Below are 56,761 nucleotides of genomic sequence, written 5' to 3'. Positions count from 1 at the left end.
TGCTTGTTGAAGGGGGTGAAACAGACCGCGTCGACATGGCCGTCGCGGCCGAGTTCGAGCGCGTGCCTGTAATTGGCCAGGGCGAATTTGCCGCCGGCAACGGTCGCGGTCTTCGGCTCGACCTCGCTGGGGTCGAGGTGGCGGAGATCGACGAACAGTGCATCTTCCTGCGCCGCGCGGAGGTCGGCACCCTGCTCCACCATCTTCAGCTTCGGCTTGAGGCCAGCAATGCGCGCGCCTTCGTCGAAGATGCGGCGATCGCCGATGACGACGAGCCGGCAGCGGGCGCGGATGTCGTCCTGCGCCACGAGCTTCGCCGTCAGCTCCGGGCTGATGCCGGCGGGATCTCCCATTGCCAATGCAACGAGCGGCTTTGCGGTCATATGATCACCTTTTCCTGGGCTGGCGTGTCGATCGCGGGCTTGCGCCAGAGACGCGCAAGCTGCAACACGAGCGGCAGCAGCAGCAGCGCGATGCCGCCCACGATCAGGCACGTCACCAGCTTGTTCGCGAAGAAGATGCCGAGTGATCCCTTGGAGATCAGCATCGACTGCCGGAACGCATCCTCGGCCTTGTCGCCGATCACGATCGCGAGCACGAGCGGCGCCAGCGGATAGAACAGCTTCTTGAAGAGATAGCCGACGACGCCGAAGCCGAGCATCATGACCACGTCGAGATAGGAGTTCGACACCGAATAGGCGCCGACGACGCAGATGATCACGATCAGCGGCGCGATCACCACGAAGGGAATCCGCATCAAGGCGGCGAAGACCGGGACGGTCAGCAGCACCAGCGCGACGGCGACGATGTTGCCGACATACATCGAGGCGATCAGGCCCCAGACGAAATCCTTGCTGTCGACGAACAGCATCGGCCCGGGATTGAGGCCCCAGATCATCAGCCCGCCCATCATCACCGCCGCGGTCGCCGAGCCGGGAATGCCGAGCGAGAGCATCGGCAGCAGCGCGCTGGTCCCGGCGGCATGATCGGCCGTCTCCGGCGAGATGATGCCTTCGACCTCCCCGGTGCCGAAATGCCGGCCGCGGCGCGAGAAGCGGCGGGCGATGCCGTAGCTCATGAAGGAAGCCGCGGTCGGGCCGCCCGGCGTGATCCCCATCCAGCAGCCGATCGCGGCGCTGCGCAGCAGGGCAACGCCGTGCCGCGGCAGGCGGCCGACGGCGCGAAACACCTCGCGCCAGTCGATCTTCGAGGAGACCGCGCGGGCGTGAAACTCCTCCTCGACAGCGACCAAGAGCTCGCCGATGCCGAACAGGCCCATCACCGCGACGACGAAGCTCACGCCCTTGACCAGCTCATCCACGCCCATGGTGAGGCGCACGCTGCCGGAGACGGTGTCGATGCCGATGGCGGCGATCGCAAAGCCGATCGCCAGCGCCACGACGGTCTTGATCGGCGCCGCACCGCCCATGCCGACGAAGCTGGCAAAGGCGAGGAAATAAACCGCAAAATACTCGGCCGGCCCGAACGCGAGCGCAACCTGCGCCACCCAGGATGCGAGGAAGGTAATCAGGATGACGCCGATCAGCGCACCGAACGCGGCCGAGCCGAAGGCGGTCGCGAGCGCCGTGGTCGGCCGGCCGTCGCGTGCCATCGGATAGCCGTCGAACGTGGTCGCGACCGACGACGGCTCACCGGGAATGTTGAACAGGATCGAGGTCACCGATCCCCCGAACAGCGCGCCCCAATACATGCTGGAGAGCAGAATGATCGCCGACACCGGCTGCATGCCGAAGGTCAGCGGCAGGAGCAGCGACACGCCGTTCGGCGCGCCCAGCCCCGGCAGCACGCCGACGAGAATGCCGAGCAGCACGCCGACCGCCATCAGGGCCAGATGCGGCACGGTGACTGCGATGGTGAAGCCGTGCAGGAGCTCTGCGAGATTGTCCATCGGCCTCTCCGTCAGAACCCGAAGGCGGCGGCGAGCGCGCCGTGCGGCAGGCTCACCTGGAACATGCGCTCGAACACGACATAGAGCGCGAGCGCCGTTGCTGCTGCCATGGCGAGCGCGCGCGGCACGGATTGGTGCCGGGGGATCGCCAGCACCGCGAAGACATACAGCGCCGAGGCGACGTATATCCCGGCGAGCGGGATCGCGGCGACGAAGATCGCAGCCGGCACGAACAGGCCGGCGAGCCGGCGCAGCTCGATTGACGTGATGGCGATGGGGACGTTTGCCAGTGTGGCAGCCGGCAGCACGCCGCGCACCAGATTGTAGAGGCTCCCGAGCACGATGATGATGCCGGTCAGGAACGGGAACGTGCCGGCGTCGACGCCTGCGCTCGACCAGCCGATGCCGTTGTCGAGGCTGGAGACGATTACGGCGACACCGAAGCTGCCGGTGAGGACGGCGGTCGCAAGTTCAAGCGCGCGACGGGAGATCATGGCGTGGTCCCTTTGAAGGCTGAGCGATCCCGCGTGACCGCGGGGGGTCTGCCGAACGAGCCAGACCTGCATGGTTCGAGACGCCCGCTTTGGCGGGCTCCCACCATGAGGGGCTGACATCTCGCCGCAATTCGCGACCTCATCCTGAGGGCCCGCCGCAGGCGGGCGTCTCGAAGGATGGCCGCTGGCGACCTGCCTGCCCCGCCTCACTTGACGAGCCAGCCCTGCTCGCCCGCGACCTGCTTGACGTGCTCGAGGTCCTCCTTGATGAACTTGTCGAACTCGGCACCCGTCAGGAACGTGTCGACCTGGGAGGTCTTCTCGATGTAGTCCTTCCACTCCGGCGTTGCCTGCACTTTCCTCATGAGGTCGACATAGAACGCGGCCTGCTCCGGCGTGACCTTGCCGGGCAGCCACACGGTGCGCGGCTGCTCATATTGCTTGATGTCGAGGCCCTGCTCGACGCAGGTCGGAACGTCGCTCCAGCCTTCGGTCGCGGTGACCTTCGGGCCCTGCGGCAAGCGCTTCGGGCTGAACACGCAGAGTGGTCGCTGCGTGCCGCCGCGCCATTGCCCGAGGCTTTCGCTGGGATTGTTGACGTGAGAATCGAGATGGCCGCCGGCGAGCTGCACGGCGGTCTCGGCGCCGCTCTTGAAGGGGATGTAGGTGAGCTTGACCTTGCCGGCCTTCTCGATCATCCGCGTCAGCACCTCGTCGGTGTCCTTCGACTGCGCGCCGCCCATCTTGAATTCGCCGGACGCGGCGGCCTTGAGGTAGTCGCCCGCCGTCTTGTAGGGGGCGTCCTGCTTGACCCAGAGCAGGAACTCGTCCTGTGCCATCGCCGCGATCGGGGTGAGATCGGTGTAGTTGAAGGCGACCTTGGAGACGAGCGGCTGTTGCCAGGCGTTCGAGGTGCCGAAGATCACCTTGTAAGGGTCGCCCGCGGACGCCTTGCCGTAGACATAGCCTTCGGCGCCGCTGCCGCCGCCCTTGTTGACGACGACGATCGGCTGCTCCGTCAGCTTGTGCTTGGTGATGATGTTCTGCACCGCGCGGGCAAGGTTGTCGGTGCCGCCGCCGGGGCCGGCGGTGGCGACGAACTCGATCGGCTTTTGCGGTTGCCAGGCGGCAAGCGCCGGCATCGTGCCGACGAGCACGGCTATGGCCGCGGAGAGCAGAAATGTTGACGTCCGACCCATGATTTCCTCCAGCTGATTTTGTTCTTTGTTCTTGTCGTATCGATGCCTGCTCAGGCGACGCGTTCCTCGCGCCTTCCTGATGCCAGCACGATCGCGCCTTCTTTTTCGAGCGCCTCGATTCGTGACTGGTCGAACCCGTGCTCGGCGAGCACCTCGCTTGTGTGCTCACCATAGACCGGCGCGCCCGATCGCACTTTGCCTGGGGTCTCCGAAAACTTGATGGGAAGCCCGATCGTCTTGACGGGACCGAGCGTGGAGTGCTCGACCTCGACGACCATCTCGCGCGCCAGTGTCTGCGGATCGCTGAGGGCTTCCAGCATGTCGTGCACGGGGCCGCACGGCACGCCCTTCTCCTCCAGCGCCGCCAGCCAATGCGCCCGCGACCTGGTGCGGAAACGCTCGCTCAGCACGGCTTCGAGCTCCTTCAGATTGGCCATGCGATCGGCGCCGGTGACGAAGCGCGGATCGGCGGCAAGCTCGCTCGCGCCGAGCGCTTCCAGCATCAACAGCCAATGCTTCTTGTTGGCGCCGCCGACCACGAGCCAGCCGTCCGAGGCTTCGAACGCCTGATACGGAGCGTTGAGCGGATGCGCCGAGCCCATGGCGCGCGGCGCCGTGCCGGCCGCCAGCGCGATGGTCGACTGCCAATAGGTCTGCACCAGCGCAGCTTCATAAAGCGAGGTCTCGACCCATTGCCCTTCGCCGGTCTTGAGACGATGCGTGTAGGCCGCAAGGATGCCCATGCTCGCGAGCAGGCCCGCGGTGATGTCTGACAGCGGCGGACCGCACTTGACGGGCGGACCGTCCGGGCGCTCGCCGGTAAAGCTCATGATGCCGCTCATCGCTTGCGCGACAAGGTCAAATCCCCTGCGGTGCTTATAGGGACCGGTGCGGCCGAAGCCCGACAGCGAACAGTAGATCAGCGCCGGGAATTCCGCATGGAGCGCCTCGTAGCCGAAGCCGAGGCGCTCCATCGCGCCCGGCGCAAAGTTCTCGACCAGCACGTCGGCATCCGCGATCAGGCGCCGCAGCACCTCTTTGCCGCCCTCGGTTTTCAGATCCAGCACGATGCCGCGCTTGTTGCGGTTCATCATCAGGAAGGACGCCGCTTCATCGCCGATCTTCGGCGGCACCGAATGGCGGGTATCGTCGCCGTTCGGCCATTTCTCGATCTTGATGACGTCGGCGCCCATGTCGGCGAGCATCAAGGTGCAGGTCGGCCCGGCCATGACGTGGGTGAGGTCAATGACCTTGAGGCCGGCCAGCGGTCCCGAACGGCGAGAAGTGGATTGAGATCGGTCGCTTTGCATCGGCTCGTCCTATTGGCCGCGCCATTGCGGCGCGCGCTTGTTGAGGAAAGCATCGAGCCCTTCGCGAAAGTCCTGGCTCGTGTAGCACATCAGAATGAGGTCTTCGCCCTCGTCCCGCGTCAGCCGCCGCTGCAGGCGGCTGACAGCCTGCTTGGTCGCATTCAGCGTCAGCGGCGCATGGCTCGCGACGAGCCGGGCCACCTCCTCAGTGCGCCGCTCGAGGGCGACAAGATCGTCGACGACCTCGCCGAGCAGTCCGACGCTTGCGGCCTCCGCGGCGTCGACAAGGCGCGCGGTGAAGATGAGGTCCTTGACGCGCGCGGCGCCGATGAGTGCGGTGAGACGGCCGACATTGGACATCGACAGGCAATTGCCGAGCGTGCGAGCAATCGGAAATCCAATTTTGGCGCTCTTGGTGCCGATGCGGAGGTCGCAGGCCGCGGCAATGCCCGCCCCGCCTCCGGTGCAGAACCCGTTGATCGCCGCGATGGTCGGCACCCGGCACTGTTCCAGCGTGGTCAGCACGCGATCGATGCGGTTCTCGTAGTCGATGGCGTCCTGCGGCGTCTTGAACTCGCGGAACTGGTTGATGTCGGTGCCCGAGGCAAAGGCCTTGTCGCCGGCCCCGCGCAGCACCAGCACCTTGATCGCATGATCGCGGTTCGCCTCCTCGCAGATCGCGGCAAGCCGCTCGTACATGGCGAAGGTGAAGGCATTGCGGGCCTGCGGGCGGTTGAAGGTGATCCGCCCGATGCCGTCGTCACGCTCGAAGACGAGGTCTTCCGCCTCCACTTGCAGGTCCATTCCTCTTACCCTTCTGTCTTTTACAATTTTGAATGCAAAATCTGGGATTTTCAAGCTATAACTTGGAAATATATGCGCATAAGTTCGTTTTTGCATTCAAATCGAGCTCAGACCCATGCTTCACGAAGAAGTCGTCGGCCGCATCCGCGCCATCCTGCTCGACGGCGAAATCCCGCCGGGCGCGCGGATTCCCGAGCGCGAGCTGTGCGAGCGGCTCGAGATCTCGCGCACGCCGCTGCGCGAGGCGCTCAAGGTGCTGGCCGCGGAAGGGCTCGTACAGCTGCTGCCGCATCGCGGCTCGCGCGCAGCAAAACTGACCGACAAGGACATGCGCGACCTGTTCGAGGTCTGCCAGGGCTTGGAGGCCCTCGCCGGCGAGCTCGCCTGCGAGCGCATCACGGACGGCGAGATCGACGCGATCGCCGCCGCACATGCGAACATGGTGCAGCATTATCGCGACGGTGACCTGATCCAGTACTATCGCGGCAACCGCGCCATTCACGAAGCGATCGTGACCGCAGCAGGAAATCCCGTGCTCGCCGGGCTTTACACCTCGGTGACCGCGCGCATCCGGCGCGCGCGCTACGTCACGCCGATGACGCCGCAGCGCTGGGCGCTTGCCGTGAAGGAGCACGAGGCGATCCTCAACGCGCTTCAGCGCCGCGACGGCGTCGGCCTCGCCCACATCCTGCGTGCGCATCTCCGTCACAAGCGCGAAGAGGTCCTGCAGGCGGGCTTTGCCGAGACGGAAGGCAATGATGTCACGTTGAGAATTGCGTAGCCCGCAATACCGCGCTTTGGCGCGGCCTGCCTTTGCGCGTCGCCTTCGCGGTCCGACTATCGTTCCCGCTCAGCGTGCAGTGCCAAGTAATTCCACTTGCTAGCTTGTCGCAACCGGCGCAGCATGCCTTGCACCGTCTCTGGCCGCGGGCCGATCAGGCGGTCGCTACGCGCGAACACTTGCGGAAAACAAAAGACAAAGGCGGAGAAAACGCATGACAATCGATGTCTCACGTCGGTCCCTACTCGCACTCGGCGCCGGTCTCGGCGCCAGCGCCATGCTCGGCAGCAGCGCGATGGCGCGGGCTCCCAAACTCGGCACCCAGACGCCGTACTGGCACCGCTTCATTCTCGGCGATGCCGAGGTGACCGTCGTGTCCGACGGGCCGCTGCCGCTCGGCGACCCCTCCGGGACGTTCCTTGGCGTTCCCCAGGAAGAGGTCAAGAAGATGCTCGCCGACAATTTCCTGTCGCCGGACAATGTCGTGCTCGAACAGAACTCGCCGATCGTGAACACCGGCGACAAGCTGATCCTGTTCGACACCGGCATGGGCTCATCGAAGATGTTCGGCGCCAGCACCGGCCGCCAGCAGAAGAGCATGACCGAGGCCGGCATCAAGCCGGAGGACATCGACGCCGTGGTCTGCTCGCATGCCCATATCGACCACATCGGGGGCATCGTCGACGAGGGCGGCAAGCCGCTGTTTCCGAATGCGCAAGTCTACATCTCGCAGACCGACTTCGACTTCTGGACCGACGAGGGCAAGCTCGGCAGCGCGGCCAAGGACTTCGTCGTTCACGCCCGCAAGAACCTGCTGCCGGTGCGCGACCGCATCGTGTTCTTCAAGGACGGCCAGGAATTTCTGCCCGGCGTGCAGGCGATCGCGGCGCCCGGCCACACCGTCGGCCACACCATTTTCATGGTCTCCTCGGCGGGCAAATCGTTCGCGTTCCTCGGCGATCTCTCGCACCATTCGGTACTGCTGCTGGAGCGGCCGCGGATGGAATTCTCTTATGACACAGACCCGAAGCAGGCGGCGGAGTCGCGCGTGAAACTGCTGACGATGCTTGCGGCCAACAAGACCCCGGTGATGTCCTATCACTTCGCCTGGCCCGGCTACGGCCACGTCGCCAAGTCGGGCGACGGCTTCCACTACTATCCGGAGCCGATGAAGATGACGTTGTAGGCGGGCAGATCACGTCCGGGCGGCGCGAGCCGCCCGGATCGTGCATCACTGCGCAAGGCCACGCTTACAAGCGGTCCAGGCGCGCCTGCAGATGAGCATCACTCTCGTAGCTATGGATCCCTCTCGGCATCGCCGAAGACCTCGACAAGGCGAAAACGCTCGCACATCAGCATCATGTCGTCGCTATATCGTCCGAGCCTGCCGAAATAGGACTGATGGGCGCGGCGCCAATAGGTCAGGCTCCGGTCACCTTCACCCTCCTCATACGCAAAGGCTGCGTCGACCTCGTTGAAGCGCCGATACGTCACCTCAACGGATTCGATGACGCAACGCGGCTCTCCTCGGCCGTCGAGCACGACCCAGCGCTCACCGGGCGTGGAGGTGTTCGGCTCGTCTTCGGTGCTGCACGTCGCGGTCTTGATGCCCTTGATGACGAGCTCGACCAATTCATCCGCCAGCGCAGGGCTGTCGCCGAACGCAAATGTCCGGAGGTGTCGATAGCGCTCGGGGACCAGCTTGCTCATGATCTTCAGACCTTCACGTCACCTCGACGCGATGCAACGGCGTATCGCAGGAAGCAAAAGAACTTGCTGCGTCACGAAGCGCGCCCTAGCAGCCCAATTTATCGGCGATCCCGCCAAAATCCTTCGCAACGATGTCCCAATTGCCGATCGCCTCGAAGTCCACCTTCTGAAGCGGACCATACTCCGTCGGCCGCGTCACGAAGGCGGTCTTCAATCCGTTCTTCTGCGCGGCGGCGAGATCGCCGTTGTGGGCGGCGACCATCATCACCTCTTCCGGCTTGAGGCAGAGCAGGCGCGCGGCGCCGAGATAAGTCTCGGGATCGGGCTTGTAGTGCTCGAACAGCTCGGCCGACATGATGAGGTCCCACGGCAGCCCTGCAAACTTCGCCATGTTGGTGAGCAGCGCCACGTTGCCGTTCGAGAGCGGCGCGATCACGAATTTCGTCTTGAGCCGCGTCAGGCCGGCGACGCTGTCGGGCCAGGGATTGAGCCGGTGCCAGCCCTTGGTGAGATAATCGAGATCGGCCTCGGTGAGGCCCTTGATCGCGAATTTCTCGACGAGCTTCTCCAGCGAGCGGCGATGCAGATCGTCGAGCATGACGTAGCCGCGCTCGGGATGCTTGCGCACGTCGTCCATGGAGGCGACGTACATGCCGCGCCAGCCGTCGACGAGCGCGGTCCAATCAGCGCTGATGCCGCGCTGCTTACCCCACCACATGAAGTCGGTGATCAGACTGGTGCGCCAGTCCACGACCGTGCCGAACACGTCGAAGACCAGCGCTTTGACGGCAGAGAGATCGGACATGGGCGCTTCCTGATTATTCTTGTCGTCATTCCGGCGCGCGCAGGGCGCGAGCCCGGAATCCAGAAGTCGTGGCGCGAGATTCCGGGTTCTCGCTTCGCGAGCCCCGGAATGACGGCAGTCTCAATCCAGATGGAACTTCGCCAGCTCGCGGTGCTCGGCCTTGATGTAGCGCACGGTGCCGGTGACGGAGCGCATCACCACCGTCTCGGTCTCGATCACGCCGTCCTTGCGGAACTTGACGCCTGAGAGCAGCGAGCCCGTGGTGACGCCGGTGGCGGCGAACAGGCAGTCGCCGCGCGCCATGTCCTCGATGCCGTAGATCATCTTGGGGTCGTTGACGCCCATCTTGGCGGCGCGCTCACGCTTCTCGTCGGAATCGAGGATGAGGCGGCACTGCATCTGGCCGCCGATGCAGCGCAGCGCCACGGCCGCGAGCACGCCTTCCGGCGCGCCGCCCGTGCCGAGATACATGTCGACGCCGGTGTTGTCGGGGTCGGCGCAGTGAATGACGCCGGCGACGTCGCCGTCTGTGATCAGGCGCACCGCAGCGCCGGTCGAGCGCACGCTCGCAATGATGTCGGCGTGGCGCGGACGGTCGAGCACGAGAACGGTGATGCCTTCCGGCTTGACGCCCTTGGCCTTGGCGAGGCGGCGGACGTTGTCGGCAGGCGAAGCATCGAGATCGACCACGCCCTTGTCGTAACCGGGTCCGATCGCGAGCTTCTGCATGTAGACATCGGGAGCGTGCAGCAGCGTGCCGCCATCGGCCATTGCCATGGTCGCGATCGCGCCCGGCATGTTCTTGGCGCACAGCGTGGTGCCTTCGAGTGGATCGACGGCGATATCGACCTGGGGACCGGCATTCATGCCGACCTTCTCGCCGATGAAGAGCATCGGCGCCTCGTCGCGCTCGCCTTCGCCGATCACGATAGTGCCTTCGATCGGCAGCTTGTTGAGCTCGCGGCGCATGGCGTCGACGGCGGCCTGGTCAGCTTGCTTCTCGTTGCCGTGCCCGCGCAACCGCGCCGACGACACCGCCGCCCGCTCCGTCACCCGCACAATCTCCAGCGTGAGGATGCGCTCGAGCAACGCTTGCGGCGGGACTGAAATATGGGTCGACATCGGCTTACTCCTTCGAAACGGTTTGGGACAGACATCTCTGCCCGCATCAACTCTCAACGCCCACGGTTCGTTCGAATGAACAACCGCCTCAGTTCTTCTCGATCCGGATCACCTGCGGCCGTCCGCTGATGACCTTGTCCTTCTGCACGGCGGCGAGTGCGCGGCGCACGGCGTCCTCATGCGTGGCATAGGTGATCAGGATGACGGGCACGGGGACCGCCTTGCCGTCGGCCGGCGCAGCGCCGCCATTGGGATGACGCTGCACGATCGACTCGATCGAAATCTTCTGCTCTGCAAGCCGGGTCGCGATCGCCGCCGCAGTGCCGGGGAAATCGCGCGCGAGCAGGCGGATGTAATAACCGCCTTCATGCCGCTCCATCGGCGCCTTCTTGGTGTCGCGGAGTTGCGAGATCGGCCGGCCGAACGGATTGGCGCGGATGCCGCGCGCGACGTCGGCGATGTCGGCAACGACGGCTGATGCCGTCGCAGCACCGCCGGCACCGGGGCCGACCAGGGTGATCGGCGGAATGCCCTCGCCATCGATCGTGACCGCATTGGTGACACCCATCACCTGCGCGATCGAGGAGGATTTGGGAACCATGGTCGGATGCACGCGTTGCTCGATGCCCTTGGCGGTGCGAACCGCAACGCCGAGCAGCTTGACGCGGTAACCGAGATCGGCGGCGGCGCGAAGATCTTCCGGCGCGATGGATGAGATGCCTTCGACATACACGGCGCTTTGAGCAACTTTCGTGCCGAAGGCGAGGCTGGCGAGAATGGCGAGCTTCTGCGCAGTGTCGTGGCCGTCGACGTCGAAGGACGGATTGGCCTCGGCATAGCCGAGCCGCTGCGCGTCCTTGAGGCATTCGGCGAAGGACAGCCCCTCCTGCTCCATCCGCGTCAGGATGTAATTGCAGGTGCCGTTGAGGATCCCGTAGACGCGGGTGATGCCGGTTCCGGCAAGACCTTCGCGTAACGTCTTGATGACAGGGATGGCTGCGCCGACGGCTGCCTCGAAATTCAGCGCGCCGCCGTGCTTTTCAGCCGCCTTGGCGAGCTTGAGGCCGTGCTTGGCCAGCAGCGCCTTGTTGGCGGTGACGACCGACTTGCCGGCGCCCAGCGCGGCGTCCACAGCCGACAGCGCGGGATCGCCGGCGCCGCCCATCAGCTCGACGAAGCAATCGACCTCCGGATGGGTGGCGAGCGCCATCGGATCCTTCGCCCATTCGACGCCGCGCAGATCGATGCCGCGCTTCTTCGCCTTCGAGCGCGCAGTGACGGCGACGACGCGGATGCCGCGGCCGCTGCGGCCCGCGAGCACGCGCGCCTGCGTTTCAATCAAACGGACAACTTCGGCGCCCACGGTGCCGAGCCCCGCTATGCCCACTTTCAGGGGTGCAACCATGATGCCTTAGAAAACCTGCCGAAGAGAACTCAACGCCGATTGGCGAGCGGAACGACGTTGTGCAACGTTTCGATCCCGCTTTCAAGGAAGCGGCGCACGCCGCGCGCGGCCTGCCTGATCCGTTGCTCGTTTTCCACCATGGCGATGCGAACATATCCTTCACCATGCTCGCCGAAGCCGACGCCGGGCGAGACCGCGACGCCGGATTTCTCCACCATCAGGGTTGCGAACTGCATGCTGCCGATGCTGCGGAAGGCTTCCGGCAGCGGCACCCAGGCGAACATCGAGGCCTCCGGCGGCGGAATCTCCCAGCCGGCGCGGCCAAACGATTCCACCAGCGCGTCGCGACGCTTGCGGTAGGTGTCGCGCATCTCCTTGATGCAATCGTCCGGGCCGTTGAGCGCCGCCGTCGCCGCGACCTGGACCGGCGTGAAGGCGCCGTAGTCGAGATAGGATTTGACGCGGGCGAGCGCTGCGATCACGCGCTCATTGCCGACCGCAAAGCCCATGCGCCAGCCGGCCATCGAGTAGGTCTTCGACATCGAGGTGAACTCGACGGTGACGTCCATCGCGCCCGGCACCTGCAGCACCGAGGGCGGCGGGTTGTTCTCGTCGAAATAGACCTCGGCATAAGCGAGATCGGACAGGATCAGGATCTCGTGCTTCTTCGCGAAGGCGACGAGGTCCTTGTAGAAATCGAGACTCGCGACATAGGCCGTGGGGTTCGAGGGATAGCAGACGACGAGCGCCAGCGGCTTCGGGATCGAATGGATGATCGCCCGCTCCGCCGCCTCGAAGAACTGCGGCGTCGGCTCCGATGGCACCGAGCGGATCACGCCGCCCGCCATCAAAAAGCCGAAGGCGTGAATCGGATAGCTCGGGTTCGGACAGAGGATGACATCGCCGGGCGCGGTGATTGCCTGCGCCACGTTGGCAAAACCTTCCTTCGAACCCAGCGTCGCCACCACCTGGGTGTCGGGATTGAGCTTCACGCCGAAGCGACGGGCGTAGTAGGCGGCCTGGGCCCTGCGCAGTCCGGGGATGCCGCGCGAGGCCGAGTAGCGGTCGGTGCGCGGCTTGCCGAGCGTCTCCTTCAACTTCTCCAGCACATGCGGCGGCGCCGGCAGGTCCGGATTACCCATGCCGAGGTCGATGATGTCGGCGCCGGCATTCCGCGCAGCCGCCTTGGCCCGGTTGACCTGCTCAAACACGTAAGGCGGAAGGCGGCGAATGCGGTAAAATTCTTCCATGGCTCTCTGGGCTCCGGGCAACCGGTCAGGACAGAATCGACAGATCAAGAGGGCCATTCCAAAAGGCCCTCAGCCCCATCGCGAAAATTACTCAAAATCAAATACTTAGAGCAATCGTCGACGACGAAGACTGAAGTCGTTCGCCCTGACTCTTGGCTGAACCGAGGTCTTTTAGCACGGCAAAGCGGAGGCGCCAGCGATTACGTTGCCCGTCTCACGTCACGGGCTATTTGGCGTCCTTGGCGGCCACAGCCTGGCGATCGCGCGCGGCGGCGAGCTCGGCCTCGATCTTGGCGCGCTGCTCCGGCGGGATGATTGCCTGATCGCGATCCGGCGGCAGATCGTGCACCGGCAGATAGGTACCAGGCTCCCTGGCATGCGGCTGCGCATCCGCGGGCGTCAGATCCGCGAGCTGGCTCGAACACCCGCCGAGGGCGAGCGCCGCAATCAACAGCGCGCCGCAGATCGGCAGCGTCCTTTGCAGGTCCCATAACGCCAACACTTGGGAAATCCCCTACTCGTCCCAAAGCACGGCCCCGGGCAACCTTACCCAAGACCGCGCCCAAGCTCAAACCATTGCTGCCCAAATGGCGTGAGCGAGAAAATAGCCCGGCGCTACCAAGCCGAGCGGTGCGGCTCGATTGTGACGGAACCAAGAAATTTTGTCGCAGTGCAACACATCTTCGAGAGTGTTTAACGTCAAACATGCGAGCTTCGCGGTGACGAATACGGAATGAATCGTTACTGTTCTGCTCATGAGCATGGCCACGACCGACACGCCGAAACCCGAGACGAAGTTCGATGCGGAAGCCTTCGCGATGAATGTCGCGCGGGCGATGGAGAGCGGCGGCAAGGCACTTGCCGCTTACCTTAAGCCGCGCGAGAGCGGCGAGGTGCAGGATCGTCCACCGGCCGAGCTCGCTGAGGTCGTCAAGACCTTCACGTCGGTCGCCGAATACTGGCTGTCGGATACATCCCGCTCCTCCGATCTCCAGACCAAGCTCGCCAAGGACTATCTCGACCTCTGGGGCTCGGCGGCGCGGCGCATGGCCGGCCAGGAGGCCCCGCCCGCAATCGCTCCCTCGCCGCGCGACAAGCGCTTTGCCGATCCGGAATGGAAGTCGAACCAGTTCTTCGATTTCGTCATGCAGCTCTATCTGCTCACGACCAAATGGGCGCAGGAGCTGGTGCGCGATGCCGAAGGGCTCGATCCGCACACGCGCCGCAAGGCCGAGTTCTACGTCCAGCAGGTCACCAACGCGCTCTCGCCATCGAACTTCGTGCTGACCAATCCCGAGGTGCTGCGCGAGACGGTGGCGTCCAGCGGCGAGAATCTTGCGCGCGGCCTGACGATGCTGGCCGAGGACATCGCCGCCGGCAAAGGCATGTTGAAGATCCGCCAGTCCAATCCGGACAATCTCGTCGTCGGCGTCAACATGGCGACGACGCCGGGCAAGGTGATCTACCAGAACGAGATGATGCAGCTGATCCAGTACGCGCCGACCACGGAGAAGGTGCTGCGCACACCGCTCCTGATCGTGCCGCCCTGGATCAACAAGTTCTACATCCTCGATCTCAAGCCGGAGAAATCCTACATCAAGTGGTGCGTCGACCAGGGCATCACCGTCTTCGTGATCTCGTGGGTCAATCCGGACAAGCGGCTCGGCAACAAGGGCTGGGAAGACTACATGAAGGAAGGCCCGCTCACGGCGATGGACGTGATCGAGAAGGTCACCGGCGAGATGAAGGTGCACACCGCCGGCTATTGCGTCGGCGGCACCATGCTCGCGACCACGCTGGCCTGGCTCGCCGAGAAGCGCCGTCAGCGCGTGTCGTCCGCGACGTTCTTCGCCGCGCAGGTCGACTTCACCCACGCCGGCGATCTCCTCGTGTTCGTCGACGAGGAGCAGATCGCAGCGCTCGAGCAGGACATGAGGGCCGCCGGCGTGCTCGAAGGCTCGAAGATGGCGATGGCCTTCAACATGCTGCGCTCCAATGACCTGATCTGGTCCTATGTCGTCAGCAACTACCTGAAGGGCCAGCAGCCGAGCGCGTTCGACCTGCTGCACTGGAACTCCGACGCGACGCGCATGACCCAGGCCAATCATTCCTATTACTTGCGCAATTGCTATCTGGAGAACCGGCTCTCCGCCGGCACGATGGTGCTCGACAATACCCTGCTCGATCTCTCCAAGGTCAAGGTGCCCGTCTACAATCTCGCCACCCGCGAGGACCACATAGCGCCCGCTGACTCGGTGCTCTACGGCTCGCAGTTCTTCGGCGGTCCGGTGAAGTACGTGCTGTCGGGCTCGGGCCACATTGCGGGCGTGGTCAATCCGCCCGCCTCGAGCAAGTACCAGTACTGGACCAACGACAACATCAAGGACGTCAACATCGCGCAGTGGATGAAGGGAGCCGTGGAGCACAAGGGCTCGTGGTGGCCCGACTGGCGGGAGTGGCTGGGCGGGCTCGATCCCGAGGAAGTCCCGGCGCGGGCGGTCGGCAGCGAAGCATTCCCGCCGATCGAGGACGCGCCCGGCAGCTATGTCAGAGTTCGCGCATAGCGGAATCTCCGTGCTTTCGTATAGACTCGCCTCAATCCAGCGACGACACAGGGGACTGCCACTATGACACGCGAATTGTTCTGGCTGACACTGACGGTGATCCTGACGGGGGTTCTCTGGATTCCCTACATCATCAACCGATGCCAGGTTCGCGGGTTGAGCGGTGCCATGGCCAACCCTTCGCGGGGCGACAAGCCGCAGGCGGAGTGGGCGAACCGGCTGATGTTCGCGCATGACAACGCGGTCGAGAACCTCGTGATCTTCGCGCCGCTGGTGCTGATCCTGAACGCGATCGACTATTCCACGAAATGGACCGTGCTCGCCTGCGCCGTTTATTTCTGGTCGCGGGTCGCACATCTCATCGTCTACACGCTCGGCCTGCCGGTGTTCCGCACGCTGGCCTTCACCGTCGGCTTTCTCGCCCAGGCCGTGCTGGCGCTGGCGATCTTCGGGGTGGTGTGAACGCGCGCCGTGCTCAGCCGCTCTTCTGCGCGACGACGAACAGCATCGATGCGGCCTTGTCGTCGAAGCCATTGACCTCGCCCGAATCGATCGTCACCCCTCCGACTGCCCGCTTCGGCGTGGGTCGCCTGCAGCCAGTCCGGCAAGGGATAATTGTAATAGCGGTTCAGCGTGTCGCGGCCATCGGCCGAGACGGCGCGAGGCGACCTCGGCCATTTCCGGTGATCCGTCGGTCGCACGAACCGCGAAGTCGCGCACCAGCATTTCCGCGGTACCGCCGTCGGCGCCGCATCCGAGTTCGAGAATGGAAGCACCTGGCGCGAGCTTGGCGAGAAACGCGGTCAACCGCGCCTGGCGCGCTCGCGCCAGGCATAGGCCTCGGCGTTGCCGCGGTAGAATTGCAGCGTCTCTTCATCCACTGTCGCACTCACGTCACGGGAATAGCGCGATCTGCTCCAGCCCCACAGTTTCGGGCAACCCGAACATCAAGTTCATGTTCTGGATCGCCTGCCCGGCCGAGCCCTTCACCAGATTATCGAGCGTGGAAATGACGATCGCGCGGTTCTTGATGCGGTCGGCGACGACACCGATCTGCACATAGTTAGAACCGCGCACATTCTGCGTCTGCGGCAGCACGCCCTTCTTAGCGACATGCACGAAGGGTTCGTTGACGTAGGCCTTCTCGAGCGCGGCCCGCAAATCGTCGGGCGTCACGCCATTGAGTTTTACATAGGACGTACAGAGTTCGCCGCGCGCCATCGGGATCAGATGCGGTGTAAAATTCACCGTCACCGCGGAGCCGGCGGCGACGCCGATCTCCTGCTCGATCTCGGGCGCGTGCCGGTGGGTACCGACCGAATAGGGCGAAAGCCCTTCGCCCGCCTCGCTGAACAACGTGTTCTGTTTCAGCCCGCGTCCGGCGCCGGTGACGCCCGATTTCGCATCGATGACGATGTCGTCGACATCGATCAGTTTGGCCTTCGCAAGCGGTACCAGCGCGAGCAGCGCCGCCGTGGGATAGCAGCCGGGACAGGCGACCAGCCGCGCCGACGTGATTTTCTCGCGATAGAATTCGGTGAGACCATAGACCGCCTCGCCCTGCAATTCGAGCGCCCGATGCTCATGGCCGTACCATTGCGCGTAGGTGCTCTTGTCCCGCAGCCTGAAATCGGCGGACATGTCGAGGACCTTGATCTTGGGATTTGCCTTGAGGACCGCGGCGATGATTTCCTGCGTAGTCCCGTGTGGCAGTCCGCAGAACACCGCATCGAGCCTGCTCCAGTCCACCTTCTCCCATTCCACAAGTTTAGGCAGGTCCAGCATGAAGAAGTGTGGAAACACCTCGCTCATGGCTTTGCCGGCGTGGGTATTGGCAGTGAGTGCGGTGATCTCGGCATTCGGATGCCGCGCCAACAGGCGCACCGCGTCGGCGCCGGTGTAGCCGGAGGCGCCGAGAATGCCGATCTTCTTCGTGCTCATCAGACGTTCCTTCAACGTTGGATCGGTTACGTCTCTGCCAGCCCGAGCATCAGTCGCATGTTCTGCACGGCTGCGCCGGATGCACCCTTGCCGAGATTGTCGAGCCGGGCGACCAGCAACGCCTGGTGATACTTGTCGCTGGCGAAGACGTAGAGTTCGAGCATGTTGGTCTCGTTGAGCGCCTCCGGCTCGAGCCGGCCGCCCTTGATGGCCTCGTTCTGCAGCGGCATCACCTTGACGTAGTTCGAGCCGGCGTACCGCTTAGCCAGCGCTGCCTGAAGGTCGGCGCCGCCAGGCTTGCCCGGCAAGGTGTCGAGCTGGAGCGGCACCGAGACCAGCATACCCTGCCGGTAGTTGCCGACCGAGGGAATGAAGATCGGCCGCCGCGTCAGGTTGGAATAGAGCTGCATCTCGGGCAGATGCTTGTGCTCGAAGCCGAGGCCGTAGAGCTCGAACGACGGCGCGCTGCCATCTTCGAAGCTTGCGATCATCGACTTGCCGCCGCCGGAATAGCCGCTCACCGCGTTGACGGTGACGGGATAGTCTGATGGCAGCAGGCCGGCATCGACGATCGGCCGCAGCAGCGCGATCGCGCCGGTCGGATAGCAGCCGGGATTTGAGACCTTCTTCGCCGCCTTGATCTTGCCGGCCTGGTCCGGCGTCAGCTCGGGAAAGCCATAGGCCCAGTCCGGCGCGACCCGGTAGGCGGTCGAGGCATCCAGCACTTTCGGCGCTTGAGCCCCCATGCTGTCGACAAGAGCGACGGTTTCCTTGGCGGCATCGTCCGGCAGGCAGAGGATGACGAGGTCCACCTCTTCCATCAGCGCTTTCTTGGCTGCGGGGTCCTTGCGCTTGTCATCGGCAATGGTCTTCACCGCGACGTCGCTCTGGAGCTTCAGCCGCTCGTTGATGCCGAGGCCGGTGGTGCCGGAGCCGCCATCGACGAAGACGGTGGCGGGCTTTTTGGCCGCGCTGGCGGTCGGGGCTTTCGTGGTGTCAGCGAGGCCGGTTTCAGAAAGGCTCACGGCGCGCTCCTTTCGAGCATGTTCGTATCGTCTGCGAAGTCTGGTTCTGCGAAGGCTTGCGGCCTGGCCTGCCGCATCAAACGCGAAATCTGCTTGGCGTCGGCATCACCGGCGCTGAGCGCATTGGCGATGGCCACGTAGTCGGCGTCGGATTTGTGCTGGTTCAGCTTGAAGCTGCCTTCGACCTCCTCAACCGTCATGACCAGCCCAACGATCGCCTTCTTCATCGTCTCCAGCCGACCCGCCGTCATCTTGCCTGACGTCCACGGCTTTTTCGGCAACAGCCAGCTCTCGAACTTGGCGCTGAGCGTGTCGAGCTGCATCGACAGCTCATCGTCGGACAAGAGCCGCACCGGCCCGCTCAGATGCACCGACTGGTAGAGCCAGGTCGGGACCTGATCCTGCGAGACGTACCAGTCCGGCGATACATAGGCATCGGGACCGTTGACCGCGAGCAGCCAGGACGCATCACCGCCCGCAAGCTTTAGCAGCGGATTGTGACGGGCGAGATGAAAGGCGGCCTGCGGCGTGCCGTCCGCGGCATAGGTCAGGTAGAACGGCAATGGCGAAGCAATCGGCTTGTGGCCATCAAAGGCGCACATGGTGCCGAAGCCGCGCTCTTCGGCGAATTTCAGGCTCGCGGCGCGATCCTGCTTGAAAAAGGGTGGTGTGTACATCGTGGTCTCCTGCTGGGCCTCCTTGGGGGAGCCGCCGGATCAGATCGCGCTGACAGGAGAGAGGATGCCGCGGATCGGGTCCAGCGGCAAAGACGATGATCTCAAACGCGATCGACCGCCCAAACCGCTAAGCTGCGGCGGCGGCGACGAGCGAACAGGATGGTCGCGGCGTTGATCATGGCGCGCGGCTATAAGGCCAGTCGCGGTTCCCGTCAAGGTTCAGGCGTCAGATGACGCGCCAGATCCATTCCATGATCTTCGCGAGCACGTCGCCGAACAGCAAGAGCACGGCCGACCAGATCAGGGCCGAAACGAAATTGGCGGCCTGGAAGCTCCAATAGGGCATCTCGAAGATGCCGGCCGCGAGCGGCACGGAGGCGCGCAAGGGACCGAAGAAGCGCCCGATGAAGATGCTGGGTATGCCCCAGCTGCGCACGAAAGCCTCGCCCCTGGGCAAGAGTTCCGGATAGCGCGAGAGCGGCCACATCTGGGCAACGCTCTCCTTGTAGCGGTAGCCGAACCAGTAGGAGACCCAATCGCCCAGCGCCGCGCCGAGGCCGCCGGCAAGCCAGACCGGAAAGAAGCTGATGCCGCTCACCCCGATCAGCGCGCCGATGGCCACCAGCGCGCCCCAGGCCGGAATCAAGAGCGAGATAAACGCAAGCGACTCCCCGAACGCGAGCAGGAACACGATTGGCGCCGCCCAAGCCTGGTGAACGCGCACGAAATCAGCCAGGGCGTGCGCAAACTGCTCCATCCAAAATCGCCTTCCCGCCCCGTCTCAAGGTGCTGCTCGATGAAAAGGACTGGTAAGCCAAGGACTTGTGTGACATCAAGTCACAAAACCCGACTTGGCTAAGGCCGGCACGTCAAATTGGCGGGAATTAGCGGGCCTGCGGCGTAAAATCGCCGGGATTGGCTCCCAACCCACAGCGCCCGGCCCGCCCCAAGTAACCTTTCCAAGTCAGAAGTGGCATAGTCGGCCTAACCGATTCGCCGCTTCCGCGGCCCTCAAAACGCATCAAGATATATGGCCAAGCAGTTGAAACCAAAAGCGAAAGATGACTTTTTCGGTGGCGACGAGCCGAAGCCCCGCACAGCCAAGGCGGCGCCGCGCGGAAGCGGCGGGGAAGCCGATTACACGGCGGCCGACATCGAGGTGCTCGAAGGCTTGGAACCGGTGCGGCGCCGGCCCGGCATGTATATCGGCGGCACCGACGAGAAGGCGCTGCATCACCTGTTCGCGGAAGTCATCGACAACTCGATGGACGAGGCGCTGGCCGGGCACGCAACCTTCATCGAAGTCGATCTGAGCGCGGACGGGTTCCTGACCGTGACCGACAACGGCCGCGGCATCCCGATCGATCCGCACCCGAAATTCCCGAAGAAATCGGCGCTCGAAGTCATCATGTGCACGCTGCATTCGGGCGGGAAGTTCGACAGCAAGGTCTACGAGACATCGGGCGGCCTGCACGGCGTCGGCATCTCCGTCGTCAACGCCCTCTCCTCGCGTCTCGAGGTCGAGGTCGCGCGCAGCCAGAAACTGTACCGCATGACGTTCGAGCGCGGCCATCCCAAGGGCAAGCTCGAGGACCTCGGCAAGGTCAACAACCGCCGCGGCACGCGCGTGCGCTTCAAGCCGGATACTGACATCTTCGGCGCCAAAGCGGCATTCAAGCCGCAGCGCCTGTTCAAGATGACGCGCTCGAAGGCCTATCTGTTCGGCGGCGTCGAGATCCGCTGGAACTGCGCGCCGGAGCTGCTCAAGGGCATCGAGGACGTGCCGGCCGAGGCGACGTTCCACTTCCCCGGTGGCCTGAAAGATTATCTCGCCGCCGCAATCCACGCCGACACGCTGGTGCATCCCGACATCTTCTCCGGCAAGTCGGGCCGCAACGGCGCGCATGGCGCCTGCGAATGGGCGGTTGCGTGGACCGCGGATGCCGACGGTTTCCTATCCTCCTACACCAACACGGTGCCGACGCCGGATGGCGGCACGCACGAATCCGGCCTGCGCAGCGCGCTGCTGCGGGGCCTGAAGGATCACGCCGAGCGCGTCGGCCAGGGCAAGCGCGCGGCCTCCGTCACCTCGGAAGACGTGATGGTCGGCGCCGCCGTGATGCTGTCGGTGTTCGTGCGCGAGCCAGAATTCCAGGGCCAGACCAAGGACCGCCTTGCCACCGCCGAAGCGCAGCGCATCGTCGAGCAGGCGATGAAGGATCCGTTCGACCATTGGCTGTCGGGCAATCCGAACATGGCCAACCGGCTGCTCGACTTCGTGATCGATCGCGCCGAGGAGCGCCTGCGGCGGCGGCAGGAGAAAGAAACCGCGCGCAAGACCGCGGGCAAGAAGCTGCGCCTGCCCGGCAAGCTCGCCGACTGCACCGACGCCGGCACCGAAGGCTCCGAGCTGTTCATCGTCGAGGGCGACTCGGCCGGCGGCAGCGCCAAGCAGGCGCGCGACCGGAAGACCCAGGCGGTGCTGCCGCTGCGCGGCAAGATCCTCAACGTCGCCTCCGCCGGCAAGGACAAGCTGACGGCGAACGCCCAGCTCTCCGACCTCGTGCAGGCGATCGGCTGCGGCACGCTGGCTCATTATCGCGAAGAGGATCTGCGCTATCAGCGCATCATCATCATGACCGACGCCGACGTCGACGGCGCCCACATCGCCTCGCTGCTGATCACCTTCTTCTACCGGCAGATGCCGCGGCTGATCGACGAGGGCCACCTCTTCCTCGCGGTGCCGCCGCTCTACAAGCTGACCCACGGTTCGAAATCGGTCTACGCGCGCGACGACGCGCACAAGGAGGCGCTGCTCAAGAGCGCGTTCAACGCCAACGCCAAGGTCGAGGTGAACCGCTTCAAAGGCCTCGGCGAGATGATGCCGGCGCAGCTCAAGGAGACCACCATGGATCCGAGCAAGCGGACGCTGCTCAAGGTGGTCCTGCTCGCCGACGATCGCGACACCACGGCCGATTCGGTGGAGCGCCTGATGGGCACCAAGGCCGAGGCGCGCTTCGCGTTCATCTCGGACAAGGCCGAATTCGCCAGCGAAGAGCTGCTCGACGTCTGAGGCCAGAACCACGCCGGCTGCGTTCCGAGACAGCCCCGGCCTAAAGCCGGGGCTGTTTTGTTTGAGGGGACGGCCGCATTTTCCGGCAATTTTGCCGGGCGGGCCGCCGGTGTTTTCGTTGATTCCCGCAATGGTCGCATGGCGACTCGGCCACCGACTCACAGACGCCCAGGCCGAGGCAGGATTGCCTCCATTTCGGACAAAGCCGAATTTGCTAACGAGAGGTTACTCGAAATCGAAACCTAGAATTGCGCTCAACACATTGAACTATCAAGGTTATTTACGACTCGCGCAATCGCGCTCCAAATACCCCCGCACCGGCGTTTTCCGGCGACTGTGCCTGCCCGGCAACAGCATTTCGACGAGAACCGTCTATAGTTCGGGCATCAGATGAAACGGACTTCAGTGCGCTCGCGCCTACAGACCAAGGTTGGGGATTTTAACATGAAGAAGATTTTGCTCGCTCTGACCGCGGTCGCGGCGATGACCGGTTCGGCCTCGGCGGCCGACCTCGCGGCCCGTCCTTATACGAAGGCGCCGATGCCGGCGCCCGTCGCCAACTGGACCGGCTTCTACATCTTCGGCGGTGCGGGCGGCGGCATCTGGGATGCGGATTCCCACACCAACTTCGTTGGCGTTCCCGTGACGATCGATCAGCGCGTTGGCGGCGACGGCTGGTTTGGAACGGTCGGTGCCGGCTACGACTGGCAGTTCAGCGGCACCTGGGTGGCCGGCGTGTTCGCCGACGGTCAGTTCGGCAGCCTGCGCGGCAGCATCAACGATGAGTTCGCTGCGCTGACCGGTCGCATCAAGATGCAGGACGCTTGGGCTGCGGGTGTTCGCCTCGGCTATCTGGTGGCTCCGAACGTTCTCTCCTACGTCAATGGCGGTTACACTGGATCGCACTGGTCGGGCGCTACCCTGACCAATCTCGCCGGGACGGTTTCGGGCTTCCACACTGACTCGTTTAACCGCAATGGTTGGTTCGTCGGCGGTGGCGTCGAGAACAATCTGAACATTTTCGGCATCACGGCGCCGGGCTGGTTCATGAAGACCGAATATCGTGCTGCCTACTACGATCGTAAGGACGTCGCGGTCCGCACCGATGCGGGCAACGTCGCCACCACCGACTCCATCAGCTTCAAGCCGTTCGTCCAGACCATCAGCACCTCGCTGGTCTACCGTTTCAACTGGACCGGTCCGGTGGTCGCGAAGTACTGATCTGATCTCACGATCAAACGTCAAAGCCCCGGCATCGACCGGGGCTTTTTCGTTTGGGCAAGGCGATCAATGCTCGCCCGCAATGACTTGTACGCCGAGCCCGGTTTCGCCCGCCGTCTATCGGCACTGATCGCCAAGCGGCGAATTGCGTTCTAAGGACGCGCTCCCTCCCCGCCGGCACCTTTGCGCCGGTGCCGCCATTGTGTCGACACCGAAGCTGCGGTTACTGTGCGCCCAAGCTTTCGCGGCGGCGGCGATCCTCGTCGCACGCGACAGAAGCGGACCGATGGGAGGAATGCATGCGCAGATTTCTGCTGCTAGCAGGCCTGTTTGCAACTGCCCTCGGGCTGCTCTGGATTGGACAGGGCACGGGCACCGTTCCGTGGCCGCGATCGAGCTTCATGGTCAACCAGCTGCAATGGGCCGGCTATGGCGCAGCCATGGCCGGCTTCGGGCTGGTGCTGATCTGGCAGAGCAATCAATAGAAGAAACCAGGGAATACAAGCATGACATCCAGCCGGTTCGATCTCCGCGGCAAGGTCGCGATCGTCACGGGAGGCAATGGCGGCATCGGGCTCGGCATGGCGCGCGGCCTTGCCGATGCCGGCGCCGACATCGCCGTGGTCGGACGTAACGAGACCAAGTCCGCGGAAGCGGTGGCCGATCTCAGGCAGCGCGGCGTGAAGGCGATTGCCGTCACCACCGACGTGACCGACAAGGCGGCGGTCGCGGCCATGATCGATCGCGTGGTCAAGGAGCTCGGCCGCATCGACGTCCTCGTCAACAATGCCGGCATGAGCATCCGCAAGCCGCCGCACGAGCTCGAACTCGACGAGTGGAACAAGGTGATCGACACCAACCTCACCAGCGCCTTCGTGTGCTCGAAGCTGGCTTATCCGGCGCTGAAGGCGTCCGGCAACGGCAAGGTGATCAATATCGGCTCGATGATGTCGATCTTCGGTGCGAGCTTCGCCACCGCCTATGCAGCGAGCAAGGGCGGCATCGTGCAGTACACGCGCGCCTGCGCCAATGCCTGGGCGCCCGACAACATCCAGGTCAACGCCATCCTGCCGGGCTGGATCGACACTGATCTTACCCGCGGCGCGCGGCAGCAGGTGTCAGGGCTGCACGAGCGCGTGCTGGCGCGCACGCCCGCGGGGCGTTGGGGTGACATCGATGACTTCGCCGGCATCGCCGTGTTCCTGGCATCGCCCGCGTCGAACTTCGTCACGGGCACCGCGATCCCGGTCGACGGCGGATTCTCGGTGATGGCCTGAGGCCGGGCCTGCACCACAACACTGCACGCAAAAAGAAGCCCCGGTGGAAGCCGGGGCTTTTGAAATTTTGGCAGTGCTTTTTTGATCGTTGGTCGCGTTGCGTCGACGTGCTCAGTAACGGGCGATGGTCGGGGCGTCGAACTTGTAGCTCGCACGCACCACGGCCCACTGGATGTCGCGTGGCTTGGCATCGAAGCTGTAGTTTCCGGAGGTGCCGCCGAGCTGATAGGTCTGGCTGCCGAAGGCCGCGTAGTTGTATTCGAGGCCGACGATCCAGTTGCGGGTGATGCCGTATTCCCAGCCGGCGCCGACAGTCCAGCCGTTGGCCCAATGGGTCTGTCCACCGGAGCCCGACACACCGACGGTGTCGCTGACCGAGAGCCGATTGTTCGCGCCGGCATAGCCGCCCTTGATGTAGAACAGGTTGTTCTGCACGGCGAAGCCGGCGCGGCCGAGGATCGTCGCGAGCACGTTGGTGCGCCAGGAGAACACGTCGTCCCCGGCACCGAACACAGTGTTCGTGAGCGAGCCCTTGTTGTCGAGACCGGAGATCGTACCTTCCACGCCGAACACGTAGTTGTTGGCCTGCCAGTTGTAGCCGATCTGGGCGCCGCCCATGATGCCTGATCCGCGCTGACGATAGCCCTCGCCCGGAATGAGATCGCCAAACGGTGCGCCGATGCCGTTGTTGACGAACTGCTCGTTGGTCCATGCGCCACCGATGTGGCCGCCGACATAGAAGCCGGTCCAGTTGAACAGCGGCTCGACATAGGCGGGCGCTTTCGTGTAGCGCGCACCGAGATCGGCGGCGGAAGCAGCGCCGGTCGAAACCAGGGCCGTCGTGTAGGCGAAGGCGGCAATCAATTTATTACGCATGGCATACCCCGTGTCCTTTGATGGGCGCACGGTCACAGACGGCTCTTACTAAAATTGAAATCAACACGGTTAACGTGGCGGTTGGGCACGCACTGCGCCGTCAATCCGTTGGCGCTGTTGCCCGCGCGCAACGCATCGCGAGCGATTTCACGCCGCGTTATCCCTACTGAAGTCCTACGCTACGATCCCGGCGCGGCCGGCGAATGCACGTGCTCGGGCCGCACGCCGAGCGCCAGCAGGCGGGCCGGAATGCCCTGCAGCCACGGCAGCGCGGTGATGAGGCGCACGATCAGCGGCACCTTCAGCGGTCGATCGCCCGACTGCAAAGCGCCACTGATGATGTTGTTCTGCACGATCACCTGCATTGCTTGCGTCATCTTCACCGGAAACTCGCGGCGACGCCTGATAGCATCGAGTTCATCCTCGGACGGGCAGCCATGTTGCAGCTTGTCCGCGAGCAGATTGGCAGTCGCGACCGCGTCCTGCACGGCGAGATTGACGCCGGCGCCGCCGACCGGCGACATCGCATGCGCGGCGTCGCCGATGCACAGCAGACCCGGCTGCGTCCAGCGTTTGAGGCGATTGATCGCGACGGTCAGCAGCTTGATGTCGTCGAAGCTCTTCACCTCGGCGATGCCGGACCGAAGGATCGGCGCCATGCGCACGACATCGTCGAGCAGCGCCGATAATCCCCTCGCCTTCACCGCCTCGTGCTGTCCCTTGGCGATGACATAGGCGCATTGCCAATAATCGCCGCGGTCGAAGGTGATCATCATCTTGCCGGGCTCGATCCGCGCGAACACGTTCTCGGTCTCGTCGGGCCTGCGGCCGGCGCGAAACCAGAGCACGTCCATCGGCGCGCCGATCTCCTCGACCGCAAGGCCGGCGCGCTCGCGCACCGTCGAGTGGCGGCCATCGCAGGCAATGGTGAGATCAGCCTCGATGTCAATGAAGCCGTCAGGCGTCTTCGCCCGCACGCCGGCAACCGTCTCGCCGCGGCGGATCAGATCCACCGCCTCCGTGCGCATCATCACCTTGAGCGATGCAAAGCGCTGGCCGGCCTCGCGCAGGAAATTCAGGAAATCCCATTGCGGCATGAAGGCGATGAAGGGGTACTTGGTATGGAGCCGGCTGAGATCGGCAATGCGCACCGGCGTGCCGCCAAACAGGCCGTCCATCTTCTGCAGGCGCTGATGCGGCAGCTTCAGGAAGCCGTCGATCAGGCCGAGCTCGTCCATCACCTGAAGTGTCGAGGGATGCACTGTATCGCCGCGGAAGTCGCGGAAGAAATCCGCATGCTTTTCCAGCACCACGACATCAATGCCTGCCCGTCCCAGGAGATAGCCGAGCATCATGCCGGCCGGGCCGCCGCCGACGATGCAGCAGCGGACTTTCATGGTCCTGTCAGGTTGTTGGTCGGACGTCATTGCAGACGCAATCCGCGATGGGAGTATCGATCAAGCTATACCGGACGATACTAGCGCGATTCAGGCTAAGCGCCCGACAAAAAAGGCCCGCAGAGCGCGGGCCTTGCCTGAAGACGGGACCAGACTATTTCTGGTCCTCGTTGCTGGTCCCGGTGCCCGGACTGCCGATCGGCAACCCGTTGGGTGCGTGGCCGACGCCCATGTTTCGCTCGGCTTGCGCGGCTGCCGGCGTCTTGGCGTTCGCAGTCGGAGGCTGAACGTTCGCATTGGGTTGGCCGATGTTGGTGTTAACGTTGGCCCCTGTGGTGGTGTCATGCGTTCCCATCCCGGAGGGAGCCGACGGCCCGGAGCTGGCGCCGCTGGATGACGAGCCCACTCCGACACCTGAGCTGGCCGCAGATCCCGCGCTGGCGCCACCGGTACCCGTGCCGGCGCCCGCCGCTGCACCTGCACCACCGCCGCCTCCGGCACCACCGCCGCCTTGGGCAGAGGCCGCCGTCGAAAGTGCAGCACAAGCGATCGTCACGAGGATGGATTTGCGGATCATAGATCGTCTCCCTGGTTTGACAGACAATCCAAAAAACTGAGGAGTTGTTCCCTCCTCGACGAATAGATGTTCGCTTGCTTCAGGGCTTTGACGACTTCCGTTCCCATGGGCGCTTGCCATCGGCATCGCGATCCCATGGTCGAGTGATCGGAGCTACTCTCTCATCCTCGGCGGCCTTCGCACGGTCTGCTTGGACGCGCTCGCGGTCGGTGAGTGGCGGCGGTGTGGGGACTGGAATCGTCTGCGCCAGAACCGGAAGCGTCGTAAGGAACGCGACGATGATGAATTTTGTCATCCCCGGCTCTAGCACTTTCGCCTTCGCCTGTCCGATTTAAGTTCGTCCACTTCGTAAGGGTGATCCCGGCACAATCCGCCGCCCGTACAGCGTATCAATTGTTACTCCGGTTCGCGCTGCGAAAGCTCTTGATCTCCGAGACGCTGCCGTCGCGATAGGTCAGCTCCACCGAGACGGATTTCGTGCTTGGCGCGAGCTTCATGTAGAGCGGCATGCCGGCGCTGACCGCGCTGGGGTCGCGCATGTCGCAAGGCGACATCTTCAGCACCTGGTTGGGCACGGCGGTGTCGATGCCGATGCGCACCTCGCGGATGGCGCAGCGGTAGGACACGAGGTGCGTGTAGTAGACCAATAGGCCGTTGAACTCGCGGAACGACAGCCAGCTCGTCGACGTCATGTCGAGGATCTTGCGCTGGTCACGGATCAGCGCGGCCTCGGGATCGAACTTGATCGGGAACGGTCCCTGCATCTCGCCGGACTGATCGACATAGCGGACCTCGATGGTGCCGGACTGCGCATCCGGCGGCAGCTCGATCGACGGGTTCGGCATCCGCTTGCGCGTGCGCGGATCGAGCGTGTCGATGAAGCCGGTCTCGCGGAAATCACCCTTGCCTGCCATGCGCCAGGAAATGCCGAGCGTCGGGTCGGCGAAGGAGAACGTAACGCTCCAGCCGCCATTGTGGCGCGAGAAGCTCGCGATCGGCGCGTTGATCGTCTCCTCCTTCGGCATCTGCGGCACCGACACCGGCGGCAGCGCCGCGAGCTTCTGTGGCAGCGGATCGGCCGGTCGCGCGGCGGCATCCTTCGCCATGCCGCTCAGGAAGACGTCGTCGACCATCTGGTCGAAATAGACCGGCACCTGTCTGTGCTTGACGGTGTCGGCCATCTCGCTGACCAGACGGCGCGTGCGCTGCGCCACCTGCACCAGGTTCTCGCCGGGCTGCAGCAGCTCCCTGGCGAAAGTGCGCGTGAACACCGAATTGGGGTTGGTGTCGTCATTGGACAGACGATCGAGCGCGGTCTGGCGGGGACCTGCCGAGAACACCGAGAACACGCCTTCGGGCAGCTGCGTCATCGGCGCGAGCCCGCCGCCGCCGGCGACCGCGCGGGTCCCCTTGCGCTCGAACGGGTTGTTGCGGCAGGCGTCGAACACCAGGATGGAGGTCCGCGCCTTCTTGTTCTGGAGGCGCTCGACAATGCGGTCGGCCAGGATCGAGGCGTCGCGCACCAGCTCTTCCTGTCCTTCCGTCGCCGCCGGCACGTCGGTCGGCAGCAAATAGTTCTGGCCGGCGATCTCGAAGCCGTGGCCGGCATAGAAAAAGAATGCGGTGTCGCCCGGCTCAATCGCCTTGTCGAACGCGAGCAGCGTCTCGGAGAATTGCTGCCGGTTCTGGTTCTCGGCGACCATCACCGAAAAGCCGAGCTGCTTCAGCGTGTCACCCATGGTGCGGGCGTCGTTGACCGCCTTGAGCAGCTTCGGCACGTTCCTGTAATCGTTGTTGCCGACGACCAGCGCGACGCGCTTCTCGGCCTGGGCGGGCACTGTGCCCACCAGCAGCGCCGCCAAGCCCACAACCAATGCTGCCTTAAACGACACCCATGTCATGTGTGAAGTTCCTGCCCGTGCATCTCTGGACAAGATGCTCAATAGATAGTGTGCAAATTAGGCAGATCGGTTCAATCGCCTACCGTCGGCGGCGGCCTTGAGGGACCGACCATCGGCCAGAACCGTCAGGCACGGTCGCGTACCCCACTCGGGCTATCGCCGAACCGATTCCGGAACAATCGATTGAAATGCGAGACATTGGAAAATCCAACCTGAGCCGCAATCTCGGATACAGGCCGGTCCGGGAATTTTATGACGAGCGCAAACGCCCGATTCAACCTCAATTCGTTCACGCGCGCGGTGAATGATGCCCCCGACTTCTCCAACAGTTCCTGCAGATAGCGCGGCGAGATGTGTTGACGATCGGCAACACTCGCCAGCGATAGGCCAGGATCTGTAAAGGATTTTCCGATGAACTCGATCGCCGCGGCCAATCGTGCCGCCGCGGCGGCGCCCTTTGCCCGTTGTCGTGTATCGCGGTTTGCGCCGATCACCAGCGCAGCGAAATCGTGAATGTGATTGACAATTGTTTGCCGCAGCGCGGTCTCGTCGAGACCGGACGCTCCCTGGATGAAGCCAAGGTAACCGAGAAGCAGCCGCAGCGCCGGATCGTTCTGCGAAATCGGACGCATGACCGCGCTGTCCAAATCGTGTGTCCGCAGAGCCAGAGCAGCACGCGGAAAAAGAAGATGGAGATGTCTTGTGCCACACAGCACCGCAGCCTCTCCCGGGCGGACGAACGCTGCGTCGCCCGGTCCAAGCTCCAGCCCTGCGCCGCGTTGGGATACGGATGCAGCATCTCCCATATTGACGAACAATCCAATCCAGTCCCCGTGATCGGCAGCCAGCGCGCGCGTGCGATCGAGGCGCGCCGCGGAGCCATCGCAGGACGCGAGGCGCACACCCGGGAGGTTTTGAAGCACGGCCTCCGCCCTGAACGGAACATCGTTCGACAAGGACTCGATATCTACACGTACCAGCGTCCTTCCGAACTCCTCACGCCATCGGGCGAGCCTCTCGCCCTCGGGCAGTTCATCGGTGCTGAAGCGTCTCGGCGAAAAATCGCTGGCGGGGGGCCATGGGACGATGCATTCCAAATGAGTTTTCGAAATTAGCAATTCACGCAGAGATTGCAAGATTCGGACCGGCTCTCCCACTTCGCAAAAAGCAAAAATCCTGCTCGCATAAGATCAAGTGAGCGCGGGGGCATCGAAAACCTGCGGCATGCTGACGCGCTTTATCGGGCGAACACGCAAGTCGCAAAGCCTCACTCGTCTTACGTCAACCCATCCGACAACGCTGTTGCCTGCCAACGACAGAAGATGCGCGACCGTTGTGCGAGACTACGCACGACGAGCTGGTTCAGAGACTGCATCCTCGGCTTCTGGGAGATTCCAAATGATATTCCAGCAACGCTTGATCTGCCAATTATTGAAGAATTCGGGACCGCTGTTTGCCATCGCCGCGTGCCTCCTGGCACCCAGATCGGCTCATGCGATCCATGCCGTTTGTTCTTTCGTAAACGGCAGCGAACAGCAAGTCCTGGTCGTACAGGACGACGACTGCTCCAATCCCTTCACCCCGTTCTTCGGCGGCGCCTTGCTTTTCGGCGACAGTATTCATGCTGCACAGGACATGACTGTGGACGGCACGACGACAACGGGCACGACGAACGTCAATGGCAATTCGACCTTTGCCACCGGCACGACGGCTACATTCAATGGAAACGCCGTCTTCAACGGAGGGGTCACCTTTGCAGGCGCTCAGAACTTCTCGGGCATCAACAACACCGGGAACATTTCTACCGACACGTTGAGCACGACGGGCAATGCCACGATCGGAGGCACCCTCAACGTGACGGGTCTCGCGACGTTCAATGGCATTACCAATACAGGCAATCTGACGACCGACACATTGACGGCAAACACCTCAATCAACACTCCGCTGATTACCGCAACCAGCGCAAACGTGACGACGGCTACGATTACGACTGCCAACGTGACCACTGCCAATATCGCGACGGCCAACATGACTACCGCCAACATGACTATCGCCAATATTGGCATGGCCAACGTCACGACAGCACTGCAGGTATCACCCGGCGCCTCGGTCAGCATGGGCGGCAACAGAATTCAGAACGTTGCCGCGCCGCTGGCGGGAACGGATGCTGCAAACAAAAGCTATGTCGGTGCCAGCCTCTCGGCACTGGGAGGACAGTTCGATCAAGCGCTTGCGGGGGTAAATGGCAGGATCGACGACATTTCAAATCGCACCACCAAAGCGACGGCCGGCGTCGCTATGGCAATGGCTATGGCAGGAGTACCAACGGTGCTCCCAAGCGAGCGCGTGGCGTTCACGATGAACTATGGCAACTTTCAGGGACAAAACGGCCTAGCGCTCAACGGTGCGGTCCGTCTCAGTGACAATCTGCAGTTCACAGGGGCATAGGCTACTCGACCAATCAGAACCTTGTCGGCGCGCGCGCCGGCCTGCGTGTCGGATGGTAGTTGTCATGCTGCGCCCGCCGCTTTATGCCGCCTTGATCCTGGCGCTTTGTATCGCGATCCTCCGGCCAACCAGCGCTTGGTCGCAGACCAGCATTCCTTCCCAGAACTCGTCGGGCGGTGCAGCTCCTGCCGCCGCCCCAACCGAAAAAGCCCCCGCGGCGCCGGTACGAACCAAGCTCCATGTCCCGCTCGACCAAGCCCTGCTGTTGGTGCGTTCAACATTGCTGACGCTCAACGATGCCAACCATTCCGGAAACTACACGGTCCTGCGGGATCTCGCCTCACGAGAGTTCCAGATTAGAAACACATCCGCCGATCTTGCGCTCGTTTTTGCAGAGATGCGGAGAAGCAATCTCAGCTTGTTTAGTGTGATGCTGCTGTCACCTCAGCTTTCCAACGCCCCTGAGATAGACGCTGACGGGCACCTTCGCGTTTCCGGCCATGTTCCAACGAGTCCGCAGCAGGTGAAGTTCGATCTCGTGTTTGAAGCCTCCTCTCGTCAGTGGAAGTTGCTGAGCCTCAATATCTCGACCACGCCTGTCCAGGCTTCATCAGTTGCTCAAGAGCAGCAAAAGAGCGAACCCAAGAAGCAGATGCAGAGTCCGAAAGCCCCGCCAAAAGCTCTGCCCGCGAAAGGACCTCCGGCAAGATTGGAGGCCGCGCAGAACCCGACGCCCCAGCCGCAGGAAGCATCTACTCGGCAATGAAATGCTGTCCCGGCTTGGCCCGCCTCGACGACTGCGTTTCGGGCTTCGCTTTCAGATCTTTCGGTCCATTCGCCGTCCCGCCTATGGAATAATTGGGGTGAATCTGCTCCTTTGGCCAAACCATCGAAGGGGAGTCTTTCGTGTTGCGCTGGTGTACGGACGAGGTGGAGCCGCATGAGCGCTTCGACTATTGGCGCGAGGTGCGCTCCAAGGGATTGTTCGGCGTCACCGCCGAGCTCGAACGCGAACGGCGCGCGGACTTCTTCGGCGAATTCTCGCTGCGTCAGCTTGGCGGCGCCGGCCTCGTCGAGCTGAAGGCTTCGCCCTACGCGGTCGAGCGCAGCACGTCCGACATCGCGAACGCCCCGGGTGACGCGATCTGCGTCTACCAGCAGCTTGGCAGCGGCGGTTGGTTCGGCGGCTTGCGCGGGGGCGACTTTTCAATTGCCAACGGCAGCTTCGCCACCAGCCATACCGACCTGCCCTACCGCACCGCGCCGCTGGGCGCCGAGGGCTTTCACCTGCGGATCCTGAAGATCCCGATGAGCAGCATCCCGGCGCAGGACAAGCGCATGCGCGAGCTGGCGCCCCGGACGTTCGGCGATCCCACCCTGGCGCCCCTCCTCGGGGCCTGCTTTGCTGATCTCAATGAGGCAGCGGATGACGTCGCGCTCGACGCGACCTCCCTCGTCCAAGCACTCGCCCACCTCGTGCAGATCGAGCGCGGCATCGTGCGGCCCGGCAGCCGGCGCGGACAGGCCGCGCTGCGAACCGCCCGCCTTTCCCAGGCCCGGCGCCTGATCGCGCGCCATCTTCAGGACCCCCATCTCGCGCCGACCATGGTGGCCGACCTGCTCGAGGTATCCGTGCGTCACCTGCACATGCTGTTCGAGACGGCGGAGAAGAGCTTCTCGCAGACCGTGACGGACGAGCGCCTGAAACAGAGCCGCCGCCTGCTGCGCGAGGCGCCGGAACGGCTGATCGCCGACATCGCGGCCTCCTGCGGTTTCGAAAGCCTGGCGACCTATTACCGGGTGTTCAGCGCCGCCTATGGCATGGCCCCCGGCGACTTCCGGGCCCAGGCTTCGGACGGGCATTAGCCGACGTCTTGGCGGTTGCGGCCGAAGCGCCGGCAGGAGCGGAAAACCCCAGCCGCGCCCGTGATTTGGGCAAAAACCTCAGGTTTTTTAGGGTCTTCCCGCGCCCGCTCCATTGACTTTGGCCAATTCCCCCCTATGTTCCGGGGCGACGCGGCTCAGATCGAAGAGCGATTCCTGGGCCTTGCGCTTTGTCCGCGTGAGTCAGCACCCCCAGCTTCTTCGAGAGCGCGCCGTTTCGGGGTGGAACGCGACAGCCTTATTACCCTCGATTCCGAACGGCGGTTTCGACCAGAGGCTCAATGTCCTTTTCAAATCTCGGACTGTCCGAAAAAGTCCTCGCCGCAGTGGCGGCCACCGGTTACACCACCCCCACCCCCATTCAGGAACAGGCGATCCCCCACGTCCTCGCACGCAAGGACGTGCTCGGCATCGCCCAGACCGGCACCGGCAAGACCGCGGCCTTCGTGCTGCCGATGCTCACCATCCTGGAAAAGGGCAGAGCCCGGGCGCGCATGCCGCGGACGCTGATCCTCGAGCCGACCCGCGAGCTTGCGGCCCAGGTGAAGGAAAACTTCGATCGCTACGGCGCCGGCCAGAAACTCAACGTCGCCCTCCTGATCGGCGGCGTCTCCTTCGGCGACCAGGATGCCAAGCTGATGCGCGGCGTCGACGTGCTGATCGCCACCCCCGGCCGCCTGCTCGACCATACCGAACGCGGCGGCCTCCTGCTCACCGGCGTCGAGCTGCTCGTCATCGACGAGGCCGACCGCATGCTCGACATGGGCTTCATCCCCGACATCGAGCGCATCTGCAAGCTCGTCCCGTTCACGCGGCAGACCCTGTTCTTCACCGCGACCATGCCGCCGGAAATCCGGCGCATCACCGAAGCCTTCCTGCACAATCCGCAGAAGGTCGAGGTCTCCCGCCCCGCCACCACCGCCGTGACCGTCACGCAAGCCCAGGTGCCCGCCGGACGCGAGGCGCACGAGAAGCGCGAACTGCTTCGCCGCCTGCTGCGCGAGGCCAAGGACCTCAAGAACGCGATCATCTTCTGCAATCGCAAGCGCGAGGTCGCGATCGTTCACAAATCGCTGCAAAAGCACGGCTTCAGCGTCGGAGCCCTGCATGGCGACATGGACCAGCCGGCCCGCATGGCCGCGCTCGACCAGTTCCGCAAGGGTGAGCTGCCGCTGCTCGTCGCTTCCGACGTCGCCGCCCGCGGCCTCGACATTCCCGAGGTCAGCCACGTCTTCAACTTCGACGTTCCCCATCACGCCGACGACTACGTCCACCGCATCGGCCGCACCGGCCGCGCCGGGCGAACCGGCACCGCGATCTCGATCGTGACACCGCTCGACCAGAAGTCGATGGCGGCGATCGAAAAGCTGATCGGCCAGAGCATTCCGCGCGCCGAAGGCGATTACGAAGTCGCGGCCGAGGCCTCTGATGCGAGCGAGCGTCCGCGCGAGCAGCGCGGCCGTGAACGTTCACGCGGCGGACGCGGCAAGCCGCAGCGCGGCCGTGACCGTGAGCGCAGCCCCGAGCCGCGCGAGGCGAAACAGCCCGCCGAGGCAAGGCATCCCGAGGCAAGGCATCCCGAGGCAAGGCATCGGTCCGACGACAAGCGTCGGGCAGAGCCGCGGCACGATGCGCGCCAGCAGGCCAACACCTCGCATGTGCCCTCGATCGGCCGTCCCGAGCCGCGCCGCCAGCGCGAGATTGACTCCGAGCCGGGCGATCACTCGCATCTGCCGGCGTTTCTGCTGCGGCCGGTTCGCTCCCCTGCCGGCGCCTGAAGCGCGACGCGCACCGGTTGCGGTTGAGAAAACCCGCGGCACAATTTTTTAGATGCATTCGTGAACGTATATTTACGGGGCGTTCACGATCGTCCGTTAGCCTACGAACATAATTTAAGCATTGCTGCGGTCGATGGCGCGCCGACCGTTGTGGGGTATGTTCCGTGATCAAGGTGCTCGACGAACACGAACGCACAATGGCGTTCGCCGAGGTGGCGCTCGGTCAGATCCGATCGCTTCGGCAGACGGCAATTCCCCGCAATTACGAGATCTGGTACGTCTACGCCACCGGCTACAACGCGCCGCTCAACAAGATCATCAACGAGACGCTGGCGCGCAGCGGCAAGCTGACTGAAGCCGATCTCGAGCAGATCTACGAGACATATCTCTCCCACATCAAGACCACTGACCGCATCGACAAGGTCGGCGCGCGCGTCATCGGCGAGATCGACGACGTGATGAAGGTCCTGGGCGAGGCGCTCGGCATGACCGGCGCCTACGATGCCAGCCTGTCGGGCGCGACCGAGAAGCTCTCGTCGGCCAAGAGCCGCGACCAGATCAAGGCTGTCGTCGAGGCGCTGCTGCGCTCGACCAGCGAGATGCGCCAGACCAACAAGGCGCTGGAAGACCGCCTGACGCTGTCGAAGAACGAGATCAGCAATCTCCAGCAGAGCCTGGAAGCGATCCGCGCCGAAAGCCTGACCGATCCGCTCACCGGCCTCGGCAACCGCAAATATTTCGATCGCATGATCGGCATGGCCGTGCAGAGCGCGCTCGCCTCCGGCGAGCCGCTGTCGCTGCTGCTGTTCGACATCGACCACTTCAAGTCGTTCAACGATTCCTACGGCCATCTCACCGGCGACCAGGTGCTGCGGCTCGTCGGCCTTTCGCTGAAGCAGACCATCAAGGGCCAGGACATCACCGCGCGCTATGGCGGCGAGGAATTCGCGGTCGTGCTGCCCAACACCGCGCTGCGCCAGGCGCTCACGGTCGCCGACCACATCCGCCGCGCCGTGATGGCGAAGGAATTGAAGAAGAAATCGACCGGCGAGATCCTCGGCCGCGTCACCATCTCCGTCGGCGTCTCCATGCTCAAGGAAGGCGACGACACCGACGCGCTGATCGAACGCGCGGATGCCTGCCTCTACGCCGCCAAGCGCAACGGCCGCAACCGCGTGATCTGCGAAGCCGATCCGGAATACGCGGTCGAGACGCACAGCCGGGTGGCGTGAGTCGGGCGCCGTCCGCGCTTGACATTCCAACTTGCCGACCGACATCTTCCTCGCCGCCGTGGCTCCTCACCCGCGGGCATCGAGGACTTATCACCTTGCCCAATCCCCACGACTTCCATACGCCGCAGCCGTCCTACACCAGGGACGAGCTGCTGAGATCGAGCGAAGGCGGCTATTTCGGCCCGGGCAATGCGCAGCTGCCGGCACCGCCGATGCTGATGATGGACCGCATCACGGAGATCAGCCTGGACGGCGGCGAGTTCGGCAAGGGCCATGTCGTCGGCGAGCTGGACATCACGCCGAGCCACTGGTTCTTCGATTGCCACTATCGCGGCGACCCGATGATGCCGGCCTCCCTGGGGCTCGACGCCATGTGGCAGATGATCGGCTATTGGCTCGGCTGGTCGGGCTCGCCGGGCAAGGGCCGCGCCATCGGCGTCGGCGAAGTGGAATGCACGGGGACCATTACACCCGACACGAAACGCGTGCGTTACGAGGTCGCGATGCGCATGGTCCGGCGCGGCAAGCTGGTGCTCGGAATTGCCGACGGGCGCGTGCTTGCCGACGGCACCTCTGTCTTCACGGCCAAGGACATGCGGGTTGGCCTGACCAAGGCCGTGGATTGAAGTGTCTGTAGGGTGGGCAAAGGCGCGCAAGCGCCGTGCCCACCATCTCTCCACAACCCGCAGCCTAACGGTGGGCACGCTTCCGCCTTCGCTCTGCGAGCTTCGGCGGACGAGTCGCTTTGCCCACCCTGCGCACCGTTTTCTTGACTGCCTTCTTCGCCGGCTTACCTGCTGCCTTCTTCCCCTTCTTCACCTTGGCGCGCTGGGCGGCGGCGAGTGCCGCCCTTGCCCACTGGGCAAGCTCTGCAGAATCGTCGAACAGGCGTGCGGGCAGTTCCCAGTAGGAGTTCACCGTCACGGTCTTGGCGCGGGTCGAATATTGAAATGGTTTCGAGCCTTCGGCCTCGAAGTCCGGAATGGTCGTCTCGTCGGCGCGGAAGAACAGGCCGGCACGGAGCGACAGCGCGAAATTGACGCCGTCGGCGGAGATGCCGTAGCCGGAAAACATCTTGCGGATGGTGACGGGGCCGAAATCGGCGAACAGGTCGGTCAGGAATTCACGGTCCATGGGCACGCTCTCTCGTGCCCCGGACGCAGCGCAGCGTGTCATAAGCGCGTTTACGCGCGTCTTCGACTCGCTATGGCGCAGCTGAGCCGGGGCCCAGTCTTTTGCACCGATGACTATAGCGTGGGTCCCGGCTCAACGCAGCAGCGCAAGGGCGCTGCAGCGCGCCGGGACACGAGAGTATTGAGAAGGCGCTACCCGTCGATCTTGGCAGGCCGCAGCTCGACCGATTCGCCGCAGCCGCAGGCGGAGACCTGGTTGGGATTGTTGAAGACGAACTGGGCCTGCATCTTGTCGGCCTTGTAGTCCATCTCGGTGCCGAGCAGGAACAGCACCGCCTTGGGATCGACCAGGATCTTGACGCCCTTGTCCTCGACGACCTCGTCGGTCGGGCGGATCTCGTGGGCATATTCGACCGTGTAGGACTGGCCGGCGCAGCCGCCGTTCTTAACGCCGACGCGCAGGCCGACGATCTCCGAATCCGCGCGCTGGGTCAGCTCGGTGATGCGCTTGGCAGCAGCGTCCGTCAGCCGCATCACCTGCGGGCGCGGCCGCCGCGGCTTCGGAGTGGAGGATGCTGGTGTCGCCTGGGTCATGTTATTTATGTGGTCCGTTGCGGGGCGAATTCAATGCGGGCTGAGACCGTCACCACATGTTCAGCACGAGGCGCGCCTCGTCGCTCATGCGTTCCGGCGACCACGGCGGCTCCCAGACGACCTTGACGTTGACCACGCCGACGCCAGGGACGCTGGCGACCGCGTTCTCGACCATGGTCGGCAGCTCGCCGGCGGCCGGGCAGTTCGGCGTCGTCAGCGTCATCAGCACGTCGACGGAGCGGTCGTCCTTGATCTCGACCTTGTAGATCAGGCCGAGCTCGTAGATGTCGGCGGGGATCTCCGGATCGAACACGGTCTTGAGCCCGGCGATGATCTCGGTGGTGAGACGCTCGGTCTCCTCAGGCGGCAGCGCCGACTGGGTCTCCATCGGATTGGCTTTGATTTCGGCCGTGTCACTCATGCGAACAAATCCCGCGCCTTCAAGAGCGCCTGTGCCAGATGATCGACTTCTTCCCGCGTATTATACATGCCGAACGAGGCCCGGCAGGTGGCGGTCACGTTGAACCGCTCTAAAAGCGGCATGACGCAATGGGTGCCGGCGCGCACCGCGATGCCCTGGCGGTCGATCACGGTGGCGACGTCATGGGCATGCGCGCCCTTGAGCTCGAAGGAGATCACCGGGCCCTTGCCCCGCGCCGTGCCGATCAGCCACAGCGAGTTGATCTCGCGCAGGCGCTCCTGGGCATAGGTGGTGAGATCGCGCTCGTGGGCGGCGATGCGCTCCTTGCCGATCGAGTTGACGTAGTCGATGGCGGCGCCGAGGCCGATCGCTTCGACGATGGGCGGGGTGCCGGCTTCGAACTTGTGCGGCGGATCGCCATAGGTGACCCAGTCCTTCGCAACCTCGCGGATCATCTCGCCGCCGCCGTTGAAGGGCCGCATCGCGACAAGGTGCTCATGCTTGGCATAGAGCGCGCCGATGCCGGTTGGGCCATAGATCTTGTGGCCGGTGAACGCGTAGAAATCGCAGTCGAGATCCTGCACGTCGATGGGCAGATGCACCGCGCCTTGCGCGCCGTCGACCAGCACCGGAATGCCGCGATCATGGGCCAGCCGCACCACCTCCTTGATCGGAACGAACGTCCCGAGCGCGTTCGACATTTGGGTGATGGCGACAAGCTTGGTCTTGGGCGTCAGCAGCTTCTCGAACTCGTCGATCAGGAAATTGCCCTCGTCATCGACGGGCGCCCATTTGATCACCGCGCCATGGCGCTCCCTGAGGAAATGCCAGGGCACGATGTTGGAATGGTGCTCCATGATCGAGAGGACGATCTCGTCGCCTTGCTTGATGTTCGGCTCGCCCCAGGACGACGCCACGAGGTTGATGGCCTCGGTGACGTTGCGGGTGAAGATGATCTCCTCGGTCCGGCGGGCGTTGACGAACTGCGCGACTTTTGCCCGCGCGCCCTCATAGGCTTCGGTCGCGGCATTGGCGAGGTAGTGCAGGCCGCGATGCACGTTGGCGTATTCGCTCGTGTAGGCCTGCGTCATGCGGTCGAGCACCGACTGCGGCTTCTGCGCCGAGGCTGCGTTGTCGAGATAGACGAGCGGCTTGCCGTAGACCTGCATGGCGAGCGCCGGAAAGTCCTGGCGCACGCGCGCAACGTCATAAGCGCCGTTCTTGACTGCGGGATGCGTGCTCATGACCGCCGCTCCAGCCAGCGCTCGGCGATGCCGATCACGTGCTCGCGCAAACCATCATCGGCGATCTGCTCGATCGCCTCGCCGACGAAGGCCTGGATCAGCAGCGCCTGGGCCTGCTTCTCCGGCAGGCCGCGCGCTTTGAGATAGAACAGCAGGCTGTCGTCGAGCGCACCCGCGGTAGCGCCGTGGCCGCAGGAGACGTCGTCGGCAAAGATCTCGAGCTCCGGCTTGTTGTCGGCCTCGGCTTCGTCCGAGAGCAGCAGCGCGCGGGTCATCATCTTGCCGTCGGTCTTCTGCGCGTCGGGACGAACGATGATGCGGCCCTGGAACACCGAATGGGCGCGATCGTCGATCACGGCGCGGAAGGTCTCGCGGCTGACGCAGTTCGGCACGGCATGGTCGACCACCAGCGTGGTGTCGCCATGCTCGGTCTTCTGCAAGAGGTTCACGCCATTGGCCGAGAGCTCGCTGCCCTCGCCCGAGAACGTAGTGAAGCCCTGCAGGCGGCTGACCGCCGCGCCGGTCGTCATGTTGAAGAAGTTCAACTTCACATTGGCGCCGACAGTGACGAAGTGCGACGAGACGTTCACCGCGTCGGGCGCATCGTCCATCAGACGGATATGGGCGACGTCGGCGTCATCGCCGACCCAGAGGATCACCGCATCGTTGACCTGATAGCCGCCGGCCTTTCCGGCTGCGACGAAGCTCTCTACGACAGTGGCACGCACGCCTTTGCCAATCCGCAGATGTGAGCGGGTGAACGCGGACGCACCAGCCGCGGTCGCAACATGAATGACCTGGATCGGCGCAGACAAATGAGTGCCGTCAGCCACCGAGATCACGACGCCGTCGGTCGCCATGGCCGCATTGAGCGAGATGACCGCATCGGTCGCGGCGGTCTGGAGGAGATCGCCAGCGGCGGGATTGGCCTCGTTCGTGAGAACCTCGCGCAGCGTCTTGACGCTGAGCTCGGACGCGAGCGCCTTCAAGTCAGACAGATCGGCCGCGAACACGCCGTCGACCAGCACCAGCTTGGGCGCGCCTTCAAGTGCGTGGGCCTTGACCGCTTCCGCCGCGCGCTTCAGCGCGGCCGCATCGGGGCTGGCTGCCAGCGGCAGCACCTCGCCGACCAAGGCGCGCAGATCGGTGTATTTCCATTCCTCGATCCGGCGATGCGGCAGGCCGAGACGCTCATAGGTCTCGAACGCCTCGCGGCGTGCGGCGATCACGGACGGCGAACCCGGCAGCCGGCCTTCGGCGTTGGCGAAGAGATCGCTCACCGCGCGGCCGTTTCCGGTCTTTGCCACAGCAACGTTCATCGCAAAAATCCTTACGCGTCCTCGAACTGGGTGTAGCCGGACGCCTCCAGCTCCAGCGCCAGATCCTTGGCACCGCTCTTCACGACCCGACCGCGCGACATCACGTGCACGAAATCAGGGACGATGTAGTTCAGCAGGCGCTGATAGTGGGTGATGACGACCATCGCGCGCCCCGGCGAGCGCAGCGCGTTGACGCCGTCGGCCGCGATGCGCAGCGCGTCGATGTCGAGACCGGAATCCATCTCGTCGAGGATGCACAGGCTCGGCTCGAACAGTGCCATCTGCAGCACCTCGTTGCGCTTCTTCTCGCCGCCGGAGAAGCCGACGTTCACGCCACGCTTGAGCATGTCCTGCGGAATGTTCAGCGACTTCGAGACTTCGCGCACCTTCTTCAGGAAGTCCGGGGTCGAATATTCGCTCTCGCCGCGGGCCTTGCGCTGCGCGTTCAGCGCGGTGCGCAGGAAGGTCATGGTGGCGACGCCGGGAATCTCGACCGGATACTGGAACGCCAGGAACACGCCCTTTGCGGCGCGCTCGTCCGGATCCATCTCCAGGAGGTCCTCGCCCCTGAACAGGATCTGGCCGTCGGTGACCTCGTAGCCGGGCTTGCCGGCGATGACGTGGGAGAGCGTCGACTTGCCGGAGCCGTTCGGCCCCATGATCGCGTGCACCTCGCCCTCGTTCACGGTCAGCGTCAGCCCGTGGAGGATCTCACGCTCCTCGACACGAACCTTCAGGTCTTTCACTTCAAGCAAAGCCATCTTGTTGTCTTTCCATCTATCCCCTCATCCTGAGGAGCACCGAAGGCGCGCCTCGAAGGAGTGAGGTCAACAATCTTTCCGGTATCCATCCTTGACGGCCGCGTTCCGCGGCCTCCTCAGGATGAGGTCGGAGCTAGCCGACAGACCCTTCGAGCGAGATCGAGATCAGCTTCTGCGCTTCCACCGCGAACTCCATCGGCAGCTGCTGCAGCACGTCCTTGACGAAGCCGTTGACGACGAGGCCGACCGCCTCCTCCTGGCTGAGGCCGCGCTGGACACAGTAAAACAGCACGTCCTCCGAGATTTTCGAGGTGGTCGCCTCGTGCTCGAATGTCGCCGAGGAGTTCTTGGCCTCGATATACGGCACGGTGTGCGCGCCGCATTTGTCGCCGATCAGCAGCGAGTCGCAGGCCGTGAAGTTGCGCGCGCCGGTCGCCTTGCGATGCGCGGTGACGAGACCGCGATAGGTGTTCTGCGACTTGCCGGCGGCGATGCCCTTGGAGATGATGCGGCTCGACGTGTTCTTGCCGAGATGGATCATCTTGGTCCCCGAATCGACCTGCTGGAAGCCGTTCGAGATCGCGATCGAGTAGAACTCGCCGCGCGAGTTGTCGCCGCGGAGAATGCAGCTCGGATATTTCCAGGTGATGGCGGAGCCCGTCTCGACCTGGGTCCAGGAGATTTTGGAATGGTTGCCGCGGCAGTCGCCACGCTTGGTGACGAAATTGTAGATGCCGCCCTTGCCTTCCGAATTGCCGGGATACCAGTTCTGCACCGTCGAATATTTGATCTCGGCGTCATCGAGCGCGACGAGCTCGACCACGGCGGCATGCAGCTGGTTCTCGTCGCGCTGCGGCGCGGTGCAGCCTTCGAGATAGGAGACGTACGAGCCCTTGTCCGCGATGATCAGCGTGCGCTCGAACTGGCCGGTGTTGCGCTCGTTGATGCGGAAATAGGTCGACAGCTCCATCGGGCAGCGCACGCCCGGCGGCACGTAGACGAATGAGCCGTCGGAGAACACCGCCGAGTTCAGCGTCGCGTAGAAATTGTCCGAGGTCGGAACCACCGATCCCAGATATTTCTGCACCAGCTCAGGATGCTCGCGGATCGCCTCCGAGATCGGCATGAAAATCACGCCGGCCTTCTTCAGCTCCGCCTTGAAGGTGGTCGCAACCGAGACCGAATCGAACACCGCATCGACCGCGATCTTGCGGCGCGCCGGGTCTTCCTCGCCGACCTTCGGCTCGACGCCTTCGAGCATTGCGACCTCCCGCAGGGGAATGCCGAGCTTCTCGTAAGTCTTGAGAATCTCGGGATCGATCTCGTCGAGCGAGGTGATGGCCTTCTTCGGCTTCGGTGCCGCGTAGTAATAAATGTCCTGGAAGTCGATCTTGGGGTACTCGACGCGGGCCCAGGTCGGCTCGGTCATGGTCAGCCAGCGCCGATAGGCCTCGAGCCGCCACTGGAGCATCCAGTCGGGTTCGTTCTTTTTCTGTGAGATGAATTTTACGATCTCTTCCGACAGCCCCTTGGGGGCCTTCTCGGAGTCGATCAGGGTCTCAAACCCATAACGATACTGGTCGACGTCGATGCGCTTCACGCGCTCGACCGTCTCTTGTACGGCTGGCATTCCATCCTCCGCTCGCGGTTTCAAGGACCGCGGTGGATCAAACTAGGACGAGTATTACGATAAATCTCCGCGGAAAGCACGGGCTTAGAACCGTTCAAGCCGTGTTTCGTCGCTTAGCTCTTAAGTAGGGTATTACCAAGCTTTCGCCAAGCCTCTAACGCCCTATTGATGTCCTCTGGTTCCGTGGACCAGCCAAGACTGAGACGCACCGCTCCCTGGGCCACCGCGGGATCATAGCCCATGGCAGACAGCACGTGCGACGGCTGGACTTTGCCTGAGGAGCAGGCAGAGCCGGAGGAGACCGCGATGCCCTCCAGGTCGAAGCCGATCACAGCCGTCTCGGCCTTCAGGCCTGGCGCAGTGAAAAGCACGGTATTTGGCAACCGCGCCACGTCGTCCGCGAAAACCGTCGCCCCGGCAGTGCCGCGAAGGCCATTTTCCAAATGATCTCTGAGGCTTGACATGCGCTTCGCATCCTCCGGCAGAGCCTGAAGCGCGGCCTTCACCGCTGCCCCGAAGCCGGCGATCCCCGCGACGTTTTCGGTTCCGGCGCGACGGTTGAGCTCCTGCCCGCCGCCCCGCAGCGCCGGTTCCAGACCGCCTATCCCCTCGGTCGTCACCAGTGCGCCGATCCCCTTGGGGCCGCCGATCTTGTGCGCAGAAAAGGTGGCAAGGTCGGCACCTACCAGATTGATATCGAACGGGATTTTTCCTAGCGCCTGGATCGCATCGACATGCAGGAGGGCACCGGCCTCGTGGACGATGCTTGCGGCCTCAGTGATGGGCTGGAGCGCGCCGGTCTCGTTGTTGGCGGCCATGATTGAGACCAGGGCTGGCGGCCCCGCCCTTAGCTGTACCTTCAAATGATCGAGGTCGACCACGCCGGAGCGCGTGACCTGGATCAGGCCGATCTTGTCCGCGGGGAACCGGCCGCCAGCCAGCACCGAGGCATGCTCAATCGCCGAGACCAACAACCGCTCGACCGGGCCGCGAGAGGGCCCCCGCAAACCCGGCGAGAGCGCCAGCGCATTGGCCTCCGTTCCAGCGGAGGTGAAGACGACGTTGCGCGGCTGCGCGCCGACCGCAGCTGCAAGCGTGGCGCGGGCCTCCTCGACCAGCCGTCGCGCCTCCCGCCCCTCGGCATGGACCGAGGATGGATTACCGATCAGGTCGAAGGCCGCAACCATCGCCGCCCGCGCTTCAAGGCGCAGCGGCGTGGTCGCGTTCCAATCAAGATAGACCCGGGTTCGCATAGAGTAGGATATTACCTCACATCGCAGAGGACTTTCGCGCCGGTCCCGAGATGGGCCGCGGACACGCAATTGGCAACCCGATTCCGAATGAGCGGCCGGCGTGACGCGATCATGACATGCTAACGTCTTGAACCGATTGGGCGATGTTCAAGATGCTTGCTTTTTGACCCTCAGCCTATGTTAGAACGCGCACCGTCAAGTCACCGCGCGCTCTCAGCGCATCACCGCAAGGCGCGCCTTCTCACCCGTCATTTGCGCTTCCGTCGGCATCTGCCGACAAGGCCACAATCGGTTGATTGCTAGGGATCATATCTCCAGGAAATCAATCAAGAGATCACCGATGCCCGAAGTCATTTTCACCGGCCCTGCTGGCCGTCTCGAAGGCCGCTATCACCCGGCCAAGCAGAAGAACGCGCCGATCGCGATGATCCTGCATCCGCATCCGCAGTTCCACGGCACGATGAACCATCAGATCGTGTACCAGTGTTACTACGCCTTCGCGCATCGCGGCTTCTCGGTGCTGCGCTTCAATTTCCGCGGCGTCGGCCGCAGCCAGGGCTCGTTCGACCACGGCACCGGCGAATTGTCGGATGCGGCCGCCGCGCTCGACTGGGCGCAGACCATCAATCCCGAGGCGCGCGCCTGCTGGGTCGCCGGCTTCTCCTTCGGCGCCTGGATCGGCATGCAGCTCCTGATGCGCCGCCCCGAGGTCGAGGGCTTCATCTCGATCGCGCCGCCGGCCAACCTCTACGACTTCTCCTTCCTCGCGCCCTGCCCGTCGTCGGGCCTGATCGTGCACGGCGAGAAGGACGCGGTGGTGCCGCCCAAGGACGTCAACACCCTGGTCGAGAAGCTGAAGACGCAGAAGGGCATCGTGATCGACCAGCAGATCATCCCCGGCGCCAATCACTTCTTCGATTCCAAGCTCGAGCCGCTGATGGAGACCATCACGGCGTATCTGGACATGCGCCTCGCGAACGTGCGGTGAGGCCTTGTAGCGCAAAGGCTTTGTAGCCTCCGGGCTACGAGCTCAAGCCAGCTTGAGCGCGACGATCCCCATTAAGACGAGCGCGATGCCCGCAAGCTTCATCGCGCTCAGGGTCTCGCCGAACAGCACCACGCCCATCAGGAAGGTGCCGGCCGCGCCGATGCCGGTCCATACCGAATAGGCAATGCCGACCTCGAGCACCTTCAAGGCGCTCCGCGCAGGAAGACGAAGGCGGCGAGCAGCACCAGCGAAGCGATGCTCCAGCCGATGCGGGTGTAACCTTCCGCATATTTCATCGAGATCGCCCAGCCGACATCGAGCGCGCCGGCGATCACGAGCATGAGCCAGGCCATCGACGGCGACATCGGCATGCTCTCAGGCCGCAAGCTTGAGCAGGTGCGCGTCGTGGCGGACGAGGAAGGCGCGCAGCAATTGCGGATAGTCTGCCCCGACCGCGCTGCGCACGCTCGGGCGTTTGGCGAGCTCTGCGCGCCAGGCACGGACCTTCGGCACATCGTTGAAGATGCCGTGCTCTGTCAGTTCGTCGAACAGGTCGAAATAGCGGAAGATCGGCGCGAACACGGCGTCGACCAGACTGAACGCATCGCCGGCGAAGAACGGGCCTGCGCCGAGCGCGGCTTCGACCCGCGCAAATTTCGCAGCGAGCGCCTGGCGCTTGCTTTCGAACGTCGCCGGATCGGCCGTGGTCTCCAGCCCCCAGAGATCGCCGAGGATCGCGGAGCCGAACTCCATCCAGGCGCGGTGCTCGGCGCGCTGCAATGGGTTGGCCGGGTGCAGCTTCGCGCCGGCTTGCGTCTCCTCGATGTACTCGCAGATCACGTTGCTCTCGAACAGCGCGACCTCGCCCTGCTCCGTCGTCACCACCAGCACCGGCACCTTGCCGAGCGGCGACAGCTTGAGAAACCAGTCCGGCTTGTTGGCAAGGTCGATATCGATCCGCTCGAACGGCACGCCCTTCTCTTTCAGCGCGATCACGGCGCGCTGCACGTAGGGACAAAGCTTGTGGCTGATCAATTTCAGTGAAGCGGTCATGGCGATCCCGACGGTTAGATGCAACTGCATCCAAAATAGATGCATTTGCATGCTCTCGTCAAGTTGGATGCGCCTGCATCAACTGCCTGTGACCTCAGGTGGTCATCTTCAGGGCCGCGCGATCACCCCGCCGGTCATCGGCATCGGCACGCCCGTCGTCGCGGGATAGGACAGCGGCAGGCCTTTCAGCCCGCGCGCGGCGAGAAAACCGAACGCCTGCGCCTCGATGGCATCGGAGGCCCAGCCGAGCGTCTCCGCGGCCTCGACTGTGGCCGAGCCCACCCGTTCCCGCAGCATGCGCAACATCGTGAGGTTGCGGGCGCCGCCGCCGCAGACGATCCAGCTTCGCGGCCGGCGCGGCAAGAGCGGGATGACGCGGGCGATCGCGGCCGCGGTGAAGGCGGTGAGCGTCGCCGCGCCGTCGGCCGGTGGCATGTCGCCGAGTCTCAAGGCAGCAAAATCGTTGCGGTCGAGCGATTTCGGCGGCAGAGCCGCGAAGAACGGCAGCTCCAGCGCCCGTGCGATCCAGGACTCATCGACCTTGCCGAGCGCGGCGAACCTGCCTTCGGCATCGAACGCCTGGTTCATGGTGCGATACATGAAATCGTCGAGCAGCGCGTTGCCGGGACCGGTGTCGCAGGCGATCAGCGTGTCATTGCCGTCGATATAGGTGATGTTGGAGACGCCGCCGATATTGACCACGACGATCGGCCCCTCGCGCTGGAGCGAATGAGCCAGTGCCCGGTGGTAGACCGGCACGAGCGGCGCGCCCTGCCCGCCGGCCTCGACGTCGGCGGCGCGGAAATCGTGCATCACGGGGATATGGATCGCCCTGACCAGCGCCGGCGCGTCACCAATCTGCACCGTGAGCCGTTTTTCGGGCCGGTGCAGCACGGTCTGGCCGTGGAAGCCGACAATGTCGATGTCCTCCGCCCTCATCCGGTTCTGGGCGAGGAAGGCAGCGACCGCCTCGGCATGGGCCCGCGTCACCGCACGCTCGGCCTCGGCCAGAATGCCCGGGCGGGCGTCGCGTTGCTGCAGATGGACGGCCTCGCTCAGTGCCTGGCGCAGCAGGTTGCGCTCGGCCGGGCTGTACGGCCGGTAACCGGACGGCCCGAATGCCTTCAGCTGTTTTCCATCGGTTTCGATCAGCGCGAGATCCACCCCGTCCAGCGAGGTGCCGCTCATCAAACCGAGTGCCGTCAACATCATGGATCAGCGTCCTCAAGAGACCCGCCCTGGCATGCCGATCTTGTGCCAGAGGGACACATCTTATAATGCCACAGCGCCAAGTGGCGGGCAGCCATCGGGTTCCCACGCAAGACCCTTAAATTGCTCCCGAAACAGTAAACTAAGAATTGTCAGGCACGCCGACAGATGACTGCATTTAAATCGGATTTCCTCAATATCCTGCAGGAACGTGGATTCATCCACCAGTGCTCCGATTTCGAGGGGCTGGATGCGCTTGCCGCCAAGGGCGAAGCAATCGCCTATGTCGGCTACGATTGCACCGCCCGCTCGCTGCATATCGGCAATTACCTGACCATGATGATGCTGCACTGGCTGCAGCAGTCCGGCAACAAGCCGATCACGCTGATGGGCGGCGGCACCACCATGGTGGGCGATCCCTCCGGCAAGGATGAGACGCGCGCGATGCGCACCATTGCCGAGATCGAGGGCAACAAGGAATCGATCCGCGGCGTGTTCGCGAAGGTGCTGCGCTACGGCAATGGTGCGAGCGATGCCGTCATGCTCGACAATGCGGAGTGGCTGACCAAGCTGAACTGGATCGAGATGCTGCGCGACGTCGGCCGGCACTTCTCGGTCAACCGCATGCTGACCATGGACTCCGTGCGGCTGCGTCTCGAGCGCGAGCACGAGATGAGCTTCATCGAGTTCAACTACATGGTCTGCCAGGCCTACGACTTCGTAGAGCTCGCCAAGCGCACCGGCTGCCGCCTCCAGATGGGCGGCTCGGATCAGTGGGGCAACATCATCATGGGCGTCGATCTCGGCCGCCGCATGGGCACCCACCAGCTGTTCGCTCTGACGACGCCGCTGCTGACCACCGCCTCCGGCGCCAAGATGGGCAAGACCGCGCAAGGCGCGGTCTGGCTCAATGCCGACCAGTTCAGCCCGTACGATTTCTGGCAGTACTGGCGCAACACCGAGGATGCTGATGTCGGCAAGTTCCTGAAACTGTTCACGACGTTGCCGATCGCTGAGATCAAGAAGCTCGAGGCGCTCGGCGGCTCGGAGATCAACGAGGCCAAGAAGGTGCTGGCCACGGAAGCGACAGCGCTGTTGCACGGCCGCGACGCCGCGAACGAAGCGGCGGAGACCGCGCGCCGCACCTTCGAGGAAGGCGCGCTCGCCGAAAGCCTGCCCACGGTGGAAATTCCGCGCGGCGAGCTCGACGCAGGCCTCGGCGTGCTCAACGCTTTCGTGAAAGCTGGCCTCGTCACCTCCAACGGCGAAGCACGGCGGCAGATCAAAGGCGGCGGCCTGCGCGTCAACGACGCGTCCGTCACCGACGAGAAGATGGCACTCTCCGCGGCAAATCTCACGCCGGAAGGCGTGATCAAGCTGTCCTTCGGCAAGAAGAAGCACGTGCTCATCAAGCCTGCATAGGCGTATGAGCTTTTCACTGCTTGTCAGGGCACGCCGAAGCGCGCTCCCTGACGGCAATGGACCAGAACACGCCCAAGGAAACGAGCAAGGAACAAGCCGCAAGCACCAAGCGGAACGCGGTGCGCACCGCACTCGTGGTGCTCTGCCTGTGCTTTACGCTGGCTGTTCTCGGCCGCGGGCTCAGCGAGAGCTTCACGGTCTTCCTCAAGCCAATCTCCGAAAGCCTCGGCTGGGATCGCTCCCAGGCCGTCTCGATCTATTCCCTCACTTGGCTCGTCAGCGGGCTGACCGCGCCGTTGGTAGGCCGTCTGTTCGACCAATCCGGACCGCGCATCGTCTATGCGCTCGGATTGTTCCTGCTCGGCTCGGCCTTCCTGATCGCGAGCCATGCGCAAGCACTCTGGCAATTCCAGCTCTCGATCGGCATCTGCGTCGGCATCGGCGTTGCCTTCATCGGCAATGTGCCCAACTCGATCCTGCTCGGCCGCTGGTTCGGCCCAAAGCTGCCGACCGCCATGGCGGTGGTCTATTCGGCGATGGGCGGCGGCGTGCTGGCCTTGCTGCCGGCCTCGCAGCTTCTGATCGATCAACTCGGCTGGCGCGAGACCTACCAGGTCTTCGGCCTCGCCGCGCTCGGGCTATTGGTACCGCTGCTGCTCTTGCCCTGGCGCAGGTTCGCGGCCGGCTCGCCGCACGTCACCAAGAAAAGCGATCCGGATTTCGTCGACAGCGGCTGGACGCTTGTGAGCGCGATGCGCCACCATGCCTTCTGGGCCTTGTTCTCGACGTTCTTCTTCACCGCGGTCGGCATGTATTCCATCGCGGCACAGATCGTGGCCTATCTGATCGACGCCGGATTCCCGCCGCTCCAGGCTGCCACCGCTTGGGGCTTCTCCGGCGTCGTGCTGGTGTTCGGCATGCTCGGCGTCTCCGCGCTCGACGGCCTGATCGGGCGCCGGCCGTCGGTGCTGCTTAGCTACGCGATCTCGATCCTTGGCATCGTTCTGCTCTGGCTGCTGCAGTACTATCCGAACGTCATCCTGCTCACCGGGTTCGTCGTCTGCTTCGGCAGCATGATGGGCTCCCGCGGGCCGTTGATCACTGCAACCGCGATGAAGATCTTTCGCGGCAAGCGCGTTGGTACGATCTTCGGCACCATCTCGATCGGCAGCGGCCTCGGCTCGGCCTTCGGCTCATGGAGCGGCGGCCTGATTCACGATGCAACTCACGGCTACAATCTCCTGCTCGTCTTCGCACTTGCGAGCGTCGTGCTCGGCATGATTCCGTTCCTGGCCGTCCCCGCTTTGCGGGAGTAGGTCTCTCAGAGGTAACTTGCGCGAATTCGCGTCACCGGGGAACTACTGATGGCTACGGCGTGAACGCGTGCAAAAAATGCGAGTCGCGCGCGGCTGAAAGCTGGGCCTGCGGCGTTTTGTCGGACATGACGAAAATGTCAGCGCGGAATTGACCCTGGATGGCTTGCGAGGCAGAACCGAATACGGTCCAAGTCGCAGCATTGGATGGAGGGCAAACCAATGAACTTTCCCTATCTCACTCGCTTTCAACCGGTTCTCCTGAGCCTGTTTCGCTTCATCACCGGCCTCTTGCTGTTCCAGTATGGCGTCGCCAAGCTGTTCAAGTTTCCGGTGCTTCCCTACTTCGCCAATATCCCGCCGCTGATCTGGACGGCCGGCGCGATCGAACTCGTGCTCGGCGGGCTCCTGATGCTCGGCCTGTTCACCCGGCTCAGCGCATTCATCCTCTCGGGTGAAATGGCCTTCGCCTACTTCATGGGCCACATGTTCAAGGGCGAGACGTCGGTGTTCCTGCCGCTGCTCAACGGCGGCACCGCCGCGATCCTGTTCTGCTTCGCCTGCCTCTATCTCGCGGCGGCCGGCGGCGGCTCGGTGAGCGTCGATGCCGCGATCGGCAAGGAAAGCGACGCAGGCGGCGGCGCCTATGCGCGGCGCTGACGCGCTAACCTGAAAGTAAGATGGCACCGGCGGATCTGCCGGTGCCGTCTCAACGCGCCCCCAGCACGTTCCAGATGAGAACGAGGGCCGCCACGAGCAGCACGAACATGACGATGCGGTGACCGAATCGGTTCATTAGCGCTCCTATCAGGCTGCCTCACGACCAAAGCGAACGATCAATCCTCTCCGGTATCCACACTGGCTTGCACTGACGCCTGTTGGTTTGGTTGCAGGCTTGCGCATAAGGCTGCAGCGCGGCTTTCGCGCGGCGCGGTTCTGCGCCCTTGTGTTCACGATTGGTAAGAACTTCATGCTACCGATGCGAGCAATAACAACCATTCCGTAGAGGCTGTGATGAAGCTGCTGAGCCGTCTGAAGATCCGCACCAAGCTTGCGAGCATGGTCTGCCTTGCGGCTCTCACAGTCACTGCCATCATCGGCGTATCGGCCGTGCTCAGCAAGAGCCGCATGATGGAGGATCGCGTCCAGCAGATGCGGATCGCGGTGGAGCTCCTCTACAACTACGCACAATCGCTTCAGGACGAAGTGACCGCCGGCAAGCTGACGCCGGCCGAGGCCAAGACCTTGTTCAACCAGCGTGGCCGCCGCATGAGCTTCAACGCCGGCCAGGGCTACCCGGTTGTCTATAATCAGGACAGCTCGCTGGTCGTGAACGGCGCCAATCAGCAGCTCGAAGGCAAGATCACCGGCGCGAAGGATTCCAATGGCGTGCTGATATCAAGGCCGGCAGCGAGACCGCGCAGGGCGGCGTGACCTCATATCTCTATCCCCGTCCCGGCCAGACCGAGCCGGTCCGCAAGACCGTGTTCGCACGCAAATTCGCACCCTGGAACGTGACCATCAGCTACGGCCTCTATGTCGACGACATCGACGCCGAGGTGCGCGCGCTGACGCTGGAGCTCGGCGCGGTCGGCATCGGCCTGATGCTGCTGATGGCGACGCTGTCCTGGCTGATCGCCCGCGACGTGCTCGGCGCGCTCGACCGCCAGAAGAGCCGCATGCAGGAGATTTCCGCAGGCGCCATCGACAAGCCGGTCGAGGAGACCGATCGCGGCGACGAGATCGGCCGCATGGCCGAGACGCTCGAAGTCCTCAGGCAGACTGCGCTCACAGCACGCAATCTGGAGGCCGAGCAGGTCGCCGCCAAGGCCCGCAGCGAGCAGGAGAAGCGCGACGCCCTGATCGCGCTTGCCGACCGCTTCGATGCCTCCGTCGGCCAGCTCGTCGGCCTGATGGCCTCCGGCTCCGGTGAATTGGAGACCACCGCCAAGTCGATGTCGTCGACCGCCGAAGGCACCAACCGCCGCGCCGCCGTGGTCGGCTCCGCCGCCACGGAGGCCAGCCAGCGCGTCCAGATCGTCGCGGCTGCTGCTGAAGAGCTCTCCTCCTCCATCACCGAGATCAGCCGTCAGGTCGCGCAATCCGCCGAGGTCACCGGCCGCGCCGTCGAGAGCGCCCGCCGCACCGACACCATCGTGCGCGCGCTGTCCGACGGGGCCCAGCAGATCGAGCACGTGGCTGAGCTGATCTCCAGCATCGCGGCACAGACCAATCTGCTCGCGCTCAACGCCACCATCGAGGCCGCACGCGCCGGCGAAGCCGGCCGCGGCTTTGCCGTCGTCGCCTCCGAGGTGAAGTCGCTGGCGAGCCAGACCGCGGAAGCCACCCGCGAGATCGGCGACAAGATCGCCCAGATCCAGGGCGCGACCAAGGAAGCGGTGGACGCCATCGGCGGCATCACCGCCACCATCGAGGAGGTCAGCCGCATCGCCACCTCGATTGGAGCTGCCATCGAGGAGCAAGGCGCCGCCACCGCCGAGATCGCCCGCAGCGTCTCGCAGACCGCGGAGGCGACCAAGGAGGTCACCACCAATATCGGCGGCGTCTCGACCGCCGCCAACGAGACCGGCAACGCCGCCGGCATGGTGCTCGCAGCAGCATCGAGCCTCTCCAAGCAGGCCGAGCAGCTCTCGGGCGAAGTCGGCACGTTCCTGGCAGGTGTTCGCGCGGCGTAGGCGCTCGTTCACCTCTCCCGCAAGCCTTGCGGGAGAGGTCGGCGCGAAAGCGCCGGGTGAGGGCTTTCTCCTCTTGGGGATTGTCCCATTGCGGAAACACCCTCTCCCCAACCCTCTCCCGCAAGCGAGAGAGGGAGCACACCTTTTCCCTAGCGGCGAGCCAACCTCTCGCGTTCGAGCTGCAACGAAGGCCGCCCCTCTCCTACCGCCGCGCGAGGCTGCAGCCGCTCGAGAGCTGGCGCGTCGATCCGGTCGAGCCGTCGTTGGACTGCGACGGGAATTCCTCGAACGGCGAGTTCTGCTTGCCGGTGTTGAACTCGAAGATCTTGCGGAACAGGCCCGGCGCCATTGCCGAGATCGGATTGACGCGCATCACCGGCGCGGCCGGTGTGCCGACGACCTCGTAGGTCACGCCGATCAGCCCTTCGTTGTTGCCGCCGCCGAGGAAGATGCCGAACAACGGGATCTGGCCGAAGATGTTGTTGACGCCATACATCGGTACGAAGGTGCCGCTCATGCAGACCTGGTTGCCGGGATAGTCGATCGAGCCCTCGATGGTGGCGCCGATCATCGGCCCCTTGACCACGCCGTCGCGGATCGTGAGCGCGCCGTTCTGCCGGGTGAACTCGGCGCGCAGCGCGCTGAAGGAGACGCCGTTGCCGGTCCCGTTCGGCGCGCCTGCCGCGACGCGCTCGAGCTGCGCCTCGCCCTTCACCGTGAAGTCGCGCACATTGATGAGGCCCTCGCGCGCCGTGTTCGGCTCGGAGGTCGGCGGCTCCATCGCCACCACCATCTGGCCGCCGACCGCCTTGGTGTAGGTGTCGGTGAAGCGCAGCAGCGCGCCGGCATCGTTGGTCTGGAGGTAGATCACCTCGCGGTTGCCCTGCGCACGGCCGCCGCGTAGATCGGCTGCCACCGGCGTGTCGCGGCCGATCTTGCCGCTGAGTGTGAAGGCTTTGATCGCGCCGTTGCGTTTCGACATCTTGGCATCGACGCTGCGCATCGCCTCGCCGTTGAAGCCGGCGACGGCACCGAGCTTCACGTCGATATCGAAATCGACGTTCTTCATCTTGTTCTTGCCGTCATCCTTCGAATTGCCCGAGATTGCCGATTTCAGGAAGCCACGGCCATCAAAGACGTCGCCGCGCATGGTGCCGCGCAGCACGCCGTCCTGACCGCGTTCGGCCTTCAATGAGGTCTTGTCGCCGTCAGACGGCGAATAGGTCGGAAAATTCACGTTCATGAGCTCGCCGTTCGCATCAACTTCAAGCGAGCCCTTGATCGAGGCGCCGCCGCCTTCGATGACGATGTCTTCCAGCCGCGTCGATTGCGCCGTCGGCACCACCTTGAAAGTGGCCTTGCCCGATTTACCCGGCAGCTTGACCCAGCCGGGCAGAATGTTGTCGAGCCTGACCGAAGTCAGATCGGCCTCGACGCCGAGCTTCGTCGTCTGCTCTGGACCGCTGGCGATCTTGCCGGACAGCTTGATCGGCAGCGATCCGCTGACGGCGGGGCTGAGATCGAAGCCGAGACGTGCGCGGCTGGCATCGTCCAGCGTCGTCTGCAATCTGACATCCGCATCGCCCTCGGCCGGCTTGCGATAGTCGAGCGAAGCTGCCTGGCCGTTGATCTTGACGTCGCCCTTGACCTGATAGCCCTGATTATTGGCTGATATCTTGAGGTTGTTGGCCTCCAGCTTCTGGTTCATCACCAGCTTGTCGGCGGCAAAGCCGTTGAGCTCGGCGGTGACGGCATAAGTGGTGTCAGCCTTGGTCAGCTCGCCCTTGACCGGCATGCCGAGCTGGATGTTCGCGGAGAACGTTCCCTTGCTGGTGTTGGGATCGACGACTGTTGCCGACAGATCGCTCAGCCGATCATTGGCAAGCATCTCAGCGGCTGCAGGCACCGGGCCTTCGACACGGAACCTGCTCCGCGACGGCGACGGCTTGGGCGCCATGTCAGGTACCTCGAACACGAAGTCGGAGATCGTGACCTTGCGACCCGAGGGCGTATCCGCAACGCCCTGCCCGATGTTTACGGTCGCGGTGCGCCCGGTCACGCGCGCCTTCAAATCAGCATCGCGCACCACCGGCATGCCATCCACGGGGCGGACTGCGACGCCGCTTGCGACGATATTCACCGACAGGCCGTCGTCCGGAATGGGCGGGCCCTTGCGCGGCAGGTTCCTCGTCGGCGAGTTGACGCCGATCTCGATGCGCTGCAGCGTTCCGCGCTCGATCCGTTCGATCACCCATTCACGCAATTCGGGGACGATCAGCGTCGGCCACATCCGCTTCAGGGCGGAGGCCGACATCGGCGTTCCTGCAAAGCCGAGAGTGAGCCGCGGCTCGCCGGAATAGTCGATGGCCCCGGTGCCGGCGACGCCGATCTCGCCGTTGGAGACATCGGCCTGTGTCAGCAAGATGCGCTTGTGGTCGGTGTCGAAGCGGAAGCCGATGGCGATGCGGTTGAAGACGAGCGGCGGCTCGTTGTCGATGCCGCCGAGCAGGATCGAACCGCCGCTGAAGCCGAGCTGCCAGTCATTGGTCGTGCCGTTGGGCGGCTCCAGATGACCCAGCAGCGTCAGGCGGTTCGCGCCGGAGAGAATCTTGAATGGTGCGACCAGCACCCGCCGGTTCGCATCCCACTCGAGATTGATCTCGGCCGAGTCGATTGCCATGGGATAGTCGGGCGTGTCGGTATCGATGATGTTGCCGGCGCCGACCGCGATCTTGCCGCGGAAAAACGTCGGCACGCCGTCGCGGCCGAGCTCGCCCTTGAGCTCGCCCGTCAGCGGCAGGTCGGCGGTGTAGGTGAGGTCCTTCACCCGCAGCGCCAACAAGATGTTGGAGGTCGAGACTTTGTCGGCCTTGATGTCGACCGAGCGCACGCCGTTCTCGGCTGGGCCGATCGTGGCGCGCAGCATCCACGGACGCACGCCCTCCTCGCCGAGGCTGAGCGCGACGCCGCCACGGCTCGGCCGGCGCAGGCTGAGCGTGATGTTCTCAAACGACCATTTGCTGCCGCGCTGCTGATCGTCGACGATCAGATTGCCGTTCTTCAGA

The 56,761-nt window shown here is 64.0% G+C and carries 51 protein-coding genes and 2 pseudogenes (2 of these 53 only partly in view); 19 read left to right on the top strand and 34 right to left on the bottom strand.

Translation table 11 applies throughout. The annotated features are described in order from the left end of the window. From YU9_RS0107850 to YU9_RS0107825, 6 genes are all read right to left on the bottom strand, one after another. Positions 1-383, bottom strand: the 5' portion of a protein-coding gene (locus YU9_RS0107850; RefSeq protein WP_027572306.1) for a 4-hydroxythreonine-4-phosphate dehydrogenase PdxA. 622 nt of this gene lie to the left of the window's left edge; only the first 383 of its 1,005 coding nucleotides appear in the window; it begins with the start codon at positions 381-383; its stop codon lies beyond the left edge, outside the window. After that, a complete protein-coding gene (locus YU9_RS0107845) occupies positions 380-1,909 on the bottom strand; it encodes a tripartite tricarboxylate transporter permease (protein WP_027572305.1) in 1,530 nt (509 codons plus the stop codon). Before YU9_RS0107845 ends, YU9_RS0107850 begins: the two co-directional genes overlap by 4 nt. Before the next feature lie 11 nt (positions 1,910-1,920). After that, positions 1,921-2,403, bottom strand: coding sequence for a tripartite tricarboxylate transporter TctB family protein (locus tag YU9_RS0107840; RefSeq protein WP_027572304.1), 483 nt, complete (start codon positions 2,401-2,403; stop codon positions 1,921-1,923). A 206-nt stretch (positions 2,404-2,609) separates the two neighbouring features. Continuing rightward, a complete protein-coding gene (locus YU9_RS0107835) occupies positions 2,610-3,602 on the bottom strand; it encodes a tripartite tricarboxylate transporter substrate binding protein (protein WP_027572303.1) in 993 nt (330 codons plus the stop codon). A 50-nt stretch (positions 3,603-3,652) separates the two neighbouring features. Then, on the bottom strand, positions 3,653-4,912 hold the full coding sequence (locus YU9_RS0107830) for a CaiB/BaiF CoA-transferase family protein (RefSeq protein ID WP_027572302.1): 1,260 nt from the start codon (positions 4,910-4,912) through the stop codon (positions 3,653-3,655). Between the two features lie 9 nt (positions 4,913-4,921). Further along, positions 4,922-5,716 carry an enoyl-CoA hydratase/isomerase family protein gene (locus tag YU9_RS0107825; protein WP_027572301.1) on the bottom strand — a complete coding sequence of 265 codons (795 nt, stop codon included), beginning with the start codon at positions 5,714-5,716 and terminating at the stop codon, positions 4,922-4,924. Positions 5,717-5,831: 115 nt separating this feature from the next. Between YU9_RS0107825 and YU9_RS0107820 the strand changes: the two genes are divergently transcribed. Both YU9_RS0107820 and YU9_RS0107815 read left to right on the top strand, forming a co-directional pair. Continuing rightward, positions 5,832-6,497 carry a GntR family transcriptional regulator gene (locus tag YU9_RS0107820; protein WP_156951747.1) on the top strand — a complete coding sequence of 222 codons (666 nt, stop codon included), beginning with the start codon at positions 5,832-5,834 and terminating at the stop codon, positions 6,495-6,497. Positions 6,498-6,711: 214 nt separating this feature from the next. Beyond that, on the top strand, positions 6,712-7,683 hold the full coding sequence (locus YU9_RS0107815; RefSeq protein WP_027572299.1) for an MBL fold metallo-hydrolase: 972 nt from the start codon (positions 6,712-6,714) through the stop codon (positions 7,681-7,683). 110 nt (positions 7,684-7,793) lie between these two features. Here YU9_RS0107815 and YU9_RS0107810 read toward each other — a convergent pair whose 3' ends face one another. From YU9_RS0107810 to YU9_RS0107785, 6 genes are all read right to left on the bottom strand, one after another. Then, positions 7,794-8,207, bottom strand: a complete 414-nt coding sequence (locus YU9_RS0107810; RefSeq protein WP_027572298.1) for an ASCH domain-containing protein — start codon at positions 8,205-8,207, stop codon at positions 7,794-7,796. An 85-nt stretch (positions 8,208-8,292) separates the two neighbouring features. Then, positions 8,293-9,012 carry a haloacid dehalogenase type II gene (locus tag YU9_RS0107805; protein WP_027572297.1) on the bottom strand — a complete coding sequence of 240 codons (720 nt, stop codon included), beginning with the start codon at positions 9,010-9,012 and terminating at the stop codon, positions 8,293-8,295. Between the two features lie 120 nt (positions 9,013-9,132). Continuing rightward, complete coding sequence (gene glpX, locus YU9_RS0107800) at positions 9,133-10,134, bottom strand: class II fructose-bisphosphatase (RefSeq protein WP_027572296.1); 1,002 nt, start codon at positions 10,132-10,134, stop codon at positions 9,133-9,135. An 88-nt stretch (positions 10,135-10,222) separates the two neighbouring features. Continuing rightward, positions 10,223-11,539, bottom strand: a complete 1,317-nt coding sequence (locus YU9_RS0107795) for a homoserine dehydrogenase (RefSeq protein WP_027572295.1) — start codon at positions 11,537-11,539, stop codon at positions 10,223-10,225. A 29-nt stretch (positions 11,540-11,568) separates the two neighbouring features. Beyond that, positions 11,569-12,789, bottom strand: coding sequence for an LL-diaminopimelate aminotransferase (locus YU9_RS0107790; RefSeq protein ID WP_027572294.1), 1,221 nt, complete (start codon positions 12,787-12,789; stop codon positions 11,569-11,571). Between the two features lie 226 nt (positions 12,790-13,015). Continuing rightward, the gene (locus YU9_RS0107785) at positions 13,016-13,291 is read right to left on the bottom strand and encodes a hypothetical protein (protein WP_027572293.1); all 276 of its coding nucleotides are present in this window, start codon (positions 13,289-13,291) and stop codon (positions 13,016-13,018) included. 253 nt (positions 13,292-13,544) lie between these two features. Between YU9_RS0107785 and YU9_RS0107780 the strand changes: the two genes are divergently transcribed. Continuing rightward, a complete protein-coding gene (locus tag YU9_RS0107780) occupies positions 13,545-15,353 on the top strand; it encodes an alpha/beta hydrolase (protein ID WP_027572292.1) in 1,809 nt (602 codons plus the stop codon). A 63-nt stretch (positions 15,354-15,416) separates the two neighbouring features. Further along, the gene (locus YU9_RS0107775; RefSeq protein ID WP_027572291.1) at positions 15,417-15,815 is read left to right on the top strand and encodes an MAPEG family protein; all 399 of its coding nucleotides are present in this window, start codon (positions 15,417-15,419) and stop codon (positions 15,813-15,815) included. Positions 15,816-16,247: 432 nt separating this feature from the next. Here YU9_RS0107775 and argC (YU9_RS0107760) read toward each other — a convergent pair whose 3' ends face one another. From argC (YU9_RS0107760) to YU9_RS0107745, 4 genes are all read right to left on the bottom strand, one after another. Then, positions 16,248-17,294 (bottom strand): N-acetyl-gamma-glutamyl-phosphate reductase, encoded by a 1,047-nt coding sequence (gene argC / locus YU9_RS0107760; RefSeq protein WP_027572290.1) that lies wholly within the window; start codon positions 17,292-17,294, stop codon positions 16,248-16,250. 26 nt (positions 17,295-17,320) lie between these two features. Then, positions 17,321-18,319 (bottom strand): N-acetyl-gamma-glutamyl-phosphate reductase, encoded by a 999-nt coding sequence (gene argC, locus YU9_RS0107755; RefSeq protein WP_027572289.1) that lies wholly within the window; start codon positions 18,317-18,319, stop codon positions 17,321-17,323. Next, positions 18,316-18,996, bottom strand: a complete 681-nt coding sequence (locus YU9_RS0107750) for an FMN-binding negative transcriptional regulator (RefSeq protein ID WP_027572288.1) — start codon at positions 18,994-18,996, stop codon at positions 18,316-18,318. The genes argC (YU9_RS0107755) and YU9_RS0107750 overlap by 4 nt, the downstream gene beginning before the upstream one ends. Positions 18,997-19,222: 226 nt before the next feature. Further along, complete coding sequence (locus YU9_RS0107745) at positions 19,223-19,753, bottom strand: DedA family protein (protein WP_027572287.1); 531 nt, start codon at positions 19,751-19,753, stop codon at positions 19,223-19,225. A 273-nt stretch (positions 19,754-20,026) separates the two neighbouring features. On the opposite strand from YU9_RS0107745, the gene parE reads away from it, so the two are divergent. The 4 genes from parE to YU9_RS0107725 all read left to right on the top strand — a co-directional run bounded on the left by parE (position 20,027) and on the right by YU9_RS0107725 (position 24,567). Further along, complete coding sequence (gene parE, locus YU9_RS0107740; RefSeq protein WP_027572286.1) at positions 20,027-22,069, top strand: DNA topoisomerase IV subunit B; 2,043 nt, start codon at positions 20,027-20,029, stop codon at positions 22,067-22,069. 444 nt (positions 22,070-22,513) lie between these two features. Continuing rightward, positions 22,514-23,290 (top strand): outer membrane protein, encoded by a 777-nt coding sequence (locus YU9_RS0107735; RefSeq protein WP_027572285.1) that lies wholly within the window; start codon positions 22,514-22,516, stop codon positions 23,288-23,290. A 299-nt stretch (positions 23,291-23,589) separates the two neighbouring features. Beyond that, complete coding sequence (locus tag YU9_RS0107730; RefSeq protein WP_027572284.1) at positions 23,590-23,775, top strand: hypothetical protein; 186 nt, start codon at positions 23,590-23,592, stop codon at positions 23,773-23,775. 21 nt (positions 23,776-23,796) lie between these two features. Continuing rightward, on the top strand, positions 23,797-24,567 hold the full coding sequence (locus tag YU9_RS0107725; RefSeq protein ID WP_027572283.1) for an SDR family NAD(P)-dependent oxidoreductase: 771 nt from the start codon (positions 23,797-23,799) through the stop codon (positions 24,565-24,567). A gap of 111 nt (positions 24,568-24,678) precedes the next feature. On the opposite strand, the gene YU9_RS0107720 is transcribed toward YU9_RS0107725, so the two are convergent. From YU9_RS0107720 to YU9_RS0107700, 6 genes are all read right to left on the bottom strand, one after another. After that, positions 24,679-25,443: an outer membrane protein gene (locus tag YU9_RS0107720; protein ID WP_027572282.1), complete on the bottom strand. Its 765-nt coding sequence runs from the start codon at positions 25,441-25,443 to the stop codon at positions 24,679-24,681. A gap of 179 nt (positions 25,444-25,622) precedes the next feature. Beyond that, positions 25,623-26,870: an FAD-dependent oxidoreductase gene (locus tag YU9_RS0107715; RefSeq protein WP_027572281.1), complete on the bottom strand. Its 1,248-nt coding sequence runs from the start codon at positions 26,868-26,870 to the stop codon at positions 25,623-25,625. 124 nt (positions 26,871-26,994) lie between these two features. Then, positions 26,995-27,417 carry a hypothetical protein gene (locus YU9_RS45065; RefSeq protein ID WP_036017145.1) on the bottom strand — a complete coding sequence of 141 codons (423 nt, stop codon included), beginning with the start codon at positions 27,415-27,417 and terminating at the stop codon, positions 26,995-26,997. A gap of 79 nt (positions 27,418-27,496) precedes the next feature. Further along, complete coding sequence (locus YU9_RS45520) at positions 27,497-27,712, bottom strand: hypothetical protein (RefSeq protein ID WP_084298923.1); 216 nt, start codon at positions 27,710-27,712, stop codon at positions 27,497-27,499. Between the two features lie 94 nt (positions 27,713-27,806). Further along, positions 27,807-29,318 (bottom strand): caspase family protein, encoded by a 1,512-nt coding sequence (locus tag YU9_RS0107705; protein ID WP_027572279.1) that lies wholly within the window; start codon positions 29,316-29,318, stop codon positions 27,807-27,809. A 125-nt stretch (positions 29,319-29,443) separates the two neighbouring features. Next, complete coding sequence (locus YU9_RS0107700; protein ID WP_027572278.1) at positions 29,444-30,415, bottom strand: AraC family transcriptional regulator; 972 nt, start codon at positions 30,413-30,415, stop codon at positions 29,444-29,446. A gap of 301 nt (positions 30,416-30,716) precedes the next feature. Between YU9_RS0107700 and YU9_RS0107695 the strand changes: the two genes are divergently transcribed. From YU9_RS0107695 to fabA, 6 genes are all read left to right on the top strand, one after another. Then, entirely contained in the window at positions 30,717-31,766 is a 1,050-nt protein-coding gene (locus YU9_RS0107695; RefSeq protein ID WP_027572277.1) for a hypothetical protein, read from the top strand. Between the two features lie 64 nt (positions 31,767-31,830). Further along, positions 31,831-32,532, top strand: a complete 702-nt coding sequence (locus YU9_RS48900; RefSeq protein WP_198028214.1) for a hypothetical protein — start codon at positions 31,831-31,833, stop codon at positions 32,530-32,532. 140 nt (positions 32,533-32,672) lie between these two features. Beyond that, entirely contained in the window at positions 32,673-33,632 is a 960-nt protein-coding gene (locus YU9_RS0107685; protein WP_027572276.1) for a helix-turn-helix transcriptional regulator, read from the top strand. A 299-nt stretch (positions 33,633-33,931) separates the two neighbouring features. Further along, a complete protein-coding gene (locus YU9_RS0107680) occupies positions 33,932-35,428 on the top strand; it encodes a DEAD/DEAH box helicase (protein ID WP_027572275.1) in 1,497 nt (498 codons plus the stop codon). A gap of 164 nt (positions 35,429-35,592) precedes the next feature. Then, positions 35,593-36,660 carry a GGDEF domain-containing protein gene (locus YU9_RS0107675; protein WP_027572274.1) on the top strand — a complete coding sequence of 356 codons (1,068 nt, stop codon included), beginning with the start codon at positions 35,593-35,595 and terminating at the stop codon, positions 36,658-36,660. A gap of 95 nt (positions 36,661-36,755) precedes the next feature. After that, positions 36,756-37,286 (top strand): bifunctional 3-hydroxydecanoyl-ACP dehydratase/trans-2-decenoyl-ACP isomerase, encoded by a 531-nt coding sequence (gene fabA / locus YU9_RS0107670; RefSeq protein ID WP_027572273.1) that lies wholly within the window; start codon positions 36,756-36,758, stop codon positions 37,284-37,286. Between the two features lie 64 nt (positions 37,287-37,350). Here fabA and YU9_RS0107665 read toward each other — a convergent pair whose 3' ends face one another. From YU9_RS0107665 to YU9_RS0107630, 8 genes are all read right to left on the bottom strand, one after another. Beyond that, positions 37,351-37,794, bottom strand: a complete 444-nt coding sequence (locus YU9_RS0107665; protein ID WP_027572272.1) for a TfoX/Sxy family protein — start codon at positions 37,792-37,794, stop codon at positions 37,351-37,353. A 191-nt stretch (positions 37,795-37,985) separates the two neighbouring features. Continuing rightward, positions 37,986-38,387: an iron-sulfur cluster assembly accessory protein gene (locus YU9_RS0107660; RefSeq protein ID WP_027572271.1), complete on the bottom strand. Its 402-nt coding sequence runs from the start codon at positions 38,385-38,387 to the stop codon at positions 37,986-37,988. 49 nt (positions 38,388-38,436) lie between these two features. Next, positions 38,437-38,808, bottom strand: a complete 372-nt coding sequence (locus YU9_RS0107655) for an SUF system Fe-S cluster assembly protein (RefSeq protein WP_027572270.1) — start codon at positions 38,806-38,808, stop codon at positions 38,437-38,439. Then, on the bottom strand, positions 38,805-40,052 hold the full coding sequence (locus YU9_RS0107650) for a cysteine desulfurase (RefSeq protein WP_027572269.1): 1,248 nt from the start codon (positions 40,050-40,052) through the stop codon (positions 38,805-38,807). Before YU9_RS0107650 ends, YU9_RS0107655 begins: the two co-directional genes overlap by 4 nt. Then, a complete protein-coding gene (sufD, locus tag YU9_RS0107645) occupies positions 40,049-41,371 on the bottom strand; it encodes a Fe-S cluster assembly protein SufD (RefSeq protein ID WP_027572268.1) in 1,323 nt (440 codons plus the stop codon). Before sufD ends, YU9_RS0107650 begins: the two co-directional genes overlap by 4 nt. A gap of 11 nt (positions 41,372-41,382) precedes the next feature. Next, positions 41,383-42,132 carry a Fe-S cluster assembly ATPase SufC gene (gene sufC, locus YU9_RS0107640; protein ID WP_027572267.1) on the bottom strand — a complete coding sequence of 250 codons (750 nt, stop codon included), beginning with the start codon at positions 42,130-42,132 and terminating at the stop codon, positions 41,383-41,385. Positions 42,133-42,265: 133 nt separating this feature from the next. After that, positions 42,266-43,762, bottom strand: a complete 1,497-nt coding sequence (sufB, locus tag YU9_RS0107635; RefSeq protein WP_027572266.1) for a Fe-S cluster assembly protein SufB — start codon at positions 43,760-43,762, stop codon at positions 42,266-42,268. Positions 43,763-43,875: 113 nt separating this feature from the next. Continuing rightward, positions 43,876-45,015, bottom strand: a complete 1,140-nt coding sequence (locus YU9_RS0107630) for a cysteine desulfurase family protein (RefSeq protein WP_027572265.1) — start codon at positions 45,013-45,015, stop codon at positions 43,876-43,878. A gap of 340 nt (positions 45,016-45,355) precedes the next feature. On the opposite strand from YU9_RS0107630, the gene YU9_RS0107625 reads away from it, so the two are divergent. After that, complete coding sequence (locus YU9_RS0107625) at positions 45,356-46,003, top strand: alpha/beta hydrolase (protein ID WP_025036034.1); 648 nt, start codon at positions 45,356-45,358, stop codon at positions 46,001-46,003. A 42-nt stretch (positions 46,004-46,045) separates the two neighbouring features. On the opposite strand, the pseudogene YU9_RS41115 reads toward YU9_RS0107625, so the two are convergent. The 3 genes and pseudogenes from YU9_RS41115 to YU9_RS0107610 all read right to left on the bottom strand — a co-directional run bounded on the left by YU9_RS41115 (position 46,046) and on the right by YU9_RS0107610 (position 48,268). Next, positions 46,046-46,368, bottom strand: a pseudogene (locus YU9_RS41115) (multidrug efflux SMR transporter). A gap of 10 nt (positions 46,369-46,378) precedes the next feature. Continuing rightward, positions 46,379-47,056 carry a glutathione S-transferase family protein gene (locus YU9_RS0107615; RefSeq protein ID WP_027572264.1) on the bottom strand — a complete coding sequence of 226 codons (678 nt, stop codon included), beginning with the start codon at positions 47,054-47,056 and terminating at the stop codon, positions 46,379-46,381. A 108-nt stretch (positions 47,057-47,164) separates the two neighbouring features. Beyond that, complete coding sequence (locus YU9_RS0107610; RefSeq protein ID WP_027572263.1) at positions 47,165-48,268, bottom strand: anhydro-N-acetylmuramic acid kinase; 1,104 nt, start codon at positions 48,266-48,268, stop codon at positions 47,165-47,167. A 165-nt stretch (positions 48,269-48,433) separates the two neighbouring features. On the opposite strand from YU9_RS0107610, the gene tyrS reads away from it, so the two are divergent. The 4 genes and pseudogenes from tyrS to YU9_RS51015 all read left to right on the top strand — a co-directional run bounded on the left by tyrS (position 48,434) and on the right by YU9_RS51015 (position 53,696). Next, positions 48,434-49,687: a tyrosine--tRNA ligase gene (gene tyrS / locus YU9_RS0107605; protein ID WP_027572262.1), complete on the top strand. Its 1,254-nt coding sequence runs from the start codon at positions 48,434-48,436 to the stop codon at positions 49,685-49,687. Positions 49,688-49,743: 56 nt separating this feature from the next. After that, positions 49,744-51,003, top strand: coding sequence for an MFS transporter (locus YU9_RS0107600; RefSeq protein ID WP_027572261.1), 1,260 nt, complete (start codon positions 49,744-49,746; stop codon positions 51,001-51,003). Positions 51,004-51,222: 219 nt separating this feature from the next. Beyond that, entirely contained in the window at positions 51,223-51,660 is a 438-nt protein-coding gene (locus YU9_RS0107595) for a DoxX family protein (RefSeq protein WP_027572260.1), read from the top strand. A 354-nt stretch (positions 51,661-52,014) separates the two neighbouring features. Beyond that, positions 52,015-53,696 (top strand): annotated as a pseudogene (locus YU9_RS51015) (methyl-accepting chemotaxis protein). A gap of 202 nt (positions 53,697-53,898) precedes the next feature. Here the strand turns inward: YU9_RS51015 and YU9_RS0107580 are convergent. After that, positions 53,899-56,761, bottom strand: partial view of a DUF3971 domain-containing protein gene (locus YU9_RS0107580; RefSeq protein ID WP_027572259.1) — the 3' portion only. The gene runs 947 nt beyond the window's last position; only the last 2,863 of its 3,810 coding nucleotides appear in the window; the start codon falls outside the window, past its right edge; the stop codon is at positions 53,899-53,901.

This window comes from Bradyrhizobium sp. WSM1743, from assembly GCF_000473065.1.
In the GTDB taxonomy this organism is placed as follows: domain Bacteria; phylum Pseudomonadota; class Alphaproteobacteria; order Rhizobiales; family Xanthobacteraceae; genus Bradyrhizobium.
Note: the sequence above shows the minus strand (reverse complement) of the source record. Positions and strands in the feature narration are given on the sequence as shown.

Coding starts and splice junctions, on each gene's coding strand:
- parE (WP_027572286.1), top strand. CDS start 20,027: ATGGCCAAGCAGTTGAAACCAAAAGCGAAAGATGACTTTTTCGGTGGC.
- YU9_RS0107695 (WP_027572277.1), top strand. CDS start 30,717: ATGATATTCCAGCAACGCTTGATCTGCCAATTATTGAAGAATTCGGGA.
- YU9_RS0107835 (WP_027572303.1), bottom strand. CDS start 3,602: ATGGGTCGGACGTCAACATTTCTGCTCTCCGCGGCCATAGCCGTGCTC.
- YU9_RS48900 (WP_198028214.1), top strand. CDS start 31,831: ATGCTGCGCCCGCCGCTTTATGCCGCCTTGATCCTGGCGCTTTGTATC.
- YU9_RS45520 (WP_084298923.1), bottom strand. CDS start 27,712: ATGACAAAATTCATCATCGTCGCGTTCCTTACGACGCTTCCGGTTCTG.
- YU9_RS45065 (WP_036017145.1), bottom strand. CDS start 27,417: ATGATCCGCAAATCCATCCTCGTGACGATCGCTTGTGCTGCACTTTCG.
- YU9_RS0107795 (WP_027572295.1), bottom strand. CDS start 11,539: ATGGTTGCACCCCTGAAAGTGGGCATAGCGGGGCTCGGCACCGTGGGC.
- sufC (WP_027572267.1), bottom strand. CDS start 42,132: ATGGCTTTGCTTGAAGTGAAAGACCTGAAGGTTCGTGTCGAGGAGCGT.
- YU9_RS0107820 (WP_156951747.1), top strand. CDS start 5,832: ATGCTTCACGAAGAAGTCGTCGGCCGCATCCGCGCCATCCTGCTCGAC.
- YU9_RS0107630 (WP_027572265.1), bottom strand. CDS start 45,015: ATGCGAACCCGGGTCTATCTTGATTGGAACGCGACCACGCCGCTGCGC.
- YU9_RS0107805 (WP_027572297.1), bottom strand. CDS start 9,012: ATGTCCGATCTCTCTGCCGTCAAAGCGCTGGTCTTCGACGTGTTCGGC.
- YU9_RS0107840 (WP_027572304.1), bottom strand. CDS start 2,403: ATGATCTCCCGTCGCGCGCTTGAACTTGCGACCGCCGTCCTCACCGGC.
- YU9_RS0107775 (WP_027572291.1), top strand. CDS start 15,417: ATGACACGCGAATTGTTCTGGCTGACACTGACGGTGATCCTGACGGGG.
- YU9_RS0107610 (WP_027572263.1), bottom strand. CDS start 48,268: ATGATGTTGACGGCACTCGGTTTGATGAGCGGCACCTCGCTGGACGGG.
- YU9_RS0107725 (WP_027572283.1), top strand. CDS start 23,797: ATGACATCCAGCCGGTTCGATCTCCGCGGCAAGGTCGCGATCGTCACG.
- YU9_RS0107825 (WP_027572301.1), bottom strand. CDS start 5,716: ATGGACCTGCAAGTGGAGGCGGAAGACCTCGTCTTCGAGCGTGACGAC.
- YU9_RS0107655 (WP_027572270.1), bottom strand. CDS start 38,808: ATGAGTGACACGGCCGAAATCAAAGCCAATCCGATGGAGACCCAGTCG.
- YU9_RS0107790 (WP_027572294.1), bottom strand. CDS start 12,789: ATGGAAGAATTTTACCGCATTCGCCGCCTTCCGCCTTACGTGTTTGAG.
- YU9_RS0107660 (WP_027572271.1), bottom strand. CDS start 38,387: ATGACCCAGGCGACACCAGCATCCTCCACTCCGAAGCCGCGGCGGCCG.
- YU9_RS0107750 (WP_027572288.1), bottom strand. CDS start 18,996: ATGTACACACCACCCTTTTTCAAGCAGGATCGCGCCGCGAGCCTGAAA.
- YU9_RS0107815 (WP_027572299.1), top strand. CDS start 6,712: ATGACAATCGATGTCTCACGTCGGTCCCTACTCGCACTCGGCGCCGGT.
- tyrS (WP_027572262.1), top strand. CDS start 48,434: ATGACTGCATTTAAATCGGATTTCCTCAATATCCTGCAGGAACGTGGA.
- glpX (WP_027572296.1), bottom strand. CDS start 10,134: ATGTCGACCCATATTTCAGTCCCGCCGCAAGCGTTGCTCGAGCGCATC.
- YU9_RS0107595 (WP_027572260.1), top strand. CDS start 51,223: ATGAACTTTCCCTATCTCACTCGCTTTCAACCGGTTCTCCTGAGCCTG.
- YU9_RS0107665 (WP_027572272.1), bottom strand. CDS start 37,794: ATGGACCGTGAATTCCTGACCGACCTGTTCGCCGATTTCGGCCCCGTC.
- YU9_RS0107780 (WP_027572292.1), top strand. CDS start 13,545: ATGAGCATGGCCACGACCGACACGCCGAAACCCGAGACGAAGTTCGAT.
- YU9_RS0107715 (WP_027572281.1), bottom strand. CDS start 26,870: ATGACGTCCGACCAACAACCTGACAGGACCATGAAAGTCCGCTGCTGC.
- YU9_RS0107680 (WP_027572275.1), top strand. CDS start 33,932: ATGTCCTTTTCAAATCTCGGACTGTCCGAAAAAGTCCTCGCCGCAGTG.
- YU9_RS0107830 (WP_027572302.1), bottom strand. CDS start 4,912: ATGCAAAGCGACCGATCTCAATCCACTTCTCGCCGTTCGGGACCGCTG.
- YU9_RS0107730 (WP_027572284.1), top strand. CDS start 23,590: ATGCGCAGATTTCTGCTGCTAGCAGGCCTGTTTGCAACTGCCCTCGGG.
- sufB (WP_027572266.1), bottom strand. CDS start 43,762: ATGCCAGCCGTACAAGAGACGGTCGAGCGCGTGAAGCGCATCGACGTC.
- YU9_RS0107705 (WP_027572279.1), bottom strand. CDS start 29,318: ATGACATGGGTGTCGTTTAAGGCAGCATTGGTTGTGGGCTTGGCGGCG.
- YU9_RS0107625 (WP_025036034.1), top strand. CDS start 45,356: ATGCCCGAAGTCATTTTCACCGGCCCTGCTGGCCGTCTCGAAGGCCGC.
- YU9_RS0107615 (WP_027572264.1), bottom strand. CDS start 47,056: ATGACCGCTTCACTGAAATTGATCAGCCACAAGCTTTGTCCCTACGTG.
- YU9_RS0107810 (WP_027572298.1), bottom strand. CDS start 8,207: ATGAGCAAGCTGGTCCCCGAGCGCTATCGACACCTCCGGACATTTGCG.
- argC (WP_027572290.1), bottom strand. CDS start 17,294: ATGAGCACGAAGAAGATCGGCATTCTCGGCGCCTCCGGCTACACCGGC.
- YU9_RS0107845 (WP_027572305.1), bottom strand. CDS start 1,909: ATGGACAATCTCGCAGAGCTCCTGCACGGCTTCACCATCGCAGTCACC.
- YU9_RS0107720 (WP_027572282.1), bottom strand. CDS start 25,443: ATGCGTAATAAATTGATTGCCGCCTTCGCCTACACGACGGCCCTGGTT.
- sufD (WP_027572268.1), bottom strand. CDS start 41,371: ATGAACGTTGCTGTGGCAAAGACCGGAAACGGCCGCGCGGTGAGCGAT.
- YU9_RS0107600 (WP_027572261.1), top strand. CDS start 49,744: ATGGACCAGAACACGCCCAAGGAAACGAGCAAGGAACAAGCCGCAAGC.
- YU9_RS0107735 (WP_027572285.1), top strand. CDS start 22,514: ATGAAGAAGATTTTGCTCGCTCTGACCGCGGTCGCGGCGATGACCGGT.
- YU9_RS0107650 (WP_027572269.1), bottom strand. CDS start 40,052: ATGAGCACGCATCCCGCAGTCAAGAACGGCGCTTATGACGTTGCGCGC.
- YU9_RS0107745 (WP_027572287.1), bottom strand. CDS start 19,753: ATGGAGCAGTTTGCGCACGCCCTGGCTGATTTCGTGCGCGTTCACCAG.